Below are 57,671 nucleotides of genomic sequence, written 5' to 3'. Positions count from 1 at the left end.
ATACCCTGGAGCAGGTTGTTGAAATCATGCGCGATCCCGCCGGTCAGCTGGCCCACGGCCTCCATCTTCTGCGACTGGCGCAACGCCGCCTCGGCATCGGCCAGGGCGGCAGCGGCCTCAATCTCCGCCGTGATATCGCGGCCGAAGCCATAGAAGGTGTCGTTTTCCGGCACGGTCGTCCACTGGATCGTCCGCTGATCGCCACTTTTGGTGCGCAGGGTCTTGCGATAATCCAGCATCGACGTCCCCGCCCGCAGCGTTTCAACGCGACCATGCCAGTCGGCTTCATCATCGACCATGAAATCCGTGCTGCGGCGGCCCACCGTCTCCTCGCGCGACCAACCAAGCGTCTGGGTCCAGGACGGATTGACGTCCGTGATATAACCATGTGTGTCGGTAACGACCTTCAACACTGGCGACAGGTTCCAGATCCGGTCACGATCGCGCGCAAGGTGGCGCTCGTCAGTGATGTCGCGTCCTACGGCATGAATGCGGCCAGCGTCGGGCACAGCGGTCCAGGCAAGCAGGCGATACCCGCCTTCCCGCGTGCGATAGCGGTTTTCAAAAGACATTGTGCTAAAACCATTGCCAAGGCTGGCCATTTCCATGTTGGTGCGGTCCAGATCGGCGGGGTGGATAAAATCATATAACGGTCGCCCAACCATCTCCTCCTCGACCCATCCCAGCATGCGCGTGACCGAGGGGTTGACCGCAGTCACGGTGCCATCCAGCGCGCAGACGAGCAGCAGATCGCGCGAGATGGACCAGAGCCGATTGCGGTCATCCTGAAGGCGGCGGCTTGCCAGCACCTTTTCTGTCGTTTCGATGACGAGCGCGACGACCCCGATTGGCGCGCCGTCCTCATCGAGCACCGGGGAATATTGCAGGTCGGTCCACAACTGCTTGGGCGTGCCGTCGCGGATCAGCGTCAGTTCCTGGTCCTGATAGGACAGCGTACCGCCTTCGCGGTAGACCTTCTGCATGACATTGGCATTGAAATCGGCGACTTCGTGCCAGCCCTCCAACACATTGGTGCCAAGCAGGGCGGGATGGCGCGCGCCGGCAAACAGCCGGTAGGCGTCATTATAGATCATGACGCCTTTTTCTCCCCAAAGCGTCACAATCGGCACGGGGGATCGCAGCGCGAAGCCGAGCATGCTTCTCATCGCCCCGCACCACCTGTCGATCGGGCCGAGGCCGGTGCGAGACCAGTCGAATTGGGCGATCCGATCGCCCATCTCTCCGCCACCGCTTAGAAAATTATGGAAATTGCCGTCCACAGTCCGGTCTGAAATCGTCACCCTTTACCCACCCTTTGGACCGGGACATGATTTTAACAAGTCAGCAACAGTATCTCCCGCCCGACCGGAACTTCCGACCGCCTGAACAGTTCCGCGCGGACCGCAGTAATTTGGATGTGGATAACCGCATGGTTATGCAGCGGGCTGCATATCGAAGGGAAGCTCGACGTCCGCTTGCGCGGCGCTGACAATGCCCTGCTCATGTTCGACCATCAGGTCCACGAATTGCCACCAGGCCACATCCCTCGGACGCAAGGCCACCAACTGACCATTGCGTGGGACCGCGACCCAGCGGGTTCCGCGCCGTTCAAATTTCCAATGGGGATCGCAGTTCAGCGGAACCTGCTCAAATTCGGCGGAGCCATCCCATTGCTGCGCGAATATCTGTCGAAGCTGGGCGGGAACTTCGCGGTGCACACCGCCGGGGAATTCGACGAGAACAGACATGATTGGCTCCACGTGGGGCCGCAAGTCGGCCGCCGCACGACTGAAACGCACAGCCCGTGATTGAGTTCTCGCCTGAACGGGCAAGGCGCAACTTTTCCAGAAAGGGCGGGGAGCTGAGCCTTTCCGTCCCAGGGTATTGCCCTGCACTTGCAGTTCTTCGACGATCTGATTCACATAATCGCGTTCCACAGTCCGATTTCCGCTTCTGACAAATGATGATGTTACGCAGCATCAGCGTGTCGCTCCGTTCCAGATCCGTCGTGTTGATCGCGCCGCCCCAGGCGTCGATATCGCTGATCGGCATTCTGTGGTGGCGGAGCGCCTGAGCCTGAAGCAGCACGGCAGGGCGCGCGGGGCTGATCGCGCCTGAAACCTAGTCCGAGGCAGCAGGTTAGTCAGGCGCTCGGGAAATATCCTAAGTGCGCCAAAGAACGTGCTCGATGCTCTTGTGGGCGGTTCGCGCCTTGCCTTCGGCATGGGCCACTTCCTCCTCAAGTGCCGCGCGGATCAGTTCCACCTCATTGGCGCTGCGATGTTCGATGCCGATAAATTGTTCGCGTGCCGGATCGAGCGCGCGGATCAGTTCGTCCAGCTTCGCCTGCATCGCCGCCGCGTCGCGATTCTGGCTGTTCTGGATCAGGAACACCATCAGGAAAGTAATGATCGTCGTGCCGGTGTTGATGACGAGCTGCCATGTGTCGGAATATTGAAACAACGGGCCGCTGACGCCCCAGATGACTATAATCCCCAGCGCCACCGCAAAGCTGAACGGCTGTCCCGCGGCGGCAGCGATCCGCGTGGCGAGAGCGGTGAAAATTCGGTCCATCATATCTCTTGTCCTCGTGCGGCAGTCCCGTGCGGAACCGGCGACATCAGAAACAATCGATAAAGCAAGATGGTCAAGACGCGCTGCGATAAAAGCCACAGCATATGCAATCCCATGCGAAGCACCGGGCCGCCCGGTCATCATGGCATGGAATGCGCGCGTCGATCAGGTCGAGCGTCATCCGATGCTGCCAAGTAGCGCCAGGCCCATGCCGGGCGCTACTGGCCCGGCACTTATGCCGCCTGTGTGGAATCGCGCTTGTCGAACGTGACGTGCAGCCCGTCGGTCCGCTTGTGCATGTCTGGGCGCGCCAACGCTGCGCATTGGAGCCAGTCGGCCACGCATGGGCGGCCGGCTTTGCGCATGCGCAACATTGGCCTACGCCCCTGCGCGCGCCATCAATATGGTTTCCCTCAACGTAGCGAACAAGGCGTCCAGATCAGCATCGCTGGCGATGGTGACGTCCAGCATGATGCTGCCTTTCGCCGGCCTTGCCCGGCCAATACGCTCCCCGCCTGCCAGAATCGCGATGTCAGCCATGTCGCGCGGGCGCCGGGCGGCGGCTTCCCGCAGGCGGGACAAGACAGTGGCCGGCGGCAGCATTGATCCTTTCCCGGCGGCGCACTCCTGCTGTTCCTGGCCGATGCGCCGCGCTTCGGCGATCATGTCCGCGCGCTGTTCGGTCCGGCGCAACAGCGGCGTCAGCAGTTCGGAATAGCGAACCTTCAAATCCTCCTTCGTGGCAAAGGCTCCGATCACCTCTTCAGGCAATTGGGCAAGGGCCAGCAGCCGGCTAAGCTGACTATTCGACAATCCCAACGCCTCGGCCATGCGCGATTGAACGCCGCCATAGAAACGGTCCACCGCCTGCTGATAGCTGCGCGCGCGGTCCAGCTCGCAAATATCGGCGCGCTCCCGATTCTCGATGTCGGCAAGGCGAAATGCTTCCTCGTCGGACAGATCGACGATCAGGGCATTGAGGCGCAGTTCGGGCCGCCCATTATGATTGAGCCAGTCGATCGCGAAGCGCCGCCTGCTGCCGACCAGCAACTGATAGGGCTGGTCCGATGCGTCGGGATTGTGCCGCACCAGCACCGGAATGCGATTGCCCCCTTCCGCCGCGATCGACTCGATCAGCGATCGGCAGCTGTCCGGGTTCAATCCGGGCTGGTCGCGCGGATTGCCGTCCCAGACGGCGCATTCGGCAGGCCGGATCAACATCGGCGCGCGGCTGTCGAGCGCGGCCTGGGTAAAGCTGGTCAACCGCTCGTCCAACCGGCTGAGCGCATCCTGTTCCGCGACGGCGGGGCGGGCAGGCGCGCCATCGCGAGACAGGGTCGACAATATGTCCCGGATCAATCCAGCCATCTTCGCCCTTCCTCCATTACCGCCAAAGCCATTAGCGCCAGATCGCATCTTTCGTCCCTGTAACTGGGTCCGTTTCGGTGGAATGCGCCCGTCAGAAGCGGCGGATCAGCGCAAGCGTCGCGGCATGGACCCGCCGGTCGCCTGAAAACTCTCCGCTATAACCGGCCCGCACCGTCATGCGGCTGCTGTGCGTGGCGGTGATGCTCGCGCTGACCAGCCCCGCATCGCGATCCAGCCGCTCTGGCCGCAGCGAGAATATCGGCAGGTCGCCCACCACGAAACGCGCGTCGATCCGGCTGTCGGGCCGCTTGCGCAATTCGCGCTGCCATTGCGCCTCGACAGTGGGGCGCAGCGTCCAGTTGCCGACGTCCACATTGGTCGATGCCCGCGCACCCAGCGCGGCGCGCATCAGCCGGGTGCGATAGCCAGCGACTTCCAGCGCCGCCGCACCGCCGCCTTCGCGCATACCTTCCACATCGGCATGGCGATATTGCAGCCCGGCAAAGGGCTGCACCCGCACCGCCCCTGCGCGCAGCATCGCGCCCCCCTCGCCCGAAGCCGCCCAGCCATCGCCGTCCGCGGCCGCCGTCAGCCGGTCGGAAAAGCCGTTCCACCCGACCTGCCGCCGCAGCTTATATTCCGCGAAATTATAGCCCGCCGTCGCGTCGATGTAGAAGCGGCCATTATGGTAGCTGGCATAGGGGCCGATCTGGCTGTTGAACGCGGTGATGCGCGGACGCTGTGCGGGGTCGAGCCGGGCGTCGATCCCGTCTATGCCCAATGTCGCGCCGACGATCAGGTTCTTGACCGGACTGACGTCGATGGCGAAGCGCAGCGAACGGCTGTCCGATCGCGCCTCGGGCCGGTCGAACCCGGCGTCGTAGCGCGCCTGTTTCAGCCCGCCGGTCAGCATCATGTGGATCGTGCCTTCGCCGCGCACCGGTACGTCCGCAGGCGCATCCATGGCGATGCTGCGCCGCTCGACCAGATAGTGCCGAATCTCCCGGTCGGCGGCGTCCATCGACTGGATCGCGAGGCGCGGGAGCAACGCGTAGCTGCGCGGCGTCAACTGGCCCAGCGCGTCGGCCCGCGCCGTCGCATCGGGCAGCGCGTCGATGCTCGCCAGCATGGCCGCGCGATCTGCGCTCGGCGGCGCGCTGTCCAGCGCCTCGGCCAGCGATGCTTCGCCCGGCGTGCTCGCATAGGGACCATAGGGCGCCGCCGCTGCGGGCTGCGCAACCGCACAGAGAAGGGTGGCGGCGGCCAGCGCCGCGCGCGCGCCGTGCTGAAGATGATGACGAAGGCTGAACACGATAAATACCCCTTTTTACTTTTTTGCGTGCACGCAAAAGCGGCTGAGCCGCCTAGCGTGGGAATGAATGAGCGCGGGCCGAAGGCCGCTGATGCAGCGCGCTGTTGAAGGCCGCGAGCGCGGCGACGCTGTCGCCATATTCGCTATTCAGCCAGCCCCGGCGCAGGCTGGGTCGGCCCAGATGCGACCCCGCGACCCACTCGGCTCCCTCCTCGGCAGCCAGATGCAGGTGCCATGGCGATTCCACGCCATCGACGATCACGGTCGGGCTGATCGTGCGGGCCAGGCCTAGCAGATGACCGATGCGCAGCCGGTTGCGTTCCGATTCATAGGCGGTGTGCATGAACGGACTGTCCAGCTTCACCACTTCGGGGGACAGGGCCATCAACTGCCCGATGGACGCATGGCCCGACCCGAAACGCGCGACCGATATGCGCACCCCCAGCGCCCGCAGCGCGCGCACAAAAGCCAGCGCGTCGCGAAAGCAGGGCATGGCGCTGTTGTCGCCAATCTCCATCACCAGCCGCCGCGCCAGGCGCGGGTCGCGCTTCAACCGGTCCATCAGGCCGGTCCAGCCAGCCCCTTCCCCATGGAGGTTGAGCGACAGGCTTTGCGCTGAAATCGCGACGGACAGGCAGGCAGCCGGATCGCTTTCCAGCTCGCGCGCCACATCCTCTATCATCAGCCGGTCAAGCAGATGGGCAAGGCCCAGCCGCTCCAGCGCGGCATATCCGTCCGCGCAGTCGATCTGCTCGCCTGTGTCGCCCACGCGGCGCAGCGCGGCTTCATAATAGAGGATGGCGCAGCCATCGTCCGGCCGGGACACTGGCCGCCACGTGAAGAAGGTCGCGCCGCGCCTCACCCGTGAAAGCAGGACCGCCGCTTCCTCCATGTCCTTGCGATAAAGCGCCGCGCTTTCGGCGGAGCAGCCGGTAAGCTGACCGGCGGGCAGGCAGGATGCAGCCAGACGCAGCCGCGCCTCATTTTCCTCCGCGCGGCCGACGGGTCCGCCCGCGAACGCATGTCCGGCCGACACCGACAGCAATATGTCCTGATCCTTGTAACGGAACGGCTCGGCAGCCAGCGCGGCGCAAAGCGTATCGACCAGCGACGCGACGGGCATGCACTGCATCAGCGGATAGCCCGCCACCAGTTCGATCTCCTCGCGATCGACGCGACGCAGATCGATGCCGCCCAATTGCCGCTCGGCGCACCGGCAGAGATGGTCGATCGCCCGCCGCGCGGCGTCCGCGCCAAAAGCAGCCTCGATCGCCGGAAAATTGTTGAGGCGGATGACCAGCAAATATTCGGTCTGGTGGATTTTCGTCAAAGTCATCCCTTTCATGGCAGGTCGGTGGGTTCGAGGAGGCGGCGCGCCCGGCCGCCTCCTCTCCCCTTCGGGGCGGCTCAGCGACCCAGCAGGCCTCCCAAAAGGCCGGTGACGGGCGCGGTGGGGCCGGCCCCGCCCGTCGCGGGAGCCAATGCTCCACCCAGCAGCCCGGTGACGGGAGCGAGCAGGGAGCCACCCACCCCGCCGCCGCCCTGGCTACCCCCTGTCGGCAGTGCCGGAGCCGCGCTGTTCACGGCGTCCAGCACCGGCGACACGACGCTATCGACCGTGGAGGTGACGGTCGCCGCGACCGGCGCGACCCCGGCCACGACCTGATCGACCGCCGCGCCGGCCTCGCTGCCCAGCACGCCGCCAACCAGATTGCCGACAGGAGCCAGGCCCGCCTCTACCCCCGCCGCCGTCGTCGGTATGGCGACATCGACGACCGTGCCCTGTGTCAGCACATCGGCGGTCAGCAATTGCCCCTCCGCCGGGGCGGTGCTGGACGACAGCAGGTTGACGCCGACCAGCGTGTCGCTGGTCGAAGGGCCGCTCACCGCTTCGCCGCCGATATTGGCGCCGATCAGCGGCCCGCCAAGAAGCGATCCGGGCGCTCCGCCGTCCCCGCCCAGCGCACCGGTCAGGCCGCCAGCAACCGTTTCGACGATGCCCGTCACCGGCGCCAGCGCACCATTATCGCCCAGCAGCGGCGCGGTGACCGGAGCCAGTGCCCCGTTCACCGTGTCGAGCAGCGGGCCTGTCACCTGATCCAGACCCGACGTGACGGTCGCGACCGTGGGCGCAAGGCCGCCGGTCAGTTGCTCCACCGTACCGCCCACCTGATCGCCGAGCAGCGTTCCGGCAATCGCGGCGACCGGCGCCAGACCCTGCTGCACGCCTTCCGCCGTGGTCGGCAATCCGACCTGCGCCACCGTCCCGTCACCGGTCAGAAGATCGACCGTCGCGAGGTTGCCGGTCGCAGGCGTCGAGCCGGGCAGGACATTGACGCCCACCAGCGATCCGGGACCGGTAGGACCGGAGATCACCTGATCGCCAACGGACACGCCGATCAGCGAGCCAGTCGTGGGACCAGTCGGACCTCCCGGACCAGTCGGGCCTCCGGGGCCTGTCGGTCCAGTGGGACCACCGGGTCCGGTTGGGCCGCCAGGGCCGGTAGGACCACCTGGGCCGGTCGGGCCGCCTGGACCCGTGGGACCACCTGGACCTGTGGGACCAGTCGGGCCGCCAGGGCCGGTCGGGCCATCTGGACCACTCGGACTGCCGGGACCGGTCGGACCTGAGGGACCGGTAGGACCGCCGGGGCCGGATGGACCGGAAGGACCGGATGGCGTCTGCCCTCCGCCCGCGCCGATGTCGAAACCCACGCCGTCGGCGCAGGCACCCAAGAGAAAAAGCGGAATCGCCGTGGCGCACAGCAGCACATGACGACCAGACCGTAGCGGCCCGACTAAGGACATTGAGGAACCTCCCTGTTTCACTGCGAACAGTTCGCAATGGACACAAGGCTAAGCACGCAAAATCCTTACGGCGCGTTCTAAAATAGCCGATCCGGTTATATCGATAGGCATAGGCGGTTCCGGGTCAAAGTCGCATGCGGGAAAGGTCAGTCAGGATACGCAAAAGCCAGCAGCGTGGAACAATATCACGGAATTGACTGACTTTTCCCCGGAAACCGCTCCCGATCAACCCGGCACTTCTGGAAAACGCTCAAGCAAGGCCGGATCAAATAACAATCCAGAACGGTTACATCTTATCCCGCCAGCCGCAGACCCACAGGCCGTCCCACGCTACCGCCAGCGCGGTCCCTCCACCCATGTCACCAGGCTTCTGCGCAGCCCCTTCGTCACCGGCAAGACGCGATGTTGCAGGAAGGACGGAAAGATCAGCAGGCTGCCCCTGGGCGCAAAGGTCGCGCCCGGCTGCGCCACGCAGAAAAATTCGAACGCGCCGCCCTCATAATCCTCCGGTTCGGAAAGCTGCACGACGACCGACAGCTTGCGGTCAAACGGCCGCGCCGATTCCAGCCAGACATCCTGATGCCAGTCATATTTGCCCTGCTGCGTCCCGTGATATTCGGTGAACTGCACCTCATAGGGCGCGACGATATCGACGCCGAAATTGGTCCGGTTCGACGCATGGACGAATTGCATCACGCGTTCGACAATGTCCCTTTCGCGCAAGGGATCGAACCAGCGGATAAGGGACGAGCGATAGGCTTCGTCGCTGCGGCTGCTCGTTTCGAAGCCGACTGTGGCTGATTGGTCAGCGTAAAAGTCCGCGCGCTTGATGATCGCGTCACATTCCACGGCGGTCAGCGCCGATGGCCAGACCTCCCACACATTGTTCATCGCTTTGGCTTTCCTTTGCGTACACGCAAAAATGGGTCAGAAGGCGCGCCCAATCCCGAAAAAGAAGCGCGCCTTGCGGGAATCGCGGCTGTCGATGCGCTTGACGGGCACGGCGACCTCCGCGCTCAAACGCCATTTGGCGCCAATCCCCACACGCACACCGCCGCCCGCCGACGCGAGCGACAGATCCTCCGCAGGCAGCCGGTAAAATGGCCGCGCAACGCCATGCGCCACCGCGCCATCAACATAGGCGAACAGGGCGCTGTTCTGAAAAGGCGGCGCACGTACAGGTGTCCAGCTAAGCTCCGCACTGCCCGCCAGCGCCTGTTCCGCCGTGCGCGTGCCAACCCGGAACGCCATGCCAGCCCCACGCCCGCCCAGCGAGAAACGCTCGGTCACGGGCAGCTTGTCCGCCGAATATTGCCCCTTCGCCGTCAGTTTCAGCGACACGCGCTTCGACAGCGCGCGCACCGCAACGGCTTGCATGTTGACCTTGGTAAAGGCCTTTTCCGAAAAGCCGGTGAAAGCGCGCGCGCCGAATATATCGACACCCCGGCTCACCACCGCCGACAGCGCATGGCCCTGCCGCTGATCGGACTGCGACCATGACGCGCCCAGCCGCACCGCGCGCGATCGGTAATCGCCAAAGCGCACGTCGAGAAAATAATTGCTGCTATCAATGCCATCGAGCGACGCGTTCACGGACAGGTTTGTGCGATTGTTACGGATCACGGCGTGGCTGACCGTCACCCCGGCCAGCGTCGCTTCACCCTCGATCGGCTGATTGCGCTGGCGGCTGTCCACATGGGCGATGTTGGCTAACACTGTCGTGCCGTTACCGCCAATCGGCGTGCTGTGGGCCAGCGAATAAAATTGATAACGATCGGGATAGAAGGGCAGGTAGCCCGCGACTTTCGTGCTGTCCCCTTCCCGCAGCAGCCCGTTGGCCGTCACCGACAGTTGCGCCTGGACGCCGTCAATCACATTGCTGACGCCGCTATTGTCGATCAGCAGGCCGATCTGCACCTGCTTGCGCTTGACGATCAGGTCCAGCACCAGCTCGCCTTCCGCGCCGTTTTGGCGCACGCGCGCATCGACGCTCTGCCCCGGAATGTCGCGCAACAGCGCCAGCGCCCGTTGCAGCACCGATTTGCGAAGCGGCGTGTCGCGCACCACCCGCCGCATCTGCGCATCGATCAGGCGCACGGGCATGCTGGGCGACAGGCCCGCAAGTTGATAATTTGTCACCCGCCCTTCCACGACCCGGACGATCAGCTGCCCGCCCGCCGGCACCTGCGCGGGGATGGACACCGCGTAAAAGGCGATGTCGCTGCGGGCATAGGCGTCGCCCACCGCCTTGGCGACCGCCTGCAACGTCTCGCGCGTCAGCGGCCTTCCGATCAGCGGCGCAACCGCCTTGTCCAGCCGCGCAGCAGGAAGCGATGCGCCCATATAATGCACCCGCGTCAGCGCGACGCCTGCGGCCGGTTCACTCACTGGCTCGACTGTCGGGGGCGGCGATGCCGACGTCGCAGGGGAAGCGGGCGCGATGCGGGGCGTCACGCGATCGGAACGCTCGCGATCGATCACGGGCGCGGAAGCCCCCTCCCCCGGTCCCGCCATTTGCGCCGACGCGGGCGCGCTGGCCAGCAGCAGCCCCGCCGCCGCCACGACCGCCTTCAGCCCCGCCAAAGCCTTGTCGAAAATCATCTGCCCACATGCCGCCCCGCGCCGCAGGATACGGCGCCCAAGAAGCATCAGGCGTAGAACAATCGCCTTGCCATTTACCCGCGAACAAGGACCAGAACGGAGGCTTCCGCCCGATTCCCCGGCCCCGCCAAGCGACAATCGTCACCAGATCGGCGGGATCTGCCTAGGGTGTGTGGGGATTCAGCTCAGGGTGAGGCGAAAATAGTGGATTTTGAGAACCGGCGCGCAGCGTACTTCAGTACGTGAGCACCGGAAGCGCAGAAAACCGCTATTTGCAGCCCGCCATGGGTTGAATCCCCACGCGCCCTAAAGCGCGATCAAGGCGTACGGCCGGTCGAATTTTTCCGACACGACGAACTGCGCGCAGTTGTAGACGGGCACGCCGCGCGGCGTACGCCCTTCAAAAGCGCCACGATGGGCATGGCCGTGAACGGCAAAGCGCACATTGTCGAACCGGTCAATCGCCTCGGCCAGCCGCGAAGAACCCAGGAAAGGATAAATTTCCGGCGGCTCCCCTGCAACCGTATCGACGACGGGCGCATAATGCAGCACCGCGACGCAGCGGTCCGTCCGCAACGACCGCAGCGCATTTTCCAGCTTGCGCGCCTCGTTGATCGCCTCTTCGACGAAGCTCTTGATCCCCTTCTCGCCGAACGCACCCAGTTCGCCCCGACCGAACCCGCCGACAAAGCCCTTCACCCCGGCAAAGCCGACGCCTTTGATTTCAACCGCCTGATCGTCCAGCACCGTGACACCCGCGCCATGCAGGATGCGCACGACTTCCTCTGGCTGGCCGCATTCATAATCATGGTTGCCCAGCACCGCGACCGTGGGAATGGTACAGGCGCGTAAGTCCTCGGCCAATATCTCCGCCTCGCGCGTCTTGCCAAAATTGGTCAGGTCGCCGCACAGCGCCAATATGTCGGCCTTTTCCGAAATCTCCTCGAACATCGCGCGATAGCGATGCTCGGACGTATCGCTGACATGCAGGTCGCCGATCGCGGCGAGCGTCAGCCCGTCATGCCGGGTGGGTTCATTTGTTGCGATCATGGCTCTCCTCAAGGCCCTTGCCGACGACATCGGCGAAGCCCCATTCGGTAATGTCGACCAGATAGTCGCGCGGGGACAGCAACCGCCCCCGGCACACCCGGATATTGGGCACCGGCAGCTCGGCGCGCGTCTGCAACCGCCCCAGCAACTCCTCAAACAGCCACAAGGGCACGCAATGCCGCTCGGTCGGATAGATGAAACGGAAGTTGAGCAAATGGATCAGCAGCAATTCCCAATGCAATTCCATGGAATCGAGCAGCCATTGCCAATTGATCCGCTCATGCTGTTTCAGGATCATGTGGACGACATCCGCGCCGTCATACCGATAGCGATCCTGGATGAAGATCTTGGACAGGATGAACTCTGTGGGCGGCGTGATGCGGACATCAATGCCATAGACTTCGGCATAGACAGCGTCGCGAAACCATTCTTCGGTCACCGGCACGCTGGCCGATGAGATGTTGTAAATCACATCGAAGAAGTTGTTCCCGCGCCAGACCTTGCCGATCCAGCGTTCATCCTCGAACTCGACCTCATGCCCCAGATGCTTGAAGTAGGAAAGGATACGCGGCGCATCGCCCGCCTTGCAGAAGACGTCCAGATCCTTGGTCGGCCGCACGATCCCGGTATGGCAACCCAGCGCATAGGTGCCCGACAGCATGAACGGAATGCCCGATTCCACCAGATGCTGAAGGCTTTCGGTATAGAAAGCCACGGAGTCCGGCGGCGGGTCGAAAATTGCGGGGTCTGCGGTCATCAGCAATGCAACGGGCGAGGGTTGCGGGTGTTCCGTGCAGCTGCTCCGCCTCCATCCTCAGGCGAGCCGCCACCCCCGTTCGTCCTGAGCTTGTCGAAGGATGCGCGATGACGATAGCAAGGCGCATGCCCTTTCACGCCTATCTGCTCCGCTGTAGCGACGGCTCTTTCTATGCTGGCCACACCGAGGAACTGGAGCATCGCCTCGCCCAACATTCCAGCGGCGCTCTTGGCGGCTATACCGCATCCCGCAGACCCGTGACGCTGGTGTGGACGGACAGCTTTGACAGCAGGGACGAGGCGCTCGCCGCCGAACGCCGGATCGAGGGTTGGAGCCGGGCAAAGAAAATCGCGTTGATCGAAGGCGATTGGGAAAAGATCAGGCTTCTGGCGCGCAATCGGCAGGACCGGTGAGCTGCCGAGAGGGCAGTGTGCGTCCTTCGACAGGCTCAGGACGAACGGGGATAGTGTAAGCGCGCTTTCGCACCGGGTTCGGGTTCGGCCTTGCTAAACAGCCTCCACCTTTCCGCGCGGGCCTCATGCAACATCCTTTCGTCCTGAGCCTGTCGAAGGACGCGCGCAACGCTAACCTTCACACCCCCGGCACCCCCAGCACCCGCGCCTCATCCCGCAACCTTGCGCTCTGCCCCGGATTGGCCTTGCGTGCCGCCTCCAGCGCCGCCTGCGCCTTCGCCGTTTCGCCCAGCGTCATGCGGCTGCGCATCAGCATGATCCAGCCATCGACATTGGCCGGATCGGCCTTCAGCTTCGCCTCCAATCCCGACACCATGCCCTCGATCATCGCGTCCTGCTGCCCCTTGGGAAGCTGCGCCGCCGCCTGCATCTGTTCCCGGCTCGGCCCCGGAATGGCCGCCGTCGCCACCGATCCCCCTAGCGGCGACCCCATATCGGGATGCGGCGCGGCGGGCTTTATCGCGGCCAGCCGGCCCTTCACATCAATGCCGTTGATCTTCCCCACCTGCTCGATCGTGCGCCGCAGGTCCGCTTCCCACGGCGCGCCGGAAGGCGTGTCGGCCAGCAGCGCCAGCCAGTCGCGGATCGCGCCTTCATGATCCTGCGCCAGATCTTTCCGCACCGCCTGGAAATAGCGGGCGCGCGGTTCCTTGGGGTCGATCTTCACAGCCTTGTCGAACGCCTCCGCCGCTTCCCTGGGCATCGGATCACGCTCGCTCGCCATCACCACCGCTTCGCCCAGCGATGACCAGAAGGTCGCATTGTCCGGGGCCAGCTTCACCGCGCGGCGATAGGCCCGCACCGCATCGGCATGCCGTCCGTTTTCGAAATAGGCCCAGCCCAGCATCTGCCAGCCCTCGGCGTCATCGGGATTGGACCCCACCCGGTCCTGCAATCCACGGATCACCGCTTCCGGGTCGGACGGCTGCTGCGCGGCAGGGGCGAAGGGCGCGGATGCCGCCGTCTTTTCCGGCCGGTCGCGCCAGACATTATAGCCCACCGACACCAGCGCCAGCGCAGCCGCCCCCACCAGCGCAACCCGTCCCACGCTCAGCTTCGCCGCCACATCATTCCCCCAATCAATAACCATCTGCTCTCTAGCGCCGCCTCATGAAATTGATAGAGTGCCCAAAGGCTTGATCCGCAGGCCATTACACGGCAGGGGCATGGCCGGGGCTGCGGGTGATCTCGCAAGAGGGGGATAGTTAAGTGACTGACCGCGTGCGTATCGCGATCGTCGGGTCGGGACCGGCGGGGATGAGCGCGGCCGCGCGCGCGGCGCAGCTTGGCATTCCCCATTTGCTGATCGAAAAGACGGACCATCTGTCCGACACGATCTTCAAATATCAAAAGGGCAAGCATGTGATGGCGACGCCCAGCCAGCTCGTGCTCCGTTCCGATTTCGATTTCGACGCTGGCAAGCGCGAAGCGATCCTGGGTCGCTGGAACGAGCAGGCCGCCGCGCAAGGCATCGCCGTCGCCTATAATGCAGAGGTGAAGGCGATCACCGGCACCGGCGATCCCATTCCCGGCAGCATCCAGAAGATCGTCGAGCGCAAGCGCGACGGGACCACCGACACCAAGGAAATCCAGCGTCTCGCCCCGCCCTACCGCCTCACCCTGACCGATGGGCGCGAGATTATCGCCGACGCCGTCATTATGGCGATCGGCACGCAGGGCAATCCCAACCTGATGCGCGTGCCCGGCGGGGACTTGCCCCATGTCCAGTATCAGCTGGACGACCCGGCCGAATATAATGACGAACATATCTTCGTCGTCGGCACCGGTGACGCGGGCATCGAAAACGCCATGGGTCTTGCGGCGGACGAGGCGCAGGGCAATGTCGTCACCATCCTCAACCGCTCCACCGAGTTCGCCAGCGCCAAGCCCGCCAACGTCAAGGGGCTGATGGCCGCCGCCGAAGCCGGTCGCCTCAACATCATGACCGAAAGCACCACGGCAAAGATCGAGCCGGGCTTCATCACGCTCGACAGCCGCGATGGCGAGGTAAAGATGAAATGCGACCGCATCATCGCGCGCATGGGGTCCGCCCCGCCGCGCGGCTTCGTCGAAGGCTGCGGCATCGAATTTACCAGCAACGACCGCCTCGCCTTCCCGAAGCTCTCGCCCGTGTTCGAAAGCACCGCGCCCGGCATCTTCGTCATCGGCGCGCTGGCGGGCTATCCGCTCATCAAGCATTGCATGAACCAGGGCTATGACGTCGTTGAATATATCAACGGCAATCGCGACCTGAAGCCCGCCGACGAACCCATCCTGGCCGCCAAATTCGCCGCCCTGCCGGAAAAGCGCGACGTCGCCGAGTGGCTGGAATTCCTGCGCACCAACGTCTCCATATTGGAGGGCCTCTCCCCGCTCCAGATGCGCGAATTCATGCTGGACAGCGAAGTGCGCGCCTATCGCGCCGGGGACGTCATCTTCGAAAAGCATGACTCCGGCTCCTCCCTGTTCGGCATCGCGCAGGGGCAGGCGCTGGTGGAGGTCGCCCCGGAAACCAACGTGTCCATCGACGCCGGGTCCATCTTCGGCGAAGTCGGCCTCATCTCCGGCCGCCGCCGTGGCTCGACCGTGCGCGCGGGCACGGACTCGATCATGGTGGAAGTGTCGCGCACCGCGGCATTGAAGCTCATGTCGTCCAACCCGCCGGCCAAGCGCGCCATCACCCGCATCTCGACCGAGCGGCAACTGCTCCAGATGTTCGGTTCAGGGCTGACCCCGGCCGACCTCGCCGAAGTGCTCGACAGCGCCGAAATCAAGACGGTGAAGGCTGGCGAAGCGATCCTGAACGAAGGCGACCTTGGCACCGACATCTATGTCATCCGCGTCGGCTCCATGATCGTGGAAAAGAAGATCGGCGGCAAAAACGTCTTTCTTTCCTACCTCCCCGCCGGTTCCTATGTCGGCGAAATGGCGCTGATCGCAGGCGGCCCGCGCACCGCCACGGTCAAGGCGACGGTCAAGTCCGAAGTCATCAAGCTGAACGGCGGCGCCTTCGCGCGCCTGATGGCCGCCAAACCCGCCTTGCTCGAACGCGCCCGCCGCGACATGGCCGCGCGGCAGGACGTCAACGCCTTCATCGAAAGCCGCAAGGACAGCTTCTCCACCGTCGTCGATATGTATAGCGAAACGGCCAAGTTCCTGGTCGACAACGGCATCGGCGAAGCGACCGACGTTCTCCTGATCGACGAGCATCTGTGTGTGGGCTGCGACAATTGCGAAAAGGCGTGCGCCGACAGTCATGAAGGACTGTCCCGCCTCGACCGGGAAGCCGGGCGCACCTACGCGCACCTCCATGTGCCGACCAGCTGCCGCCATTGCGAACATCCGCACTGCATGGCCGACTGCCCGCCCAACGCCATCCATCGCGGCCCGGATGGCGAAGTCTTCATCGACGAAACCTGCATCGGCTGCGGCAATTGCCAGCGCAACTGCCCCTATGGCGTGATCCGCATGGACAGCGTGCCGCCGAAAAAGCCGAGCCTCCTGAACTGGATGTTCTTTGGCGCAGGCCCCGGCCCCGGCGAGCCATCGAAGAAATGGAGCTACAAAAACGCCAAGCCCGGCGTTGAAAAGCCGAAAAAGGCGATCAAGTGCGACATGTGTTCCGGCATTGACGGCGGCCCCGCCTGCGTGCGCGCCTGCCCCACCGGCGCGGCGATCCGCGTGTCGCCCGAAGATTTCCTGACTGTCGCCCGCCTCGATCGGGAGGCGAATTGATGGCGACCCGAGCATCTGGCCGCGCTGCTGCCCAGCCCCGCCGCGCCAAGGGCGAGGTGCTGCATGACGGCTTCCTGCGCCACGCAAATTTCCGCTGGCTCAAGATCGCGACGATCATCTGCCTTATCTCCATCGCCAGCTATCTGTTGATCGACGTCACGCCGCGCCACAATGGCGGCAGCTGGTATGGCTATGTCATGGGCACGATCGGCGTCGCGCTCATCCTCTGGCTTACCCTGCTGGGCCTGCGAAAACGGGCCATGACGCGCGGCCGCTGGTCGCTGAAAGCCTGGACCAGCGCCCATGTCTATCTGGGCCTCAGCCTGATCGTCATCGGCACGCTGCATACCGGCTTCCAGTTGGGCTGGAACGTCCACACGCTCGCCTATGCGCTGATGATGCTGGTCATTCTTTCGGGCCTGTTCGGCATCATCGTCTATGCGACGCTCCCCACCGCGCTCAGCAACAACCGCGCGGAAATGACGCAGGTGCAAATGCTCGAAGCCATCCGCGCCATTGACCGCCAGTTGCATGACACCGCCCAGCCCCTGCCCCACGATCAGGCCGCGCTGGTGCGCCAGTCGCTGGAGGATGATCCCTTCGGCGGCGGCCTGCTCGCCAGGCTATCGGGCCGCTACCCGCGCTGCGCCACCGCCCGCGCGCAGGCCGGCCTGCGGCACTGGACCGCCGACCATCCCGACACCGGAAACCAGCCGCTGGAAAAGGTCGATGCCCTGCTTGAGCGCAAGCAGGCCATGCTCGCCCGGCTTCGCCGTCACCTGAAGCTCAAGGCGCTGCTGGAAATCTGGCTCTACATCCATGTGCCCGCCACCTTCGCCCTGCTGGCCGCGCTGACCGCGCATATCGTCAGCGTCTTTTTCTACTGGTGAGCGCGACCATGAGCTTCCAAGTCCGCCAGATCAGCCTGACCGCAGATGGCCGCGAGATCGTCCGCTCCGCCACGCTGGCCAAGCCGCAGCTCTCGCTGGGCCGCGCGTCGGAAAATGACATCCATCTGCCCGACCTCGCGCTGGAGCCGGACCACGCCCGCATCGAGCGGATCGACGACCGCACCATCCGCGTCCGCGCCACGGGCACGCTCGGCTTCGACCTTGAAGGCCGCACCACGCGCGACGCGGAAATCGACATCGCCAAGGGCGCGGAACTGCGCTTGGGCGGCCACCGCCTCACCGTGTCGCGCGACGATGATGGCGCTGCCATCCTCACCATCCGCCGCGTCGATGCCGTGTCGGACGCGTCCGAGGAAAAGGAGGAGGCAAAGGTCTTTTCCCTGCGCGGCTATCTTCCCGGCAAGCGCCTGACCGCCTGGGGCCTCGCGCTCGCGATCCTCATCGGCTTCCTCGCCATCCCGATCTACAGCTACGCCAGCCGCCCCGCCACCGACACGCGCAACATCTACAGCGTGAAGGGGGATGGGGCATGGTCCTCCGGTCCGCTCAGCCAGGCGCATCACGCGCTGGAGGGCAAGTGCGAGACATGCCATGAAAAGGCGTTCGTCTCCGTCCGCGACACCGCCTGCCAGACCTGCCACACATCGGTCCACGACCACGCCCCCGCTGCCCGCATCGCCATGGCGCGCGCGGAACCGGGCATGGGCGGCCAGTTCCTGAACCTCGTCGCCACGACCTTTGGCAAGCCGCCGCAGGGCGCGTGCGTCGATTGCCATAGCGAACATGAAGGCGCAGGGCCTATGCAGCCCACGCCACAGGCCTTCTGCACCGATTGCCACGGCACGCTCAAGGATCGGCTGAAGGACACGAAGCTCGCCGACGCCAGCGACTTCGGCACTGCGCACCCGCAATTTTCCGCGCTCGTCCAGTATAACCCCGGCAAGCAGCCCAGCTTCACCCGCGCCTCCCTCGACGCCAGGCCGAAGGACGACAGCGGCCTCAAATTCCCGCACGACGTCCACCTGTCAAAGACCGGCGGCGTCGCCCGCATGGCGCGCACGTTGAAGGCGCAGAACGGCTATGGCGACGCGCTCGCCTGCAAGGATTGCCACCGCCCTACCGCCGACGGCGTGCGCTTCCTGCCCGTCGATATGGAGCGCGACTGCCAGTCCTGCCACAGCCTCGCCTTCGAAACGATCGGCGGCACCGTCCGCACGCTGCGCCACGGCCAGCCCGAACAGGTGATCGCGGACCTGCGCGCCTATTACCGCTCGACCGGCCCGGCCCAGCCGATCGCGCTTGGCGGCATGGCCCGCCGCCGCCCCGGCGACTATGCGCAGGGCCGCATGTACCACGCCTATTTCGGCGCCGCCGCCGCCCGCCCCTCCCGCGCCGACGACGCCATCCGCGCCGTCTTTTCCAAGGGCGGCGCCTGCTATGATTGCCACACGGTCACGAACGATGGCACGCGCTGGCAGGTGACGCCGGTGAAACAATCGATGCGCTACATGATGAACGGCTGGTTCGATCATAAGGCCCACGCCACCGAAACCTGCGAAAGCTGCCACGCCGCGCCAAAGTCGCACGACGCGCGCCAGCTGTTGTTGCCCGGCATCGACAGTTGCCGCACCTGCCATGGCGGCCAGCAGTCAAAGGCCGACGTGCCCTCCGGCTGCACCATGTGTCACAGCTATCATATCGGCGACGGCGCGCCATGGACGCCCGCCGATCGCGCAGTCAGAAAAGACCAGGCGGACCGGCCACGACGCATCGGCCGCGACGGGTGAAGAAGGGGAGCGCAACGGGATGCTGATCGCACAGGTCACGGACATTCATCTGGGTTTCGACCCCGGCAACCCCGGGGAGCTGAACCGCCAGCGGCTCGACCAGGTGCTGCGCGCCCTGATCGACGGTCCCAACCGCCCCGACCTGTTGCTCGCGACCGGCGACATTACCGACCATGGCGACGGCGACAGCTATCGCGCCCTGGCGGAAGCCTTCGCGCAATGCCCCTTCCCGGTCTGGCCCGCCATGGGCAATCACGACGACCGCGCCAATTTCGCCGCGCACTTCCCGCATGTGCCGCAGGAAGGCGGCTTCGTTCACTATGTCGTCCCGCTGCCGGGCCGCCGCATCATCGTACTCGACACGCTGGAACCCGGCCGCCACGGCGGCGCCTTCTGCGAAGCCCGCGCAGCGTGGCTGACCGCCCGGCTCGATGAGGATGCCGACACCCCCACCCTCATCGTCATGCACCACCCCCCGGTCGAAGTCGGCATCGACTGGATGAACACCCATCCCGACGAACCATGGGTCCAGCGTTTCAGCGCCACCATAGCAAACCGCCCCAACATCACCGCGCTCGTCTGCGGCCACCTCCACCGCACGATCACCGCGCCGTGGAAGGGCACGACCGTCGCCATCTGCTCCTCCACCGCGCCGCAACTCGCCCTCGACCTGCGCCCGATGGACCCGGAAGCCCCTGACAACCGCCCCATGATAATCGCCGACGCCCCCGCCTATGCCCTCCACCGCTGGACGGACGCTGGCCTCGTCACCCATTTCGAAACGGCGGGCGAACCCGCAACGCTGGCGAAGTTCGATGCGGGCATGCAGCCGCTGGTGCAGATGTTGATGGCCGAACGGCCGGAATAGTCGGTCAGGGAAGAGCGACCGGAATCACGCCGGGTTTCGACGCGCGTTTGGCAAACTTACGGTCGAATGTCAGAAACACGCTGCAATGCCCCGCACCCGCCAGATGAAGGGCATCGGCAAAATCCATGCCGTCCTCCATCCACTCCAGCGCAGACGCCAGCCGGGCCGGTTGCTCGACCGAGACGCCGGGCAAGCCTGCAACGCCACGGATTGCGGCAGCGATGTGCGAGGCCTGAAACCCATAGCCCGCGCGAAGCACCCATTCGGTTTCCAGCATGACCGTGATCGGAATAAAAATGTCACCGCCTTCCACGACCCGCCGCGCCGCCTGAGCCTGTTTCGGATCGTCGGCGGTCAGCAATCTGACGACAATGTTGGTGTCAATCCCGCGCACGCCGCGTCGCTTCCCGATCGATGACAGCATTCATCTCATCGACCGACAGAGCAGGCCCGCTCGGCCGGAGCGAACCGAAAACCGCGTCAACATCGGTCGGCGCGAAGATCGGCATGGGCTTTAGCAGAACGCCCTCGGCGGTTTCCTCGACGATCAGCTTCGTACCGGCTTCCCAATGAAGCTGGTCCCGGATCGACTTGGGCAAGATAACCTGCCCCTTGGTCGATACGGTGGTCGTAATCCGGTCATGAACGCCCATGGCCTGCTCCATTGGTAAGACGCAGGTAAGATAGCATCATGCCCGACTAAGGCAAGCGACCATGTGCTCATGCTCTGTAGAGCGCAACCATGGCCGAAATGGTCAGGTCACACGCGGGGCACGGCTATCCCCCCCTCACCGCAACAAAGGCGGCCGCCACGCCTTCATATCAACCTCGTCGCTCACCTTGTACGGCACGCCCTTCGCGTTCAGGAACAATCGCTCCATCTCGCTCCGGGTAAACGGCCGCGATCCGATCCGTCCGAATACCGCGATCTGCCCGCCGGTCTCATCCACCGCGCGGTCGCGGTCGAGGCCCTTGGACATTGCCACCGCAGGCGTCGGCGTGCGCGCCCAGGCGATCAGTTCGGGCTTTGGCGCGGGCGAGAAGCCGTAGAAATTGGGCTGGCTGGCGGGACTGGTCAGCTGGACCACCTTCATGCCGTTCCGCCCGTCCGCGACATAGGCGAAGAGCGACGCGTTGGTCGTGCCGACGATCACATCCTCGGCATCGGTCATCTGCCCGTCGAACGTCTCCTTGGCATAGACGCTTGGCCGCAGCGGATTGGTGATGTTGACGATGACCAGCCCCTCCGCCTTCGCCGCGACATAGGCATAGGTGCGGGCCAGATAGATGCGTCGCGCATCGGCGAGCGGCACCGTGGCGGATGGCACCGCGACAGGATCAGTCAGCCGGGTGACGTCGAACAGCTTCAGCCCTTCCGCATCCGTAACCCACAGATAGCGGAACTGGATCGCGCTCGCCCGCGCGTCCCGCATCGGCCGTACCGCCGCCAGCTTCGGATGCAGCGGATCGGCAAGATCCACCACCACCAGCCCGACGTCGGCGGTGATATAGGCGATCTGCCCCGCCAGATGGATATGCCGCGCGCCCTTCAGCACGCCATCGGGATTCCAGGTGACGGCGCGTTTCAGGAAATTGTTGCGGAACTCGCCATCGGCCATGGTCTCGATATTGACCATGATCAGCCCTTCGACGCTGTCCGTCACCGCCGCATAGCTGTAGATCGGCAGAAATGGCTGCTCCTGGTTGATCTCCCGCAATTCGGGCGTGCTGCGCAGCGGGTTGATGGGCTGGTTCGTCGGCAGCGCCATGCAGGTCGCATTCTTCGTCGCCACGCCGCTATTATGTCCGAGCTTTGAAAACGGCCCGCTCAATATCGGTTCGGAAAAGCCCTTGTTGCCGATGGACGCGACGTCATAGACGCGGAAGCCGCCCTTTCCTTCGGCCACATACATATATTCGCCGCGCAGTTGCAGGCATCCGACACGGCCAGCCGTGCCCTTCACGACATTGCGGAATTCCTCGATCGCCCGGCTCTCGCCAGAGCCTTTCTTGTCGAAATATTTGCCGCGAACCCAATTCTTCAATTCGCGCTTGTTCTGATCGACATGCAGCTTCCAATAATCGGGATAGGCATATTTCTGCAGATAGCTGCCGATCACCGCCTGCGGTTCATCCCATTCGGTGACGCGGATCGCTTCGAACCCGCCTTCAAGTCCCGTCCAGGCGTTCAGCCCGACGAAGTTGACGAAGTTCGTGCCCAGCAACAGCAATTGCGACATGATCGCATTATTGTCGTCCTTCTCCGACAGGTGGCAATCGGAACAGGTTTTCGTCTCTGTCTTGCGCACCGTATGCGGGAAATGCGGCGCGAACGCCTGGCTTGAAAAGCCGATGCCCGACACCGGCGGCTGCTGGATATAGATGCGCTCGCGGTTGATGTTGGTGGACGACAGCACCAGCGCCGACGTCGATCGCACCGGGGCATAGATATTGCCCTTGGTCGTCTGGTGCTTGCCCAGCTGGAACATCTCGTCCCGCGCGACCTGCGGGTTATAGGTGGCGAAGTTGCGCGTCTCCTCGCCCTCATAATGGTGCAGCGACGTTTTCCAGTTCGCCTCGATCGGCAGGTGGCAACCGCCGCAACTCGTCGTCCAGCTCAGGTGACAGGTGAAGCAGGCCATATTCTCGTCATTATGCGCCCGGTCTTCCTTCGCGACGCCGGGGCCAAAGGAGAAACTGCCATCCTCCGCGCCCGACCGGCTCATCAGCTTGGCGCGCGCCGCCTTCGCATTGAAATGCGGGCTGGTCGCGTCCACCGCATCCTTGACCAGCGACACTTCCCATTCCAGCTTCGGATCAACGATGGACCGCTGGATCAGCTTGCGCCGCCCGCTCGCGTCATAAAACCATTCGAACCGCCGCTTGCCATCCGGGTTGCGCAGCAGCGCCAGATTGTTGCCCTTGGGCGGCGCGGCGGGGCCGGACGTCAGCAGCGTCGGATAGGCGTCCGCCGTCCCGTGGCAATCCTTGCACCCGATCTCGATGGCGTTCGCCACCTCGCCATAGATGAAGCCATTACCATGACTGTCCTGCGCGAAGTGACAATCGGCGCATTGCAGGCCCTTTTCGGCATGAATGTCCATCATATGGACGCTCTTGCCGGGGTTGACGCCCACGGGCACGAACTTGTCCTCGCCCTTCTTCCGCCATTTCTCCGGGTCGTCATTCGCGACGATCTTGCCATCGGCGTCGAGCAGATTGCCTTCCCGGTCGCGCTTGAACACGCCACGAAAGTTCCAGCCATGGCCGTGATAGTCGGCGAACTGCGTATCCTTCGCCTTGTCGTTCAGGTCATAGACGTTGCGCAGGAAGTCCAGGTCCGACCAGTTGCCCTTCGGCGCTGCCCCTTCGGGATTGCGCTCCAGCGTCTGGTGCGTTTGCGCGGCGGTCGGATATTTCTGCTTTTCCGGCCACATCAGGCCTGCGTCGGACTCATAGTCCCACATGGTGTAGCCAAGATAGCTGTTCAGGAAGATGTTCGGCTGATGCATGTGGCAATTCATGCACTGCGCGGTCGGGATGGCGCGGGTGAACGCATGGCGGATCGGGTGCCCGCTTTCCTTGACCGCGCCGATCGGATGATCCGGCTTGACCTCCTTCCCATGCGCGCCCTTCAACGCGCCGTGGTCGCTATCCTCATGCTGCACCTTGGACGCGATGGTCGGGTCCACCGTCGCGCTCTGCCCGTCGCGGCCATAGGGCGCATAGGTCAGGCTGTGGCGCGGCTCGCGGTCGTTGGCATAGACGACATGGCACCCCGAACAGCCCGAATGGCGATAATCGCCCGGCTGATCATTGGTCCCCATGAACCACATATAGGGGTCGTTGAGCCGCGTCTTGTGCAGGTTCAGCACCGGGATCGCCACGCGCAGGCCCGTGCCCGGCCCGCGACTGGATTGCTTGAGGTCAGGGCGCCCCGGCTCCTCCAGCCGCTGGATCGACCCGGTCGGGTTGGGCAGGCCGATTTCCGGGAACTGCGTCGCGATATTGCGCCCGCCGCGCTCGAACACGCGGAACACGTCGCCCGGCGGCGTCACCTGCCAGTTGGGCAGCGGATAGAGTTCCGCCAGCGCCCCGCGCGCCTTCTGCTCCGCAGTCAGCGTACCGGGGGGCGATCCGGGCGACACGATCTTCGCGGGCTTGCCATCGCGGGTATAGGCCTCGCCGAATATGTAATTCTTGTACGGCACGACGCCATTATTATAGGCCGCCCCGCCCCACAGCATCGCGCCCGACGCCATCAGCGACCGTTCCGCCGCCTCGATCGTCTGCATATGGCATGATCCGCACGCCTCGCGCGCCACGCGATAGTCGCTGGGGTTGACGAAGCGCACGAACTCCGGCGCTTCCCGGTTCAGCAGCGTGTAGGTCCGCTTGGGGTTGGCGGACGAAGGATAATGCCAGCTTTCGGGATAGCGAGGCAGCACATGCGCCTTGTCCCGCGCCGCGACATAGGCCGGATCGTCGAAACCATGGGAAGGATCGCCGCGCACCGCCGCATCGCCGCCATGGCAATCGACGCAGCCCAGCATGACCGCCGGGGTCGCATGCATGGACGGCTCGTCCGTCTTGGTATGGCAGCTGTAGCAACCGTCCGATTTCGCCGCGACCTGTTCCGCCGTCTGGCTCATCGGCGCGGGGGGCGTCACCGCATAGACGCGCTCGACCGGCTTTTCCGCGTCCGACGCGTGCAGGATGACCACCGGCACGGTCAAAGCGGCAAGGATCAGCAACAGAAAGGCGAAAAGCGGGCGCATCAATAACTCAAAATCAAATTGCCGAGCACGGAATAATAGTTCCGGTTGCGCTCGCTATTGGTGAAAAGGTCGCGAAAGCCCGCGCCCGGCAGCAGCGTCGCGCCCGACAGGCGGAACACGATATTCTGCGTAGCATGCGGCCGCCAGATCGCGGCGGTGGACAGATCCCATCCGATCGACTTGGGAATGCTCCCTTCGTTGCGCAGCGCCTGCAAGGTGGCGGTATTTTCAAACCACAGATGGTTGGCGTTGGCCGAAAGCCGCAATTCGGGCAGCACATCGAAATCCGCGCCCGCGCCCAGCAGCATGGTGCCCGGATTGTTGAAGTTCGACTGCCCCTGCTCCTTCGACGAGCGCAGCGAATTCAATATGCCGTTGCGGCCATTGATGCCGATCGCGCGCCCACCGCCCGCAAAAGGGATGGTCTGCCTGATCCAGTAGCTTGTGTCCGCACCGGCAAAGACCGGATTTTCAAAGATCGCATCGAACCCGGTCTCGCGATCGTCATAAGGATCGCCATCGCCGCTTGCATACAGCCCCGACAGCCGGAACCGCACCCAATCCTTGTCGATGCTCGCTTCCGCCGCCGCGAAGAAAGCCCTGATCTGCGCAGGCTCGGATGTGAAGAAGCTGTTCCTGTCCTCCCCCAGCGCGCCATAGGCCGACGCCGTCAGGTTGAGCCGCCCGACCCGCCCATCGGCATTGTAGCCCAGATACACGACATCATAATCCCGCCCGCGCAGGTCGCCCAGCAGTGCGGGCCGCACCGGAAAGCCGTTATCGTCAACCTCGATCCGCCCGGCCTCGCGGTTCATATTATAGACGGCGGTAATCTGGCTGGTCAGGCCCGGAATCAGGAAATCCTGCCGATACAGGTTCGCCAGAAACACCCAGTCCCGACGCGGCGTCTGCACCACCGAATTAAGGCCGCTGTTCGTGTCCTTCTCCAGCCGCCAGAAAGCCGCGAGGTTGAACTGGAACCGGTTATTGTCGCGATTGCCGAACAGGCGGATGCCCAGCTGCTGGTCGTTGAACAGGAAGCCGCGAAAATCCGACTGAAATGGCTGTACCCCCACGCGGATCGACCGGAAGTCATAGCGATCCGATGTGTTCGCCAGATGATAGTCGACGAACAATTCCTGCACGCCCAGAAAATGGTCGGTGCGGCGCGACGGCCGGGACGGCTCGACGAACAGCACGCGCCGTTCGGGCACATTCACATGATTGATATTATAGGCCAGCGTCAGCCGATATTCGATGTCCGGCGGCTTGAACGCGGTCGATCCCTTGATCAGCGCAAAACCGCCGATGAAGGTCTGGCTCAGCACATAGCTGGCATCCTTGCCGAACACATCGATGCTGCCGGGCCGCTCGGTCGTCTGCACGCCCACGGGGATGGGAAAGGTGCGCGGCTCGATCACCGTGTCGCTCACCGCATTGGCGACGAAGAACCAGTCGTCGCCCTTGATCGGCAACCACTTCACCTTGTCGCGGTTGATCGGCCGGTCGCCCTTCAGCGTGTTCTGGTTATAGGGGTCGAACCAGCGTTCCTTCACCACGCCCAGCGATTCAATCAGCCGCCAGCGGTCGGGGATCGGCACCTGATCGACCGGAAAGGCCTCTGGCGGCGGCGCACGCACCGCGCCCGGATTGTCCTGTGTCACCGCATCCGGCAGCGGCGCTTCATAACCGGGACGGCGGCGGCCATCGATCAACTGCTCGTCCGCGCCAACTTCCGGCGCGTTCAATATCTCCTCCCAATTGTCGGGCGGAGGCGGCGGCACAGGCTCTCCAGGCTGCGCCAGCGCAAAAAGCGGCAGGAAAGCGGCGATCCCCATCGCTACAGCCCCTGACACACATTCTGGGACGAACTGTCGAGGAACGGCGCAAAGGGGCAGCTGACATAGCGCAGCCGCACGGCCTTACTCCCCAGATCCACGACGATCTGGTCCGCCCGGATCGCAACAGGCGCATTGCCGATGCCGCCGCCGCGCTGGCCGCCATTATGCGCGCCAAGGAAGCTGATCATGTCATCCTGATCGATGCCGTCGCCCGACACGCCGATCGCGCCCACCAGCGCATTGCCGCGATAGATGGGGACCGAACCGGGGAAAATCTGAACGCCGTTCTGGATGCGGTTGCCCGCGCCCACCCCGGCCAGAGCCGAACAACGCTGCGGCGTGTCGCTGGCGCTCGCCCCGGTCACAAAGGCCAGATGCGCGGCCAGATCGCCCACCACCAGCGCCGACTGCAATCCGGTGGAAAAGGGATTGAACTGCGCGATGGGGCGGGAGAATGGCCCGTTCGGACGGCCCACCTCACCATCGGGGAAATAGGGCCGCGACAGCAGGCCGTTCGCCCGGTCGGTAAAGGCATGCGTCCCCGTCAGTGCATCGGAGTCATTCAGGAAAGTCCGCGCCTTGCCCACGAACGCCGCCACATCCGCGCTGCTGCTCGCCAGCAGGTCCGGCGCGGCATGGCCGCTGGAAAAGAAGGCCGCAGTCCGCGCCTTCTGCAAGCTGACGTCCGTGCCAAAGATCGGCGCATCGGGCGACCGCACGATGCCCAGCGCCGCCCCGCGCGTATCCACGACGCTGATCGTCACCTGCGCCCTGCTGTCCAGCGGTTGCCGGATCTGCGCCCGCGCCCGGCTCATGATGGCAAAGGCTTCCTCCAGCACCGCCGTTACTTCGGCGGCGGTCAGCGGCTGCGCCACATCGCCCGCATCGGTCGCCGCCCGAATGGGAAAGCGGTTCGCCCCCGACCCGTCCGTCAGCACGAATGCGTCGCGATTGGCAAATTCCCCGACCCGCGACTGGCGCACGCCCGACGCCTCGGTCCCATACGCCACGCCCGCCAGCACCATCGGCGCGGGTTCGCCATAATAGCCGCGCACCGCCACCAGCGCCCCGGCGCTGCCATTGATCGCGGCAAAGCTCACCGCCCCGCTCGCCATCAATCCCGCATAGGCCGCATCCGAATAGCGCAGCGATGTGCCGTCCACGAAGATGTGATTGGCGCGGATAGTGTCGGGCGCTTCAAAGCCCAGCGTCCCGGCGAGCGCGATATATTCTTCCGGGTCATTATCCGTGTCGGTGACATCGGGATCGGACCCATAGACGCCGTCCGCCATCACGCCGACGCCGCCTACGACCACGCCATTCTTGTAGAGCGGAAAGCCCCCCGGATCAGCCGCCAGCCCCAGCGGCGACCGTTTCGGCCCGATCATCGCCTGGGCGCCCGACGACATGAAGCGCGCCGACAGGTCCGAACAGGGCAACTGGCTGAACTGCACGCCGAACAGCGGCCCGCTTTCAAGGCCCACCGTGCCCGGCGCGGGCGGGAAATGCTCCTGCACGATCATGCTCGCCGTGCGCGTGGAAAAGGCGTTGCCCCCGCTCGACAGATAGGCGCCGGTAATCGCCTTTGAAATCGCGCCAGCCTCCGCCGGGACGGTCAGGTTCTGCGCGTCGATATTCTGGCCATTGGGCGCAGCGCTGGTCGTGGCGCTCGCCCGCGCGCCGTTCATGCGGAACACGGCCAGCACATTGCCCACCCGGTCGGTGACGGCAATGACGGCGGGCAGGCTGCGCGCCTGCGCTTCGGCGACCGCATGGCCGACGACATTTTCCACATCGGCGACGGTCAGCGCCTCCTGCGCCGGATCGGCATAGAGCCGCGCAGGCGTGGGCGTAGGCGTCGGCGCAGGCGTGGGGCTGCCCCCGCTCCCGCCGTCACTCCCGCCACCGCCGCAGGACGACAGGATCAGCGCCGACGCCGCAACCAGCGCGCTCAACCTGTGCCGCGCGCCGCTCACCGCAATGCTCCGATGCTGCGCGCGGCATTGCCCAGCGCGCTCCTGAACATGGCGGGCTGATAGCTATTGGGTTCCTTGACCGCCGCATAGGCGCGGTTGACATCAGCGCGGATGCCCGCCGCCGCGCCCACCGTTACCTGGCCCGACTTCACCATGCTGTTGAGCAGCGTGTCGATGGCCATCACCGCCTGCACGGACCCTTCATAATCGGTGAAGCGTGGGGCAATCGCCCCGCCCGCAATCTCGCGCACGATGGCGAACGCCATGTCGCCCTTCATGCCGCCGCTGGCAAAGGCGTCGCCCAGCGCCCGTGCGCTCGCCGCCAGCTTGCCCGCCGCCGCCACCGCCGCCCGCCGATCAGTCGCAATCGCCGCGTGGAAAGCGCGGCTGTCCGCATCGAACCGCCCCGCCAGCTCCGGCGCGGCGACCCGCGCGGCGGCGGACAGCAGGATCATATTTTCGTCATTGAACGGCGGCATGCCCGCCGGGATCGGCCGCCCCGGATTGGCCTCCCACGTCTTGGTCCGCTCCGCCTGATCATAGATGCGCCGATGGCAGCTTTGGCAGTCGAAGAAATAGAATTCCGGGAAAGCCCCTTCCGTCCCCTTCGCGCCCGCATAAAGCGTCAGCGCGCGTTCCACCGCCATCGCCTGACCCACCGCCCAAACTTTCAGGCTGTCGGTCCGCCCCTTGCGCCGCGCATAGTCGGCATCCTCGTCATGATGCGCCTGCATCGACGAAAACAGGTCCAGCTCGAACGAAATGCGCGGATGACCCGCCGCCATGATGCGATGATCGACGAACTGGCCGGGCCGGTCGCTGCCGAAATGGCAATCCAGGCACACCGAAGCCCGCGCCTGTGGCCGGTCGAGCGGGATCATGCCCGCCGCGACATTGCCCGCATGGCTCGCCCCCACCGCATAATGGCTCGCAATCCATCCGCCCGCAGGCCCGTGGCACGCCTCGCACCCCACGCCATCCTGCGCCAGGAACCGTGCGCCCCGCGCGACGGCGGGGGTTGAGTGACATCCCAGGCATGCGGGCGCTGCCGTCGGATCGCCCAGCCCCAGCGTCGCCGCAATCTGCCTGCTCCGCGTGCCGGACAGCACCGCAAAGGCCCGGCTATGCGCGCCGCCGGGGGTCGAAGGCTCCTGCCAGCGCATCAACTCGTCCTGGCGCACGACCTTGCCATCGCCCTCCATCCGCCCATGGCAGGTGGAACCCGCGCAGGAAGCAACGCCGACGAACGCCCGCCCGCCGGGCGCATCCGCCGCGCGCAGCCGGCTGCCGCCCACGCCGCCCAGCAGCAGCGCGAACAGCATCGCCGCCGCCAGCATCACGCCAGCCGCCCGCCTGCTCAACCTGTCGCCCCTTACGCCCCTCATTACGCCCCCTTGCGCACGACGCTCTTGCCCCGTCCGTCGCACCCTTTCAATCTGTTTTGCCACGCTTTTGCCGCTTATTGGGTCCCGCCGCCGCCGCAGGCCGCCTCCCCCGGTCCGCCGCATGGCCGATCCCACAGATCCTCGTTGCCCGCGCCCGTCACCGGTTCGTCGATCAACGGGGGAAAGCCCTGCGTCACCACATCGCGCAGCTGGATCAGCGCCAGCGGGAAGACCCGCGTCACCGACACGGTCGGGTCCAGCAGCCCGTCAAACGTATCCCGATTATCAATGCTGATCCCGGTGCAGGACGCGCCAGAACCAATGAAGCAGCCGTTGATCTTCGACCCGGCGGCATAGCGCCCGTCGATCGCCACCAGCGGGATCGTGTCCAGCCCCGTCGCGAACAGCCCGCCGCCCGTCGCCAACCGCCCGTTGATGGCGATCTGCGGCCGCGCGGTCCCCGTTTCGATGGTCAGGCTGTTGGCGGTAAAGCCGCGCCGGTCCGGGAAATCGGTCGAAAGCCCGCTATTCTGGATATAGACGCCCTCGCTCGCATGCAGCCGGATCGCCCCCGCGCGCAGCATCCCCTCGTCCAGCGCCAGCCCGTCATCCTGCGCCAGCCGCAGTTCGCGCGCGCCCAGCGTGCCCGCCGCCTCGACATCCGCGATCGCCGCCAGCGTCGCGGCGTAGATGACCGGCGCGTTCAGGCTCAACACGCCGCCCAGCGCGCCATTGGCGTCGCGGACGTCGATGGATCCCTGCCCGGCGATCACCTGCACCGCCTGCCCCGCCGACAATGTCAGCCCGCCCTGGCCGCTCCGCCCGGTCATCGCCACCGCGCCCTGCACACGCAGCAGGCCCGGCGTTTCGATGCTCATCACGCCGCCGCCCGCCAGCGTCGCCGTGCCAACGGTCAGGTCGCCGACGATGACGTCGCCGCTCGCGCCAATGGCGAGTTCTGCTGCCGACACCCGGCCCAGCTCCGCCGCCGACAGGCTGTATCCGCCGGTCGCATCGCCCCCGCCAATCGCCGCCCCGCCAGTCGCGTCGAAGCGCAGCAGCCCCGCCGCGTCGACCCGCCCGTTCGCGCCGATGACGATATCGCCCGACCCGATCGTCACCGCCTGCCCGCTGACCTGCCCCGCAACCGTCGCCAGCCCCGCGGCATTCAGCAGCACATTCCCGCTCGCCACCGCCTCGGCAATCGTCATCGCGCCGCTCGACCCCAGGCTGATGTTGCGGCCAAAGGCGGTGATCGCCCCTTGCGAAAGGACGTCGCCAACCAGCAAGTCACCCCCGCCCGCATCCAGCAGCGCCACGCCGCCCGACCGCACCTGCTGTGCATTGATGCCAGCGCCGATCAGGGTCAGCGTCCCGGCCGCCTGCGCGCTGTTCACGCTCAAGCCAGCGACCGACCGCAGCAGCAGGTTGCCCGTCCGCGCGTCGAACGCATTGGCGCTGATGCTGCCCGCATCAATGTCGATAGCGCCCGCCGCGACCGTGCCGCCGAATGTCGCCACTGCGCCCCGCTGCTGCAACAGGCCGTCAATGTCCGCCCCGCCCAGGTTCAGGCTGGCGTTGACGATCAGGTCGCCGCTCGTCACCGCACTGCCGATCTGCACGCCGCCCGGCGCGGTCAGCGTCTGGCTGCCTGCGTTCAGCGTGCCGATGCTGATGCTCGACGCCGACAGCGTGCCGCCACCCGCACCGACTGACATTGCCCCGGCGACGGCAAAGTCCCCGCCAATCGCGATGCCCGCGCCGCCCAGCGCATTGCCGTTCGCGTCCGCCATGTCGAGCAGCCCGCCCGACGACAGGCTGGCCAGCCGGATGTCGCCCGCCCCGCCGCCGCCCAGGCCAATCGCAACGCGCCCGGCAGCAGCGATGCCGCCACCCGCGCCATTGACGCTTCCCAGCGCGAACAGCCGCATGTCACCGCCCGCCGCCAGCGCGCTGCCGCCCGTCAGGTCGATGTCCCCGCCCTGCGCCAGCATCGTGAGCAGCCCCGCCGACCGCAGCGCAGCGCCCGTCACGCTGATCCCGCCCGGCGTGGCCAGATAGATGCTGCCCGCCGAAATGCTGTCCAGTCCCGCCGGACGCGCGCCATGGCTGATGGTGATGCTCGTGCCCGAATAGCCGGTCAGCGCGCCCGCCACCGCCAGCGCGCCGCCGCCATTAAAGGCGAAGGACAGCGGCCCCTGCGTCGTGAAATCGGCGGCCCCGCCGACCGTGACCGGATTGCCCGAAGCGGCAAAGTCGATCCCGGTAAAGCCCGGCGCTACCGCACCCAATGCGCTCAGCGTCATCGGTCCCGTGACGCGCAAACCGCCGCCCGCCGCCGTGCTGCCGTCGGCAAAGCCGATCCGCCCGCCGGTCGTGCCGCTCGCGCTCATCGAAAGCGACGCCAGCAGCCTTTGCGCGGTCGGTCCCAATAACGCGCCGCCGCCATTGGTCAGCGATGCGGTCCCGCCGCTGGTCAGGCCGTCAACCCCGCCAGCGCCGCCCAGCCCGGCGATCCCATTGGCCAGGATGGACAGGTCGCCCAGCACAAAGTCAGCATCGCTCGCCTCGAAGGCGGCCGCTCCGCCTGCCCCCGAACCACCATTGCCCCCAATGCCCGCGCCCAGCGTCGGATCGGTCGCCGCGCCGCCATCCGCGCCAGCGCCGCCATGCCCGACCGCCGAAATGCTGTAGGCGGGCAGCGTCGAAAAACCGCTGTTCACGCGCAAACGGCCACCGTCGATGCGCAAGGTCGCGGCCCCGCCAGCCGCCTGTCCGCCCGATCCGCCCGCGCCACCGGCGGGTCCGTCCTGCCCGGCCGATCCTGCGCCGCCAAATGCATCGCCGCTGAGCGTCATCACCGCGCCAATGATCGCGTCGGCCCCCGCATTCACCGCAAACAACGCCGTGCCGCCCGTCGCGTCGCCACCATCCGCGCCCGCCAGGCCCAGCCCGCTCTGAAGTCCCACGGCCCCGCCTGCGCCACCCAGCGCCTGCGCCAATATGCCGATATCACCCGCATCGAGCGAGGTGGATGTTCCGGTCAGCCCCAGCGTCGCGGTGCCACCAAATGCATCGCCGCCGCGTCCGCCCGGGCCGATCTGACCGGCGCCACCCGCGCCGCCAATGCCGGATGCCGACACGCGCAATTCGCCGCTGACGCTGGTCGCGCCAAAGCCGATGTTGAGCGCCGCTATGCCACCGGTTCCTGCCCCGCCCGCGCCACCCGTGCCGCCGATCGCGCCAGCGCTGCCGATACCATCGGCGCTGACGATCAGGCTGGCGAAGGCGGGATCGACATCAATCAGCATGTCGGCAACGCCGCCCTGCCCTGCGCCGCCCGCACCGCCCGCGCCCGAACCATAGACGTAAATCGGTTCGTTATTGAGGTCATAGCCGCTGATATAGCCGTTGACCCCGGCATGGCCGCCCTGACCATCGGCCTTCACCGTCAACGCGCCGATCGCATGGCCTTCGTTGAGATAGGCGACGTTGGCCGTGCCGCCCGTGCCGTTGCCCGCCGCGCCGCCGGGCGCGTCGCTTTCATTGTGGCCGCCCGCGCCGCCAATCCCTTCTGCCGACACCAGCAGTGACGGGGCCGTCAGCGCGCCGCTGGCCAGCGTCAACCCGGCGGTGCCGCCAGTCCCGCTGCCGCCCGCGCCCGCGACATACAGGCCGCCCATGCCGTCCGATCCGGCAATGCCGCCCACGCCGCCATGGCCCTCCGCCCGGATGCTCAGTTCCTGGCCGACGATGATCTGCCCCGTGCCGCCAACGTCCATCAACAACCCGGCAGTGCCACCGACGCCAGCGCCGCCATCGGCGCCGTTCAGACCGGAAGAAAAAGAATAAAAAGGATCGCTGCCGCCGCCCGCGCCAATGGCCTGGATACGGATCATGTCGGCATTCAGCACGCCGCCGCGCGATTCCAGCAATGCCGTGCCGCCAATGCCCTGCCCCGCCAGGCTGGTGACCTCGTCCACCGCATTCGCGGCGCTGCCCGCCCCGCCGATGCCGCCTGCCACCAGGTCCAGCGACCCGATGGTGGCGCTGCCCCCGGTCATCAGGAACTGGACCGATCCGCCCTGTCCAATACCCGCCTGGAACGGCGTGACGCCATCGCCACATTGCGGGCAGTTGACGTAGGAAGAACCGCCCTGACCATAGGCGCTGGCGAACAGGCTATCGGCCGTCATGCTGCCACCAGCGACCAGGACATTCACTGTCCCGCCGGTGCCGTTCCCGCCATCGCCCTCATTATAGGCCGATCCAGAAAGGCTCATCGAAGACATGAAGCCTTCCGACCCTGTCGTGGATGCGCCATCGGCATAAGCGGACACCGTGCCAAAGCGCATGACCGCGCTTCCCGCCGAACCGGCGCGGCTTTCCACCGTTATGCTGCCGCCCAGCCCGTCGCCGCCCCGACCCGCGACGCCGTCAAAGGATGGCGTACCGCCGCCAATGCCGCTCGCGTTGAGATCCATGAAGCCGTCCGCCATGAAATCGGCGTCGGTCGCGTGGATCAGGATCGACCCGCCGGTTCCGTTCGCGCCATTCTGGCCATAGCCGCCACTGCCATCCGCACGGATGTAGCAAGAGAAGGCGCAATCGGCGGTCAAACTGCCGCGCAGCCCGCCTGCCGCGCTCGCCGACACGGTGATGCTGCCCCCGGTGCCCGTGCCCGCGACGCCGCTGGCATCGCCGCCGGTGCCATTGGCATAGATATCCATATAGCCGGTCGTGATGCTGCCCCCGGCTGCCGACACGGCAACGGTTCCGCCCAGTGCATTGCCGCCGGTCAACGGCTCAGCAAACGCATATTCTACCCCGGCGCTCGCTGTCAGCGACACATTGCCGACATTGATCGCGCCGCCCAGCGTTCCGCTTGGCCCCGCAGCGGTCAGCGCCGACATGGTGATGGAGCCGCCCGTCGCATTGCCCGAACTGTCGCTGCCCGCGCCACCCGTCGCACCGGCAAAGGCCGACAGGCCGCCTGCGCTGATCGACCCGCCGTTTGCGATGACGTTGATCTCGCCGCCCGTCGCATCGCCGCCTGCCAGCAGGGGTGCGTTTACGGTGCCGCTAAGGCCCCTCGCGCTCACGTCCAGATGCATCGCGCCGGTGACGCTGATCTGCCCATTGCCCGCATTGGTCGCGCTGCCGCCATAGGTCAGCACATCGATCTTGCCGCCCGTGCCGCCGATCCCGGCGGTCAGGTCCATATTGCCGCCGACGCTGACTACGTCGCCCTGATCGGCGCGCAGGGTTATGGCGCGCTCGGCCATCAGGTCGATGGACCCGGCAAAGGCGACCGTGGGCGCGACGTCGGGCCGAACCATGATCTCGCCCGTCGCCTGCCCCTGCACATCGGGCTGCCATATGCCGCCGCCGATGCTGATGTCGGCCTGACCCGTGGCAGTCGCGTTGCGCGCGCCAGCGGCCCCTCCGGCGACGTCATAGCCCGCCGCCAGCACCACCGCGCTGCCGTCCTGCACCACGCTGTTCGCCGCGTCATAACCGACATTGCCGGACAACAGCATGGTCAGCGCATTATTCTTGGGCACCGCGACCATGAAGACACGCTGGGCATCGGTAACGGTCGCGCCCGGCCGTTCGGTCGATCCCGTATGCACCACGCCATTGGCGTCGGTCGTCCCGGCGCTGATGCTGATGTCGAACAGCCCGCCATTGATGGTGATGTCCGCCGCTTCCGCGCCGACATAGGCCGCCGATCCGTTGACCCGCACCGTCCCGCCCTGCACCACCCGTGGCGCGACCAGCGCGACATAGCTGCCGGTCGAAAGCGCCTCGATCTGCGCGCCGCTGCGTACCTCGACCGATGTCAGCGCATTGGCCGCCCCCCGGAAACGGATCGCGCCCGACATGGGATCATACAGGCCCCCTGTCGAATCGATGTCGTTGCTGGTCAGCACCAGCGATCCGACGCTGAACAGGCTGGTTGGCCCCGCGACGATGCCGCCCGGCGCGTAGAACCACACCTTGCCACCGGTCGAGCCGTTGATCTGGCTCTGCACCGTGCCGTTCAGCGCGACGACGCGGGACACGGGCACGCCGCTGCCATTCACCGGCAGGATGCGGTTCAGCACCGTGAAATCGCCGACGCCCGAAACGCTGTTGGTGAACAGCGCCGTCTTGTCGCTGGGCAGGAAATCGATCTCGCCCGTTCCCGAAATGTCGTTGGGCTGCCAGTTGATGATCGTTTCGGCGCTGTTCAGCGTGATGACATCGGTCGTCCCGCCCGCCGTCCCCTGCGCGATGGTGGGCGATCCCGTCGATGACGTCACCGACCCCTGAAACGCCGTCTGCGCCCGCACCTGCGGCATTACGCACGCCGCCGCCAAGGCCGTTACGCTAACGCAACGAACAAATCCCCGCAAACGCGTTTTTCTCGCCAATTCATTCATGACTTTCACCGCCTCCACGGCAGAATTTGCGTGGTCACCGACAGCAATAGTCGCGTATCCCCCCGCTCCGTCTGAAACCCCGCCTTGCGCAGCGGCGTCGCCAGCGTCACGTCGATCCGCGCATGATTGTCCCACGTCGCGCGCACGCCCCCGCCAGCGGAATAGAGCCGTTGGGGGTCGATCCCGGCAAAGGCGCTGCTCTTGTGCCACATCCATGCCGCGTCGAAGAAAAGGAAGGGCTGGAGCGCGATCGCCCCCGGCCCCTTGGGCGTGATCCGGCCATAGCGCAGCTCCGCCGCGACGCCTACGCCGCTGTCCCCGGTCAGCGCGCCGGGGTCATAGCCGCGCCCGACCGTATAATTGCCCGCGCTCATCTGTTCATAGGATAGCAGCTGGTCGGGGCTATATTGCGCACGCGGCGCCAACGCGATGGCGAACCTGGGCACCGGGCGATATTCGGCCTGCAATCCCCCGCGCATGACAAAGGCGGATGCGTCGCCACCAAGCTGGCTGGTCGGGATACAGCTCGCCGCGTTGCCGCACGGCTCACTCGCGCCCAGACCCGAAAGGCCGTGGCGCAGTTCCAGACTGCCGCCGATCCGCCATTTCGGCTCGATGCCAGAATAGCCCGCCGTGCTCACCAGGCTGTCGGCGTCGATAAGTTCGCCCTCCAGCCGCAGGAACAGCACCCGCAGCCGGTCGCGCGACAAGGGAGCGGAACCGATGCGCAGATCCTGGTCGATCAGGTCCAGCCCGCCGCTGGCCAGAACCGTGTGAACCTGCCGCCGCACGATCGGATAGGACAGCGCCGCCGTCGCGATCAGCGTCCTGGATGACAGGTCCAGCCCATCGATATCCGGCCTGCTCCAGGCATAGGTGAAGTCGCCCGACAGCCGCAATCCATCGCTGCCCAGCGCCATGCTGTGCCCGGCCTGCAGCACCGTCTGCTCATCCGGCTGCGCGGTGTTGAAGATACTCAGCACCGTGCTGTCGCCCATGCCGGTCAGGTCGTTGAAGCGCACCCGCGCCAGCCCGCCGAAGCGCCCAACCGCCCTGCTGCCGAGATTCTGGACATTGACGTCCACCTCGACCCGGCGGCGCACCACCGTCACCTGGCCCACCACCTCGCCCGGCGCCGTCCCCGCCGGACGCAGCGCCAGCCGCACATCATAGCCGGGCAGGTCGCGCGCCAACAACAGGTGCCGTTCCGCCTCATGCACGTTGAACAGCGGCTGCCCCTTCAGCGCCTCCATATGCGCCGCGATCAGCCGCTCGCTATTGCCAGCGTCGCCCCGCACCTCGATCGCGACCAACCGCGCCATCAATATGTCGAAACGGACCGTGCCGCCTTTCTCGATCCGCTGCGGCGGAACCTGCACGGCGGCCAGATAGCCCATCTGCCGCAGTGCCGTCGCGGCACGGTCGCGCACCTCGCAGAGGCTGGCGATCGGCACCTCGCGACCCGCCAGATCACTCCAACTGTCGTTCAACGCTTCCGGCGGAACCCCGCGCAGCCCGTCGAACTGCACGGCGGCAAAGTTCACCATCACATCGGCAAAGCGCGGATCAGCCAGTGGGCAGGGCGCACGTTCTACGCCGCCCTCCACCGTCAGACGGCTACCCTGCGGGGCCACCTCGCCCTGCCGGTCGGCGGGAGACAATTCTTCCCGCGTCGGCGCGCGCGGCGCAACCTGCGCCATTGCCGCCACCGGCACGACCGCCGTCAACGCGATCGCCAGTCGCCACCGTGCGCGCCTCGTTAAACCCGATGCCGCTGCCCCCTGAAAGCCCATAGACGTCCCATTTCCCCCAAAGCGTGACAGCAGCGGCCTGCTGGCCTGTCTTTCCCGTCACTGCGACCGTCGGGCCAGGGCGCCCTGCCCCTACCCGGCCCGGCTATCAACTATCTTAGCGCGATGCGGTATCGACCAGCAGGTCAAGCTGCGCCTGGCATCCGTTCGCGATCAGCGCCGAGGCGGTGCCGTCCAGCCCGACATCTGCCACATCCAGCAGCGCAAATCGTATTTCGGTGGACCGCCCGCCCGTTTCGACGCGATAGGCCGCGCCGTCCTTCACCGGCAGTGTGGCGGGCCATGCCGCCATCGCCTCGCCTGCCGCAAAGCTCGCCGCCGCCTGCGTCCCGCTACCGATGATGCGCACGTTCAGCGGCTTGGAGGCGTCGGCGCGCCACAGGCGAACAGCAGCCGGATCAGCCACGCACAGCGCGCCGGGCTGCACGATATCGACCAGCCACAGATTGGGCCGCTTCGCAACGGCAGGGGCATCACTCACGGTGCCGCGCACGGCCCCGGTCCGCGCCCGCCGCACCCGCTTGGTATCGAGCAGCGCCGCCAGCGTCACATTGCTGGCGGGCGCAGCACTCGCTGTCGCCGTCACGCCAAAGCGGCCGGGCCCGCGCAACGTCCGCGTGCCCTTCGCATCCAGCAGCGTCACCACATCCCCGGCCTTCAGCAACAGCGATCCGCCATCCGCGAGCTTGGCGCCGGGCAGATAGCTTCGCGCCGAAGGGCCCGAAGCGCGCACCACCAAAGTATCAGCAAGCGCGGGCGCCGCCGCGCCCATCACTGCCACAGCGCAAAGGGCCGCCGCCCGTTTAGCCCAGACCATAAATTCCTCCATCCCCGATATATTCATAGCGGTACACCAGATTGGCGAGCGCCGCATCCTCAGGATGCCGATCCGCCACTGCCCTCAACTGCGCAAGCCCATCCCGGCGAGCGTCGGCATCATCCATATCGAAGGCAGCAAGCGCCTGCGTCAGCACCACGCGTTCCTCGACCGCAAAGTCGGGCGCCGGTTCGAACAGATCGACCGGCGTCGCCCGTCCACGCAATCGCACCCGTCCCATCGGCCGCCACCAGTCGAGGCCGGAAAGCACCATCGCCTCGCGCGAGGCCAACACGGACGTCTCCAGCGACTTGTTCGCCGATTCGAGCCGGGCGGCTGTATTCATGCTGTCGCCGAGCGCCGTATATTGGATCCGCCCCTCGCCACCGAAATTGCCGACGATCGCTTCGCCATGATGCAATCCGACGCGAGTCCGCCCGATCGGGGGAACGCCGGGCGGCAGATCGCGGCGAAACGCCTCCCCTGCCTGCCACATCGCATAGGCCGCCAGCGCCGCGTTGCGTCCGTCATCGCCGCGTGCGATCGGCGCACCCCAGAAGGCTACGACGGCATCGCCCACGAACTTGTCGATCGTCCCGCCATGCGCCAATACGACGTCGCTCAACATGTCGAGATAGCGGTTGAGCAGTTGCGCCACCATTTCCGGCGCGATGGCGTGGCTCAGCTTTGTGAAGCCTTCCAGATCGGTGAACAACGTGTAGATCGGCCGCTTTTCCCCGTGCAGCGCCAGCTTTTCGGGTTCCGCCAAGATTTGTGCGGCAATGTCGCGCGGCAGATATTTGCCCAGCGCGGACTGCGCGAAGCGGCGTTGCTGCGATGTAACAGCGCGCGCCGCTGCGCTCACAGCGGCAAAGGCGATGACCCAGCCCAGCCCCCACCCGGCGGCGGGCAAACCCTTCGTATCCCATCCGCTGGCCTGCAGCCACAGCGGCAAACCGATAATCGCCCCGGCCTGCACCCCAAGCGCAGGGGCCAGCCAGAACCAGCGCAGTTCGGCAAGGCTGGTGAGGCCCGCGGCCAGCACGACCAGCGCCGCCGCGCCCCACATCGTCCAGCCCGGCACGGCGGGCAACCGCGCCCCGTCCAGCAACTGCGCCAGCATCGTCGCATGCACTTCCAACCCGATCATCGTCGATTTGGCCTGCCTGCCCGACAGCGGGGTTTCGAACTGGTCGATATCGACGATGTCGCCGCCGATCAGCACATGCCGCCCGTCCACCATCGGGGCCAGCGCGCTCGCCATCGCCGGGTCCGCGATCAGGTCGATCTGAAGGCTGGGGATCACCGGCGTTTCCGACCCGTCCGCCTGGCGCAGCGGCTTGCGGAACCGGATCGCGCCCCGATAGTCATTGAACAGCGGCGAAGGCTGCATCGCCAGCGACAATAGCGACGGCTGCCCCGGCGTCGGACGCGGCCAGCTGCGCGCGACATTGTCAGCGTCGGTTTCCAACCGGATGCTCGCCGGCCTTACCCGGTCAGTTCGGGCCTGCGCCAAAAAACGATCCAGATATTGCTGCTGCTCGAAAATGATCTGTTCGCGATTGTCGCCGAAATTGGCATAGCCCAGCCATACCGGCGTCCGCATCGAACGAAGGGCGGCGAGCAATTGCGCATCCTCATCCTGCGGCTGATCGAACAATATGTCGATGCCGATGGACTTTGCGCCCATGCCATCCAGATTTCGCAACGTGCGGGCCAATAGGCCTCTGTCGAGAGGAGAGCGCTTGCGCGTCGCAATCAACGTTTGATCATCATAGACGACCATCAGCACACGCTGGTCCTGCTCGACGCGCGGCGCGAAGGCCGCCGCCCGCCAGTCATAAAGGCCACGCTCTGCGTCGGCTGTCGGTATCTCCCGCTGCGATCCCGCGCCGCCCAGCGGACGGGACCAGTCCCACCCTGCAACAAACAGGGCCACCACGAGCAGCAGCGCCGTGCCAACCAGCCGCCAACGTCCGGCGTCCTGCACCACGCGCGCGCCCCGGCGCAGCAAGCCCCGCACAATCACCACGGTCAGCGCCGGGTGATCAACGGACGCGCGCCATCGCCGATAATCGCAAAACCCGACCAGTAAAAGGGATGCGATGTATCCGCTTCGTCCATCAGCCTGATCTGCGCGGCGCGCAACGCTTCACCCACCGGCTCGTCGGGCGTGGCCGCGAACAGTCCGCTCATCAGCCTTTCGGTCGCCTGATATTCCTCTGGCGCGGGCCAATGGCTGGCGATGACCGATCGGCTGCCCGCGCCGATAAAGGCGCGCACCAGCCCATCGAGCGCACCGCCCCCGCCGGATAACCCCGCCGCCCGCGTGGTTTCAACACCCGCCGCGCCCGCCGTGTCGCAGGCCGACAGCACCACCAGGTCGGCGTTCAGCCGCAGGTCGAAAATCTCCCCGAACTGCAACAGCCCATCCGACGCTCCGCCTGGGCCAAAGCTGGTGAGCAGCGCCGGCCGTGCCGAACATCCCGCGCGCGGCGGCGTTACCAGGCCGTGCGTGGCGAAATGCAGGATGCGGAAATGGTCCAGATCGCCGCGCGCCATGACCGCCTGATCGGTAAAGTCCCCGCCGGTCACCAGTTCGCTGCCCTGCCCGCCAATCGACTGCGCTGCCCGCCGCAGTTCCGTTGCAGGAATCGGACGGTTCCATTGGGCGGGCGACCAGCCGCAATCATCGCTGTCGTTCAGCAGGGCGCCCCGCGTCTGCGCAGCCAGCTTCGGGCCGGCGAGCGGGGCATTGTCGCCAAAGCCGATATAGCTTTGCGGTGCGCCCGATGGCGCCGTCAGCCGCGCGTCGCGAAAAGCGCGGGCCGAAAGCGCCGTGCTCACCGCATGGTCGCGCCCCAGCCAATCGACGCCACGGAAATCGAACTCGTCCTCGCCCTTTGCGATCCGCGCCTGATAGGCATCAACGCCGGGCTGGCTCGTCACCAGCAGATTGACCGGCAGTTGCAGCATCGCGCCATCAGGTTCGAAAATCAGGTGGTCCACGCCCTTGAGCCGTTCATCGACGGGGCCGAATAGGTCGAGATAGAGGCTGCGCGCCACCGGCAGGTCCAGCGCATAGGTGGTCTGCACGCCGCCGACCTCGATGGAGATCGTCTCGCGCAACGCCGCCACCTTGCGCGCCAAATCGCTCGCGCTGGGGATCAGGCGGAATCCGGTCGCGCCCTGCCCGTCGATCCATAGCGCATAAAGCGCGTCACCCAGCTGCGCGAGCTTGTAATAGCCCTCTCCAGCTTTGAGGGTCGCGCGCATCTCGCCGAGCGTCAGCGCCTGCGGACTGACGGCACGATATTGCGGATAGGCGGCAAGCGCGTTGAGGGTTGCCGCCTGGTCGCGGGCGAGAGCGTCGATGTCAGCTTGCCGCCGGGCGATATCGTCCCTCGTTGTACTGTCGCCCTTTCCGGTATCCCGCAGCTGCGCCAGCGCGATGCGGCCGCGCTCCACATCGCGGGACAGGGACACAGACTGGCGGAAGAGCCGCGCCGCTTCGCCGTCGCCTGCGGACAATTCACGGCTCAGCAGTTCCAGCGTCTCGGCCGCACCGGGCCGGACCAGCAGTTGGGACGCCTCGAACATATCCGCCGCCAGTTCCGGCCGGCGGGGCATTTCTGCCGCGAGCAGCGTAAAATAGGGCTGAAGCTGGTTCGCCATCGCCGTCAACGTGCCCCGGCTCGCCGCCGTGGACGCCATGATCGAACGATAGGTTTCCAGCGCCTCTTCGGACCGTCCGCGCCGTACCAGGAATGCGCCCAACCGCGCACGCGCACCGTTAAGCGCCAGCGTTTCGGGATATTGAGCGGCGATCAGGTTGACGGCCTCGTGGAGCTGCCCTTCCGCTGCGCCGAAATCGCCTTGCGCCTCGTGGGTCAGCGCGATCTCGCCCAGCAACTGCGCGCGCAGACGGGTGATAGATGTCACGCGTCCGTCGCGTATCCGTTGTGCATCGGCAAGCGCTTGGACCAGCACGGCGCGCGCTTCGCGTGGCTTGCCCGACAAACGCAGGACCGTGCCGCGCAACTGCTGCGCCTGCGCATCCAAAATCGCGGCGCGTTCACCGGGGGTCAGCTTCACATCCTGTCGCACGCCCAGCGCCCGCGCTTCAGGCGCTGCGCTGTTCATTTCCACAGCGACTTCAGTGGGCAGCGTCACACCACCGTCGCCAGCGATGGCGATCGCCGCGTCCCCCTTCACCGCCCGGTCGAGCAGGCCAAGCGCACCTGGCAGATCCTGCTGGTTGAGGTGGTGGACCGCCTCAAAATTGCGGCGCAGGCGAAGCTGGACGGCATCGGCGGTTGGGATCGCCCGCGCCTGCGCAAAGGCGGCGGCGGCCTGATCGAACAGGCCAAGGTTGGACAATTGCAGCCCATGGTTGACCAGATATTCATGCGCCCGGTTCGCGCGCTCGGCGGGGCTGAGCGCGCTGGCGTCGGGATCGCGCGCGAGCCGGTCGGCCAAGCTGTCGAAAAATTCCGCGGCCTCGGCATAATTGCCCGAAGCGTTGCGGCGATACCCTTCCGCCAACACCGTCTGCGGATCGAGCGCGGCCGCCTGCATTCGCGCGAAGGCTGCGCCATTGCCGCTGCCCGTGCTGACGATGTCCAGCGTGCCGGGCACGGTCCGTCCCAGCATCACGGTCCGCAGCCCAAGGTCGAGCGCGCTGGCATAGGGCGCGTACCCTTGCGCCGCATAAACTGTCTGGCCGCGCGGCACCGTCATGATGCGATAGACCCCCGCCGCCCCGTTGCAGTTGCGGACGGTTGCAGGACCGACATCGGGCAGGGTCACGCCGCCGGGCGCGCTGCAATTGACCGCTGCGCCGCGGGAGGCAGCCAGCCTTTCCAGCAAGGCGTCTTCGCCTCCCTCACCATCCCGGCGCAACGCATAAATCTGGCCTACGGGAAGCGCGGCGTCACGGCAGACGACCGACCATGCGCGGTCGAACATGGTGCGGGCGGCAGAATCGCCATTGGCGCTTTGCGCCTGGCACAGGGCGCCGCCGCCACTGCCGATGCGAAAACTGTCCTGCAACAACGGCCGACCGCCGCCGCCCTGCGCGGACAGCATGGACGACAGGCCCAGAACAGTCAGTCCGGCCAACATGCGACCGATTTTCTCTACAGAGATCAAGGCTTTTCCCCCCGCCTCGCCGGATGTGTCCGTGCGAGCCCCCTAGGCGCGACCCAGCGCGCTCTTCATAGCGCCATGCCTGTCCGCCGCAAGGTCAAACAGCCTGACCGACATTAGGCTCGACCTGTCCCGGCCGCTACGTCTCAGCCATCAACGAGGACACGCGTCAGGCGATCGTCTGCCTCGACGAAAGTCCCGCCGCGTCGCGCAGCGCTGCGAGGTCGGGAATGCGCAGCCATTTGGATTGCAGTTCCACCAGGCCGCGGGACCGCATCGCCTGCAACGTCCGGTTCACATGCACAGGGGTCAGGCCGGTCATGTCGGCAATCTCCATCTGCGTGAGCGGCATGGCGCATTGCTGGCCATAGCTGAGGCCAGACGCGTGCATACGCTCGAACAATTCGAGCAACAGATGGGCAAGCCGTTCCAGCGCAGTCTTTCGCCCCAAAGTCACCAGCCAGTTGGCCTGGCGTTCAATAATATCGGTCAGATTTTTCCAACAGGCCCGCTCGCTTTCCCTGGGCAACCCGCCATGGGCTGAGCAGGGTAGGCAAGTCGCGCGGACATTAGTCAACGCCACGATCGGCTGCGTTGGACGCGTGCCCAGTGCCCAGTGCGGCTCACAAATATCCCCCGGCAGAAAAAGCCCGGTGATCTGCCTGCGTCCGTCCGGCAAAAGCCTGTACCGACAAGCCCAGCCTTCATCGATCTGGAAGATCGCTTCAGGCTGTTCATCCTCGCGCGCCAGGAATTGATGTGGGCGGAAATGGCAATGCGATTCGCTGACGGCGAACTGGCCAGACATGGGCTCCTCCTCCTGGACGCCCCCCTCACAACCATCATAACTGACCCAGCTCAGCCTTTATTTACCCATGTTGGGCTGGCCGGAACATCGCGGCGAAGCGAGGCATCAGGCCGACAGGATTTGCGCCCGTTAAGCCTCGCTTCAGCAATTTGGCCTATTTGTTATTCGGCTTGTTCTTACCCGCCAGGAAGCCTGCGGCGTCGAGATCAACCTTCATTTCACGATCCCACAGCCGCAGTTGCCCGCATAGCGCCAGGAACGGGGCGACATCGTCCGGCCCTTCCAGCCGGACCAGCCCTTCATCCATGTCCGCTTCGCTTATGCCCGCGCGGTCGATCAGCGGCAGGGCGTCATCGACATAGGCGATGAACTTGCAATGGGCATAGGCATCGTTGACGAAATCCTTCGCTGCCTTGTCCTGCATCAACTGCGCCGCACCGTCGGGCGAGAGGACGAGCGCTATCGCATCGTAAAGGACGGACGGCCCTCCGTCGATTTTCTGCTTGCCCTCAACGGTCGTACCGTCGTCCAGCATCGCGCCAGCGACCTTAGGGGCGATGATCTCATAGACCGCGCCCAGCTGCTTCACTTCCGTGACCAGCGCCTTGACCAATGCGGCCGGCGCGCCATCGCTGACCAAGATACCGAGCTTGCGGCCGGTAAAGCTGTCCGGGCCATTGCGAACGATGCTGAGCGCGTCTGACGGCGGCAGGTCGGTGCGGGGCGTGGCGGCGGCAGGCGCAGGATCTGGCAGTTTCGGCAGACCCAATCCGCCTGCAACGATTGTCGCCAGCCCTTCGTCGATGTTGCGCAGATGCGCCACCATCCTCTGCCTGATGTCGATCCGTTCGCATTTCGACAATTCGAACACCAGCGCGTCGCCGATATGCTTCTGTTCGATCGGCGTCTGGCTAATGAAAAATTGGCGTGCCTGACTATAATGATCGTTGAAGCTGGGCGAGCGCATCTGCAGCTTCGGCCCCGCCTCGCCCGCAGCGAAATGGCGATAGCCGCGTTCAGGGGATTCGCGCGGCCCGCCCCAGCTGTTGGGCTCGTAATTCACCCGGCCCTTGGGATTGGTCATCGCCATATGGCCATCCTGCTGGAAATTATGCACGGGGCAGCCGCGCGGCGCGTTGATCGGGATGTGCGTGAAGTTGGGAGACCCGAGCCGCTTCAATTGCGTGTCGAGATAGGAGAAATTGCGTCCCTGAAGCAGCGGATCGTTGGAAAAGCCGATGCCCGGAACGACATTTTGCGTGCAGAAAGCGACCTGTTCCGTTTCGGCGAAGAAATTTTCGACCCGCGCGTCGAGAACGAAGCTGCCAATAATCCGCACCGGCACCTGTTCCTCCGGGATGATCTTGGTCGGATCAAGCACATCGAATTCGAACGTGTCAGCAAAATCCTCGTCAAAAATCTGGACGCCCAAGTCCCATTCCGGCGGGCTGCCAAGGTCTATCGCATCCCACAGGTCGCGGCGGTGGAAATCGGGATCGGCGCCATTGATCTTCACCGCCTCGTTCCACATCACAGACTGCAGGCCCTGCTTGGGCTTGAAGTGGAATTTGACGAAGGTCCCCTTCCCTTCGGCATTGATCAGGCGAAAACTGTGGACGCCGAACCCTTCCATGAAGCGGAAGGAGCGCGGGATCGCACGATCCGACATGACCCACATGATCATGTGCATCGATTCCGGCGTCAGGCTGATGAAGTCCCAAAAATTGTCATGGGCTGTCTGGGCCTGGGGAAATCCACGATCGGGCGTGGGCTTTGCCGCATGGATCAGGTCGGGAAACTTGATGGCGTCCTGAATGAAGAAGACGGGGATGTTGTTGCCGACAATATCCCAATTGCCTTCCTTGGTATAGAATTTGGCCGCAAACCCCCGAACGTCGCGCGCCAGGTCGAACGACCCCTTGCTACCCGCGACTGTCGAGAAGCGAACGAACATGGGCGTATGCTCGCCCACTTCGGTCAGCACCTTGGCGGTGGTGAATTCTTCCAGGCTCTCGTTCAGGGTAAAGGTGCCGTGCACGCCAAAGCCGCGCGCGTGAACGACGCGTTCGGGGATACGTTCATGGTCGAAATGGAAGATCTTTTCGCGGAAGTGGAAATCTTCCAGCAGCGTCGGCCCACGTTCACCGACCCGCAGGCTGTTCTGGTCGTCGGCGATGGGCACGCCCTGCTGCGTGGTCAGCACATCGCCAGACGAACCGGCGACTTGGTGCAGTTCCCCGCCAGCCCCTGTCCTGGTTTCGAATTCGCGGGCGGCGTTTTTCGCGCCTTTGTCCTCACCGATCTTCCGGGCCATGCAAGCTCTCCTGATGCAGATGGTTTCAGCGTAGGGAAGGCTTCCCTGCTCACAGCCACAGACCCGCCAGACCCCCTTCCGGTTCCTGCTCCCGCCAATCGCAGAGCAATGAATATGGTGGTCAGTAATGCAGGTTATGAACTTTCCCCGCGCCCGCCCGGAACATCATTTTCCAAAAGTCGCTCTTACCATGAGAGGAGTCACCTGCAGGAAAGTGTATCGCCATGGCCAGCCTGGACATTCGACCCACATATGAAGACAGGGCGCCGCCCATCCCCCGCGATATCAAGCATGTGTCGCTGACCTCGGACCTGGAGGTGCAATATTGGTCCCAGCGCCTGCAGGCGTCTCGAAGCCTGCTGGAAGAAGCGGTCGATAGGGTCGGTCACAACGTCAACGCGGTAGCCGATTTCCTCGACCAAAACCGCTGACGGGCCAATCGCCGCACTCAGCTTTCCAGCATCTCGCGGATGCGAGCGGCCAGGCTCTCTATCTGGAACGGCTTGGTGATCATCTGCATGTTATGCGACAGAAATCCACCACGCACCGTCGCGCTTTCGGCATAGCCAGTCACGAACAGGACGGGCAGGTCCGGCAGATATTCGCGCGCGATCTCGGCCAGTTGCCGTCCATTCATTCCCGGCAGCCCGACATCGGAAATCATCAGGTCAAATCGCTGGCCGGACTCCAATATGCGAACCGCCTGCTGCCCATCGGCCGCCTCTGTCGTCTTGTAGCCTAGTTCTTCCAGCACATCCCGCACCAGCAAGCGTACGGACTCATCATCTTCGACCAGCATCACCGATTGCCCGTCGCCATGATGTATGGGCGCGCTTTCCGCCGGCTCGACTTCAGGTTGCGTCTGCGCCACCGGCAGGAAGAGCTTGACGGAAGTGCCGGTGCCCTGCGTCGAATGGATGCGCACAAGCCCGTTCGACTGTTTCGCAAAGCCATAGACCATCGACAGCCCTAGGCCGGTGCCCTGCCCGATCGGCTTGGTCGTGAAAAACGGGTCGAACACCTTATCGAGCGTCGCGGCGTCCATGCCGACGCCCGTATCGGAGACGGCTACCACGACGTAGCGGCCCGGCGCTACGCCGGGATTTTGCAGACAAAAAGCGGCGTCCAGCTCCTGTTCCCGGCAAGATAGGGTCAGCCGACCGCCATCCGGCATCGCATCGCGGGCGTTGATCGCCAGGTTGATGATCGCGCTTTCCAGCTGGTTGGCATCGACAAGGGCAGGCGGCAGTGGCTTGTCCGAAACAATCTCCACCGCGATCGTTTCGCTCATCGTCCGGCGCAGCAGATCCTCCAGCGAATGAAGCAGGTTGCAGATATCGGTCGGCTTGCTGTCCAGCGATTGCCGCCGCGAAAAGGCGAGCAACCGCGCAGTCAGCGCAGCCGCGCGCTGCGCGGAGCTGCTGGCCGCGTCCATGAACCGGTCAAGATCCTCCAGGCGGCCGCTGGCGATGCGCCGCTTCATGATGTCGAGGGCACCGATGATGCCCGTCAGCATATTGTTGAAATCATGCGCAATGCCGCCGGTCAACTGGCCGACCGCTTCCATCTTCTGCGCCTGGCGCAATGCTTCTTCGGCGCGGGCGCGTTCTTCCCCTTCTGCCTTCAGCCGTGCCAGCGCCTCGCGCAATTCTTGCGTCCTGGCGTCCACCTCCTGCTCCAGCCGCTGCGCGGCTTGCGTCAACGCCTGCTGCCCGCGCTTCTGTTCGTCGATATCGACAATCACGGAAATGGCTCCGGTCACCGCACCATCGCCATCGAGCAGCGGGACGCCGCTCACGCGCGTCCAGACAGGTTCGCCCTTGGGAGGATGATGCAGGAACTCCACGCCTGTTACCCGTTCACCCTTCAGCGCCCGCACCGCCACGAAGCGGTCACGGGTTATGCGGCGGCCGTCTTCGTCATACCCCTCCCATTGGTGCTCCGCATCGGGCAGGCGCGCCGGGATTTCGCCGCCTGGCAGAAAACGGCGATAGGCCGGATTGGACAGCAATGTGCTCCCGTCGCCCGCCACGAAGGCGACGCCGATGGGAAGATGTTCAAGCAGCGCGTTCAGCCGGCTGCGTTCTGCATGCAGGGCGGCCAGTTGATCGCGGATCTGCAATTGCTTTTGCCGCGCCCGCATCGCCGAAGCGACCGCGCTGACGAGCGATTCCCCGCTCACCGGCCGTTCCAGCAGGATCACGCTCAAGGCATTGTCGGGCAACCGCCGCCGCACAGCTTCGCTCGACACCATGCGGCCCGCCTGCCGACCGGCCAGCAGGATGAAGGGCACATCCGACCAGGCAGGCTGCGCATCCAGCGCGCGGTGGAGCGGCCCAAGGTCGGCAAGCAGCGCCTCCTCAGTGACCAGTACGACGCCCGCCTGTTCGTCGATCGCCTCCGCGACTTCGATCAGTGTCGGGCAGACGAGCACCCGGTGCCCTTCCCCGCGCAGCAGCAAGGCGGCGCTTTCCGCGTCGCTGCCATAGGGTGCGCTGACAAGGACCCGGAGACCTGCGGTTGCCGCCTTATGCACGGCTCGGCCGGTCCTCCATCAGCGGCGTCGTCGAGCCAAGATATTCCGGCGTTCCGGTCAACACCCCCCTGAAATCGGAAAGTGGCGCGCCGACGCGAATGCCCTGCGCATCGATGCGTAATTCGCGAATGGCATCCTCATGGGCGCCGCTGCGATTCTTGACCACCGACAAAGCCTTGCGGATGCGTCCCCCCGCTTCAAAGAAACGCAGCATGATGACGACGTCGGCAATGTAGGACACGTTGAGACCATTCGTGCTCATCGTGCCGAAAAATCCCTGTTGCGGATTTACCAGCAGGGTGAGGACGCCACGGTGGCTCAGGTACGATAGCAATTCATGCAGTTGCAGGATCAACTGCTGTTCCTCCTGCATAGCGGCGACATAGCCGTTGAGGCTGTCGATCAGGATCATGCGGACGCCGCGTCCTTCCACCTCATTACGCACCATGGACGCAAATTCGCCCGGTGCGATTTCGGCAGGATCGATCTGCCGGATCACCATGCGGCCTTCGTCCATAAGGGCCTGAAGATCGATGCCCAACTGCTGCGCGCGCCCGATCAGCGTGCCGATGCGCTCGTCAAACTGATAGATGACGACATTTTCGCCCCGTTCACAGGCTGCGATCAGATATTGCAGCGCGAGCGTCGTCTTTCCCGATCCGGCCGGACCAGTGATAAGGGTGCTGGTGCCGCGTGTCGGCCCTCCGCCCAATATCGCGTCCAGTTCCGGGATCCTGCTGGGAACCGGCTCCCCCATAAAGGCCGATAGGCTGCGCTCCGCCACAAGCCGGGGGAAGATATCGATGCCGCCCTTGCGGATGATCATGTCATGATAGCCTGCGACGAATGCGACGCCGCGCATCTTCTGAATCTGCATCCGCCGCCGCGCCGCGCCGAAATCCAGAGTCAGCCGCTCCAGCGTTATGACGCCGTGGCACAGGCTATGCAGATGATTGTCGCGAATGCCGGAACCGCCTGTCAGGTCATCGACCAGCAGGACGGTTGTGTCGATCCGCGCGAAAAACTGTTTCAGGAACAGCAGTTGCCGCCGATAGCGCAGCGGATCCTGCGCCAGCAGTCGCAATTCGGACAGGCTGTCGAACACGATCCGCTTGGGCTTCACGCGTCCCACTTCCTCGCGGATCAGGTCGATAATCCCGCCGAGTTCCATTTCCCAGCTATGCAGGATGGATTGATCGCGGCCCATGCCCAGCACCGAGTCTGCGGAGGCAAGCTCGAACAGGTTCACCCCAGCGAGATTCCATCCGTGCGAGGCTGCGACGACCGACAATTCTTCACTGGTTTCCGACAGCGTGACATAGAGGACCGGCTCACCGGCCTTGACGCCTTCCAGCAGGAACTGGAGAGCCAGGGTCGTCTTGCCCGAACCCGGCGCGCCCTCGACCAGATATAGACGTTTTGCGGGCAGTCCCCCGCCCAATATGGAGTTCAGCCCCCCGTTACCCGTTGAAATGCGATCGACAATTTCGCTCATTCAGCCGCATCTCCTTCAGCGCGGCCGTTACCATATGGGTCAAAATCGCAAAATCCATTGCGTTTCATGACCCTGAAGTAACGTGCCGCATCGCTTTTCATCCGGGGATAACGCCTTGCCATCGCCGACAGTTGCATGGCGGTCGAGGCGGGCATATCGGCCTGCCTTGCTTGAGAGTAAGCGTGCGATGCCTGATAGACGCTCAGTGCCGGGTGATTTCCGGCGCTTGGACATAGGGCATGCCTTCAGGCTCGATCGTCGTGGGATGACGATCCTGCATAGCCGCTGCGTCATGCCACGCGCCGTCTCTTCGCGATCCGAGGGTGCGGCGAACGGGGAAAGCGCTGCCGGTTTTCCGGTCGAGCGCCCGGGCGACCAGCGCATCAATGATCGTTGCGCCAGCCACAAAGGCAATCGCCCCCCATATGGCGCGGCGGCGTGGGGCATTACGGGCGGCAAGGCCAAGGGCAGCGAGATCCATCGCATCGCCCGCTACCCGGTTCCAGACCAGTGTCGAATGGGCGGGAGCGGCAAGGATGCCTGCGCCCGCCAGCATTTCCCGCGCGCCAAAGGCCCGCAATGTCGCACGCCCTGCGCGATGATCGTTACCAAGCGCACGCGCGATGCGACGCGTGGCGGCGATTTCCGCCACGCCAATGGCAATCGAAAATAGACCAAGGCCAATACTGGCACGCCGGACATCCATGATCGGTCCTCCTATGCTGCGTTCCTCGCAGCTAACGGACCGGGCGGGGGTGCGTTCCCAGCGTGGCGCGAGTCCTGCATTAGCCGCGCCGGAGCGAGGGGAGATGACGGCGGCCAGCCGCTCCCGCAGCTTTGTTGCGGCCGACGCAGGAGCGCGGCATATCAGCAGCATATTATCTTCGACCGGACCGAATCTGTCGGCCTTCAACCCTGGAATATTCCGTGACCCAATCGACCGACCTCGCCATCCGCCTGCGCCGGGCAACATTCAATCGCGCGCTGGCCGAATGCGACTTGAACGCCATCGGTCCCCTGCTGGCGCGGGACGCGATCCTTGTCACGGGCAGCGACAGCGCGGTGATTTCCGGTCGGAAGGCGCAACTGCTGGCCTGGAAGCGGGAATTTGCAGCGCCCGACCACACCATCTACACCCGCACGCCGACCAGCATTCTCCCCTCCCCCGTCGAGCCGATCGCCCTTGAACAGGGGGAATGGGCGGGCGTGTCGGCCGGAATGGCATCGCCGGTCGCGTCGGGAGCCTATAGCGCGAAATGGCGCAAGATCGGCGCGGACTGGGTTATCGAGGCTGAAATTTTCGTGACGCTTGCCTGAAATGGCGTCCGAGACGTGCTGGCCCGGCGGACCGGGCCAGCACGTCATTCATCGCCCAAGCGCCTTGGCCATGATCCGGCCAAGTCTTTCCGCAAAGGCGCGCGGATCGGCGGGCAATTCTCCATCAGCAATGCGGGCTTCATCCAGCAGCAGCCGGGCGGCATCCTCGCGCAATGCAGGATCATCCCGCAACTCGCTCAGCTTCGCGATAAGGCCGTGCCGGGGGTTGAGTTCCAGCACGGGAGCCGCTGCCCCGCCTCCGCGCCCAGTAGCCGCCAGCAGCTTTTCCAGCTGTCTGTCCATGCCATGTTCCGCCGCGACAAGGCAGACAGGGCTTTCGGTCAAACGCTCCGAAGCGCGGACGTCGGACACTTCGTCCTTCAGCAAACCCTTGGCGAAGGCAATGAAATCGCTGACCTCTTCCGACGCGGCAGGCGGGGCCGTTTCTCCTTCGGCAGGCGGGATCAGGCTAAGGTCGATAAGGCCCTGCGTCACTGATTTGAACGGCTTGCCGTCATAATCGACGCCGGCGGTGACCCAGAAGCTGTCCACCTGATCGGTCAGCAGAAGAACCTCGATGCCACGGGCACGGAAACCTTCGAGTTGTGGAGAAGAGGCGAGGCGGTCCAGATCGGAACCGGTGGCATAATAGATTGCCGTCTGGTTCTCCTTCATCCCCTCGGCATAGTCCTTGAGCGAGCGCCAACCTTCTCCAGACACGGTCGATTTGAAGCGCGCGAGGCCGAGCAATTGCTCCCGCCGGGCATAATCTTCGTACAGCCCCTCCTTCAACACGGCGCCGAAATTATCCCAGAATTTGATATAAGCATCGCCGTCCTTGGCGGACAACTTTTCCAGTTCGGTAAGAACGCGGTTGCTCACCCCCTTCTGGATGGCAGCCAGAACGGGGCTCTGCTGGATCATCTCACGCGAGACGTTGAGCGGCAAATCGCTGGAATCGACGAGGCCGCGAACGAAGCGCAGGTAACGCGGCAGGATCTCGGCCTCGTCGGTGATGAAAACGCGGCGCACATAGAGCTTCATCCGGCCCGTCCGGTCGGGATCGAACAGGTCGAAAGGCTTCATTTCAGGGATGAAGGCCAGCACCGCATATTCGTGCAGCCCCTCCGCCCGATAATGCAGCGTCAGCGCGGGCTGGTCGAACTGCCCCGCGACGCTGCGATAGAAATCGGTATAGTCTTCTTCGCTGATCTCGCTCTTGGGCTTGGTCCAGAGCGCCGCGCCGTCCGCGATCTGCTCAGCTTCTGCATCGGGCTTTTCCTTGAGGAAGATCGGCACCGGCACATGGCCCGACTGATCCCTGATGAGCTGCTGGGTGCGGTAGCGTTCGGTATAGGAGGACGCATCCTCCTTAAGATGCAGGATCACGCAAGTGCCATGTGGGGGCGCTTGCGCAGCATCAGCGGACCGAACGGTATAGGTGCCGAGGCCATCGGAAGACCAGCGCGCGGCCTGATCGGAACCCGCGCGGCGCGAAAATACGTCCACGCGATCGGCGACCATGAAGGCTGAATAGAAACCGACTCCGAACTGGCCGATAAGCTGTGTCCCTTCCGCTTCCTTGGCCGTCGCGATGCGATCCATGAAGGCTTTGGTGCCCGAGCGCGCGATCGTGCCAAGCGCCTCCACCAGTTCCGCCTCGCTCATGCCGATGCCATTATCCTCGACGATGATCTGGCGTGCATCAGGATCCAGGGTGACCGTGACCCTGGCGCTGTCACTGCCCGTCAGCGTGGGATCGTTCAGGCTTTCATAGCGAAGCTTTTCGCAAGCATCGGCAGCGTTGGAGATGAGTTCGCGCAGGAACACATCCTTGTCCGAATAGACCGAATGCACCATCATGTGCAGCAATTTGGCTACATCAGCCTCAAAGGAACGGGTTTCCGCAGCAACGTCGGTCGGGTTCGTCATGGCGTCTTTCATGCCCTCCACTAAAATTTGACCGCCGGACAGATGGCGCGGCGGACCTCTGCTTTCAAGCGGGACTGGAATTCCGCCAACCGTTGGATCGGTATGCCCCCTCCGGGGCTTTAAGCCCAAGGGCAAGAGAGCGCTCGCGTACAAAAAGAGGGTACAACCAACCTATCTGTTTAGTTACATTCAATAACGCGCTAAGGCAGGGGAATGCTGGACTTTCCCTCCTCTGCCGGTGAAGCACTTCTACTGCTCGGGCGCCTTGATGGACGGCTTGCAAACAGCCCTGCCGCCGACATCTGGCTTGCTAGGGCGAGGCTCAAGGGCGCGGCCACGTTGGCGACTGCCGCTTCCGTCCCGATCGGGGTCAAGGACTTGCAGGACTGGATTTGCGGGCGGACGCCGCCACCCCGCCACAGCGAAGGGTTGAATGACCCCTTGTCGATCGCGGCGCTGGTCCATTTTGCCCTGTCTGCGACGGAAAGCAGCCGCGATCCCATCGCTAAGGCGACGCTTAACGTATCGCGGCGGCTGCTGGACGATCGCAAGGAAGCGGAAGTATGGGCGCCAGAGGACCTGATACGCTTTGGACCGGCCTGGCGGACCGTCCAGGCGCTGATCGAAGCCCCCTACCCCAACACGAGCCTGGAAGGCGTTGCGGAGCGGTTTATCGCCGCGCGAGAGGGTCTGGCGGCGCCCATCAGCGGCGGACAATTGCTCACAACGGCCGATGGGCGGCAGTTACGCCTTGATCCCCGCCGATCGGATCTGGGTTGGATCGTGGCGGCGCATCTGCCGGCTGCCTTCGAAGCGGCGGGCCTGACATTGCGGCGTTTGCCGTCTTTTGTCGATATGCCTCGCTTCCCTGGTGCTGACGTCGGCGTCCTGACGATGCAGCTGACAGCGATGATCGAACGGCAAGCCAAGGCGGGTCTGGCCGACCTAGATCGCCTCGAGGGACGGCTGAGGAAACTGCCGCAGGAGTTGCAGGTCACGAAACGGAGCAAAGCACCGCTGCTGATGCGGCTTGGCCTTGCCTATCCGGGACTAAGCAAAGTGGCTGTCGCGCGGCTTCTGGGCATTTCGCATCAAGGCGCGACGAAGTTGATCGCGCAAGTCGAGCATGCGACGGGCGATCTGCTGTCGGCTCGTGGGATTTAGGGAGACAAAGCCGCTTGTCTGTCCTCCATCTTCCTTTTTTCCAAAATGACGATCGCACTGGTTATAAGGTTTCTTAGGAAGTTAAGGAGTTAACGCATTTTACGGCTCGAATATTCGGCTGGAATGCGCGAGTCGCGCACAAAGCGGCGTTCCTGGAGGATCGTATCTTCGTTCCCGAAGTGTCGTGACCTCCGTTCCTGATATGTCGGGAATCTGTTCCCGAAGGTGCGTGGAGCGTTCCTGGAATGTCGAAGGTCGCCCTGAAGCACGGAATGAGTGGGGCCAGTTGAATCAGTTCAACCAATGCGCTCGGGAATGTCGTTCAAAAGCTGTGGATTAATTTTACGCGGAACGCGGCTGTCTCTGACTTCGCCTTCAGCACAGCTCCGCAACCGACACTTCGGGAACGCCCGATGCATAAAGGCGCTGTTCTCGTCAAATAGATGGCGGATGGCCCGACGGTGGAGACCGTCAAAGACGGTGGCGGTTCTTCTCGTGAAACCGACGGACAAAGCCGATGAATGCTTTCTGGTAATTGACGGGCGTCCGCGTGGAATCTCCGTTCAGCCAGTTGCGAAAGTCTTGATGCAACGACTGATAGTCCCAGCCCGGGCATTCAGCGCGCAGAGTTGCGAGCGTGGCGTCGGTAAGTTCGCCGGCGCTCGCCTTGGTCGATAGTCCCACTACGGTCCTGCGGATCACATCGCGGGCATCGAATTGCGGCTCGGTCTGATCGATTGAGGCGGAGCGGGCTGAAACTGGTTCAGCTGTGGTCGCATTTGCAAGGGCAGAGCCATTATTCTTCCCTGCCGCGCTCGGCTTCGCGGCGGTCGGCTGTGCATCCGCCGCCCGCCGACGCATGCGGAGAGCGGGTTCACGCTTTCCCTCGGGCTGTTCGAGCAGCAGCGTATAGCCGGGCAACGGGTCGCGCTCGGCGATCTTGGCAATCTCGAACTTGAAGCGGCGGTACGCGCCTTCCGCTCCGGACTTTTCAAACAGCGTAGGCATGGAGATGGCAAACCCCCCCTCCCCTGCCCCGCCCGCATGCTTGCGCGCAACTTTGTACAGCCAACGCTCGCGCCCGCCGGTCAGGTCGAAATAGGCGCGGTCGATGGACAGGACGCCGCCCTGCATCAGCACGCCCTCATAGAACCAGTTTGAAAGCTCTATCGTCATGCCGCGAGAACGCTCCGTGCGCTCATCGACAAGTTGGGTCCAGCCATCCAGCCAGCTGAAAGTGGCTTCGCGGCGATTTTCCGCCCGGATGTTCGTCTTTATCGTGGTCGAGACAAGCCGGTCGAGTGACTGGCCCAGCAGTTCGTAGGCGCGCCCCGTGGTGGGTCGATGAATGGCACGCAGCAGGTCATAGGGCATGAGGTGCAACTTGCGCGGTACATCGTTGACACCGCGTCGAGCCATGTCGGCCAGAATGGAGGCGCAATAGATGAGGATGTCAGCATCCCATATCGTGGCCATGCCATAATCGGGATTGGCCGACACATGGACCCATGCCTTGCCATCGGGCGATGTGTAATCGATCGGCTTTACCCGCTTGGACTTGGCAAGGCTGAAGAAGGGGCGCTCCATCATCTCGCGCTGGTCGCGCAGCGGCATGTCCGCAATATAGGGGAGAAACAGCTCGAACTGGTCGTTAAGCTCGGTTCTGCCGGTACGGTTCAT

39 protein-coding genes (1 of these 39 running past the window's edge) are annotated in these 57,671 nt (G+C 64.9%); 8 read left to right on the top strand and 31 right to left on the bottom strand.

From position 1 onward, the window contains the following. The 11 genes from K663_RS16745 to K663_RS16695 all read right to left on the bottom strand — a co-directional run. Positions 1-1,238: the 5' portion of a PAS domain S-box protein gene (locus K663_RS16745; RefSeq protein WP_062121180.1), read on the bottom strand. Its footprint begins 1,069 nt before the window's first position; 1,238 of the gene's 2,307 nt are visible here — the first part of the coding sequence; its start codon is at positions 1,236-1,238; the stop codon falls past the left edge of the window. A gap of 195 nt (positions 1,239-1,433) precedes the next feature. After that, positions 1,434-1,937 carry a hypothetical protein gene (locus K663_RS23960; protein WP_145902350.1) on the bottom strand — a complete coding sequence of 168 codons (504 nt, stop codon included), beginning with the start codon at positions 1,935-1,937 and terminating at the stop codon, positions 1,434-1,436. Positions 1,938-2,163: 226 nt separating this feature from the next. Beyond that, positions 2,164-2,574 carry a low affinity iron permease family protein gene (locus K663_RS16735; RefSeq protein WP_062121640.1) on the bottom strand — a complete coding sequence of 137 codons (411 nt, stop codon included), beginning with the start codon at positions 2,572-2,574 and terminating at the stop codon, positions 2,164-2,166. A gap of 378 nt (positions 2,575-2,952) precedes the next feature. Further along, the gene (locus K663_RS16730; RefSeq protein ID WP_062121175.1) at positions 2,953-3,942 is read right to left on the bottom strand and encodes a ParB/RepB/Spo0J family partition protein; all 990 of its coding nucleotides are present in this window, start codon (positions 3,940-3,942) and stop codon (positions 2,953-2,955) included. A 91-nt stretch (positions 3,943-4,033) separates the two neighbouring features. After that, a complete protein-coding gene (locus tag K663_RS16725; protein ID WP_235589595.1) occupies positions 4,034-5,254 on the bottom strand; it encodes an autotransporter outer membrane beta-barrel domain-containing protein in 1,221 nt (406 codons plus the stop codon). Between the two features lie 52 nt (positions 5,255-5,306). Continuing rightward, the gene (locus K663_RS16720) at positions 5,307-6,584 is read right to left on the bottom strand and encodes an EAL domain-containing protein (protein ID WP_158511206.1); all 1,278 of its coding nucleotides are present in this window, start codon (positions 6,582-6,584) and stop codon (positions 5,307-5,309) included. 77 nt (positions 6,585-6,661) lie between these two features. Beyond that, positions 6,662-8,062 carry a hypothetical protein gene (locus K663_RS16715; protein ID WP_062121171.1) on the bottom strand — a complete coding sequence of 467 codons (1,401 nt, stop codon included), beginning with the start codon at positions 8,060-8,062 and terminating at the stop codon, positions 6,662-6,664. Positions 8,063-8,392: 330 nt separating this feature from the next. Further along, complete coding sequence (locus tag K663_RS16710) at positions 8,393-8,953, bottom strand: 2OG-Fe(II) oxygenase (RefSeq protein WP_062121169.1); 561 nt, start codon at positions 8,951-8,953, stop codon at positions 8,393-8,395. A 36-nt stretch (positions 8,954-8,989) separates the two neighbouring features. After that, the gene (locus tag K663_RS16705; protein WP_062121167.1) at positions 8,990-10,663 is read right to left on the bottom strand and encodes a ShlB/FhaC/HecB family hemolysin secretion/activation protein; all 1,674 of its coding nucleotides are present in this window, start codon (positions 10,661-10,663) and stop codon (positions 8,990-8,992) included. A gap of 306 nt (positions 10,664-10,969) precedes the next feature. Continuing rightward, positions 10,970-11,713, bottom strand: a complete 744-nt coding sequence (locus K663_RS16700; protein ID WP_062121165.1) for a metallophosphoesterase family protein — start codon at positions 11,711-11,713, stop codon at positions 10,970-10,972. Beyond that, positions 11,697-12,470 (bottom strand): nucleotidyltransferase, encoded by a 774-nt coding sequence (locus K663_RS16695; protein WP_062121163.1) that lies wholly within the window; start codon positions 12,468-12,470, stop codon positions 11,697-11,699. The genes K663_RS16700 and K663_RS16695 overlap by 17 nt, the downstream gene beginning before the upstream one ends. A gap of 107 nt (positions 12,471-12,577) precedes the next feature. Here K663_RS16695 and K663_RS16690 point away from each other — a divergent pair, with 107 nt between their 5' ends. Next, entirely contained in the window at positions 12,578-12,883 is a 306-nt protein-coding gene (locus K663_RS16690) for a GIY-YIG nuclease family protein (protein WP_235589594.1), read from the top strand. A 178-nt stretch (positions 12,884-13,061) separates the two neighbouring features. Here K663_RS16690 and K663_RS16685 read toward each other — a convergent pair whose 3' ends face one another. Then, positions 13,062-14,033 carry a tetratricopeptide repeat protein gene (locus K663_RS16685; RefSeq protein WP_443019019.1) on the bottom strand — a complete coding sequence of 324 codons (972 nt, stop codon included), beginning with the start codon at positions 14,031-14,033 and terminating at the stop codon, positions 13,062-13,064. Between the two features lie 119 nt (positions 14,034-14,152). Here K663_RS16685 and K663_RS16680 point away from each other — a divergent pair, with 119 nt between their 5' ends. From K663_RS16680 to K663_RS16665, 4 genes are read left to right on the top strand one after another with little or no spacing between them, the layout of a single operon-like run. Then, positions 14,153-16,678 carry a cyclic nucleotide-binding domain-containing protein gene (locus K663_RS16680; RefSeq protein WP_256382210.1) on the top strand — a complete coding sequence of 842 codons (2,526 nt, stop codon included), beginning with the start codon at positions 14,153-14,155 and terminating at the stop codon, positions 16,676-16,678. Continuing rightward, positions 16,678-17,568 carry a hypothetical protein gene (locus tag K663_RS16675; RefSeq protein ID WP_062121157.1) on the top strand — a complete coding sequence of 297 codons (891 nt, stop codon included), beginning with the start codon at positions 16,678-16,680 and terminating at the stop codon, positions 17,566-17,568. The genes K663_RS16680 and K663_RS16675 overlap by 1 nt, the downstream gene beginning before the upstream one ends. Before the next feature lie 8 nt (positions 17,569-17,576). After that, on the top strand, positions 17,577-19,376 hold the full coding sequence (locus K663_RS16670) for a cytochrome c3 family protein (RefSeq protein WP_062121155.1): 1,800 nt from the start codon (positions 17,577-17,579) through the stop codon (positions 19,374-19,376). A gap of 19 nt (positions 19,377-19,395) precedes the next feature. Then, the gene (locus K663_RS16665; protein ID WP_062121153.1) at positions 19,396-20,244 is read left to right on the top strand and encodes a phosphodiesterase; all 849 of its coding nucleotides are present in this window, start codon (positions 19,396-19,398) and stop codon (positions 20,242-20,244) included. A gap of 4 nt (positions 20,245-20,248) precedes the next feature. Here K663_RS16665 and K663_RS16660 read toward each other — a convergent pair whose 3' ends face one another. From K663_RS16660 to K663_RS16600, 13 genes are all read right to left on the bottom strand, one after another. Then, positions 20,249-20,638 carry a type II toxin-antitoxin system VapC family toxin gene (locus K663_RS16660; protein WP_062121151.1) on the bottom strand — a complete coding sequence of 130 codons (390 nt, stop codon included), beginning with the start codon at positions 20,636-20,638 and terminating at the stop codon, positions 20,249-20,251. Continuing rightward, the gene (locus K663_RS16655; protein ID WP_062121637.1) at positions 20,625-20,897 is read right to left on the bottom strand and encodes an AbrB/MazE/SpoVT family DNA-binding domain-containing protein; all 273 of its coding nucleotides are present in this window, start codon (positions 20,895-20,897) and stop codon (positions 20,625-20,627) included. The genes K663_RS16660 and K663_RS16655 overlap by 14 nt, the downstream gene beginning before the upstream one ends. Positions 20,898-21,032: 135 nt before the next feature. Beyond that, positions 21,033-25,022 (bottom strand): LVIVD repeat-containing protein, encoded by a 3,990-nt coding sequence (locus K663_RS16650; protein WP_062121150.1) that lies wholly within the window; start codon positions 25,020-25,022, stop codon positions 21,033-21,035. Continuing rightward, on the bottom strand, positions 25,022-26,860 hold the full coding sequence (locus K663_RS16645) for a hypothetical protein (protein WP_062121148.1): 1,839 nt from the start codon (positions 26,858-26,860) through the stop codon (positions 25,022-25,024). The genes K663_RS16650 and K663_RS16645 overlap by 1 nt, the downstream gene beginning before the upstream one ends. Before the next feature lie 2 nt (positions 26,861-26,862). Next, positions 26,863-28,839, bottom strand: a complete 1,977-nt coding sequence (locus K663_RS16640) for a heme-binding protein (RefSeq protein ID WP_062121141.1) — start codon at positions 28,837-28,839, stop codon at positions 26,863-26,865. Then, positions 28,836-30,224 carry a multiheme c-type cytochrome gene (locus tag K663_RS16635; RefSeq protein WP_062121636.1) on the bottom strand — a complete coding sequence of 463 codons (1,389 nt, stop codon included), beginning with the start codon at positions 30,222-30,224 and terminating at the stop codon, positions 28,836-28,838. Before K663_RS16635 ends, K663_RS16640 begins: the two co-directional genes overlap by 4 nt. A gap of 74 nt (positions 30,225-30,298) precedes the next feature. Continuing rightward, positions 30,299-36,568: a hypothetical protein gene (locus K663_RS16630; protein WP_062121139.1), complete on the bottom strand. Its 6,270-nt coding sequence runs from the start codon at positions 36,566-36,568 to the stop codon at positions 30,299-30,301. An 86-nt stretch (positions 36,569-36,654) separates the two neighbouring features. Next, positions 36,655-38,442 (bottom strand): ShlB/FhaC/HecB family hemolysin secretion/activation protein, encoded by a 1,788-nt coding sequence (locus tag K663_RS16625; RefSeq protein ID WP_062121137.1) that lies wholly within the window; start codon positions 38,440-38,442, stop codon positions 36,655-36,657. Positions 38,443-38,557: 115 nt separating this feature from the next. Beyond that, positions 38,558-39,277 (bottom strand): hypothetical protein, encoded by a 720-nt coding sequence (locus K663_RS16620; RefSeq protein ID WP_062121136.1) that lies wholly within the window; start codon positions 39,275-39,277, stop codon positions 38,558-38,560. After that, on the bottom strand, positions 39,264-41,306 hold the full coding sequence (locus K663_RS16615; RefSeq protein ID WP_062121635.1) for an adenylate/guanylate cyclase domain-containing protein: 2,043 nt from the start codon (positions 41,304-41,306) through the stop codon (positions 39,264-39,266). The genes K663_RS16620 and K663_RS16615 overlap by 14 nt, the downstream gene beginning before the upstream one ends. 5 nt (positions 41,307-41,311) lie before the next feature. After that, positions 41,312-44,401: a CHAT domain-containing protein gene (locus K663_RS16610; protein WP_235589592.1), complete on the bottom strand. Its 3,090-nt coding sequence runs from the start codon at positions 44,399-44,401 to the stop codon at positions 41,312-41,314. A 193-nt stretch (positions 44,402-44,594) separates the two neighbouring features. Next, a complete protein-coding gene (locus tag K663_RS16605; RefSeq protein WP_062121134.1) occupies positions 44,595-45,233 on the bottom strand; it encodes a Crp/Fnr family transcriptional regulator in 639 nt (212 codons plus the stop codon). 154 nt (positions 45,234-45,387) lie between these two features. Further along, positions 45,388-47,547, bottom strand: coding sequence for a catalase (locus K663_RS16600; protein ID WP_062121132.1), 2,160 nt, complete (start codon positions 47,545-47,547; stop codon positions 45,388-45,390). 224 nt (positions 47,548-47,771) lie between these two features. Here K663_RS16600 and K663_RS16595 point away from each other — a divergent pair, with 224 nt between their 5' ends. Then, complete coding sequence (locus K663_RS16595) at positions 47,772-47,978, top strand: DUF3606 domain-containing protein (protein WP_062121130.1); 207 nt, start codon at positions 47,772-47,774, stop codon at positions 47,976-47,978. 17 nt (positions 47,979-47,995) lie between these two features. On the opposite strand, the gene K663_RS16590 is transcribed toward K663_RS16595, so the two are convergent. From K663_RS16590 to K663_RS16580, 4 genes are read right to left on the bottom strand one after another with little or no spacing between them, the layout of a single operon-like run. Then, positions 47,996-50,083, bottom strand: coding sequence for a response regulator (locus K663_RS16590; RefSeq protein ID WP_062121129.1), 2,088 nt, complete (start codon positions 50,081-50,083; stop codon positions 47,996-47,998). Beyond that, a complete protein-coding gene (locus tag K663_RS16585) occupies positions 50,076-51,578 on the bottom strand; it encodes an ATPase domain-containing protein (protein ID WP_062121127.1) in 1,503 nt (500 codons plus the stop codon). Before K663_RS16585 ends, K663_RS16590 begins: the two co-directional genes overlap by 8 nt. Beyond that, positions 51,575-51,733, bottom strand: a complete 159-nt coding sequence (locus K663_RS24395) for a hypothetical protein (protein ID WP_158511205.1) — start codon at positions 51,731-51,733, stop codon at positions 51,575-51,577. The genes K663_RS16585 and K663_RS24395 overlap by 4 nt, the downstream gene beginning before the upstream one ends. Positions 51,734-51,780: 47 nt before the next feature. Then, complete coding sequence (locus tag K663_RS16580; RefSeq protein ID WP_062121633.1) at positions 51,781-52,284, bottom strand: hypothetical protein; 504 nt, start codon at positions 52,282-52,284, stop codon at positions 51,781-51,783. A 221-nt stretch (positions 52,285-52,505) separates the two neighbouring features. Here K663_RS16580 and K663_RS16575 point away from each other — a divergent pair, with 221 nt between their 5' ends. Further along, complete coding sequence (locus tag K663_RS16575; RefSeq protein WP_062121125.1) at positions 52,506-52,895, top strand: nuclear transport factor 2 family protein; 390 nt, start codon at positions 52,506-52,508, stop codon at positions 52,893-52,895. A 48-nt stretch (positions 52,896-52,943) separates the two neighbouring features. Here the strand turns inward: K663_RS16575 and htpG are convergent, their stop codons facing one another. Continuing rightward, positions 52,944-54,827, bottom strand: a complete 1,884-nt coding sequence (gene htpG / locus K663_RS16570; protein ID WP_062121632.1) for a molecular chaperone HtpG — start codon at positions 54,825-54,827, stop codon at positions 52,944-52,946. 213 nt (positions 54,828-55,040) lie between these two features. Here htpG and K663_RS16565 point away from each other — a divergent pair, with 213 nt between their 5' ends. Beyond that, positions 55,041-55,991, top strand: coding sequence for a hypothetical protein (locus K663_RS16565; RefSeq protein WP_062121124.1), 951 nt, complete (start codon positions 55,041-55,043; stop codon positions 55,989-55,991). Positions 55,992-56,462: 471 nt separating this feature from the next. Here the strand turns inward: K663_RS16565 and K663_RS16560 are convergent, their stop codons facing one another. After that, complete coding sequence (locus K663_RS16560; protein WP_062121122.1) at positions 56,463-57,671, bottom strand: replication initiator protein A; 1,209 nt, start codon at positions 57,669-57,671, stop codon at positions 56,463-56,465.

It is taken from the genome of Sphingobium sp. MI1205 (assembly GCF_001563285.1).
GTDB lineage: Bacteria > Pseudomonadota > Alphaproteobacteria > Sphingomonadales > Sphingomonadaceae > Sphingobium.
Note: the sequence above shows the minus strand (reverse complement) of the source record. Positions and strands in the feature narration are given on the sequence as shown.

What these genes read in the sequence shown, in the direction of transcription:
- K663_RS16735 (WP_062121640.1), bottom strand. Translation starts at nt 2,574, where the DNA reads ATGGACCGAATTTTCACCGCTCTCGCCACGCGGATCGCTGCCGCCGCG.
- K663_RS16730 (WP_062121175.1), bottom strand. Translation starts at nt 3,942, where the DNA reads ATGGCTGGATTGATCCGGGACATATTGTCGACCCTGTCTCGCGATGGC.
- K663_RS16715 (WP_062121171.1), bottom strand. Translation starts at nt 8,062, where the DNA reads ATGTCCTTAGTCGGGCCGCTACGGTCTGGTCGTCATGTGCTGCTGTGC.
- K663_RS16710 (WP_062121169.1), bottom strand. Translation starts at nt 8,953, where the DNA reads ATGAACAATGTGTGGGAGGTCTGGCCATCGGCGCTGACCGCCGTGGAA.
- K663_RS16705 (WP_062121167.1), bottom strand. Translation starts at nt 10,663, where the DNA reads ATGATTTTCGACAAGGCTTTGGCGGGGCTGAAGGCGGTCGTGGCGGCG.
- K663_RS16700 (WP_062121165.1), bottom strand. Translation starts at nt 11,713, where the DNA reads ATGATCGCAACAAATGAACCCACCCGGCATGACGGGCTGACGCTCGCC.
- K663_RS16695 (WP_062121163.1), bottom strand. Translation starts at nt 12,470, where the DNA reads ATGACCGCAGACCCCGCAATTTTCGACCCGCCGCCGGACTCCGTGGCT.
- K663_RS16690 (WP_235589594.1), top strand. Translation starts at nt 12,578, where the DNA reads ATGACGATAGCAAGGCGCATGCCCTTTCACGCCTATCTGCTCCGCTGT.
- K663_RS16685 (WP_443019019.1), bottom strand. Translation starts at nt 14,033, where the DNA reads ATGGTTATTGATTGGGGGAATGATGTGGCGGCGAAGCTGAGCGTGGGA.
- K663_RS16675 (WP_062121157.1), top strand. Translation starts at nt 16,678, where the DNA reads ATGGCGACCCGAGCATCTGGCCGCGCTGCTGCCCAGCCCCGCCGCGCC.
- K663_RS16670 (WP_062121155.1), top strand. Translation starts at nt 17,577, where the DNA reads ATGAGCTTCCAAGTCCGCCAGATCAGCCTGACCGCAGATGGCCGCGAG.
- K663_RS16665 (WP_062121153.1), top strand. Translation starts at nt 19,396, where the DNA reads ATGCTGATCGCACAGGTCACGGACATTCATCTGGGTTTCGACCCCGGC.
- K663_RS16655 (WP_062121637.1), bottom strand. Translation starts at nt 20,897, where the DNA reads ATGGGCGTTCATGACCGGATTACGACCACCGTATCGACCAAGGGGCAG.
- K663_RS16650 (WP_062121150.1), bottom strand. Translation starts at nt 25,022, where the DNA reads ATGCGCCCGCTTTTCGCCTTTCTGTTGCTGATCCTTGCCGCTTTGACC.
- K663_RS16645 (WP_062121148.1), bottom strand. Translation starts at nt 26,860, where the DNA reads ATGGGGATCGCCGCTTTCCTGCCGCTTTTTGCGCTGGCGCAGCCTGGA.
- K663_RS16635 (WP_062121636.1), bottom strand. Translation starts at nt 30,224, where the DNA reads ATGAGGGGCGTAAGGGGCGACAGGTTGAGCAGGCGGGCGGCTGGCGTG.
- K663_RS16630 (WP_062121139.1), bottom strand. Translation starts at nt 36,568, where the DNA reads ATGCCGCAGGTGCGGGCGCAGACGGCGTTTCAGGGGTCGGTGACGTCA.
- K663_RS16625 (WP_062121137.1), bottom strand. Translation starts at nt 38,442, where the DNA reads ATGGGCTTTCAGGGGGCAGCGGCATCGGGTTTAACGAGGCGCGCACGG.
- K663_RS16620 (WP_062121136.1), bottom strand. Translation starts at nt 39,277, where the DNA reads ATGGTCTGGGCTAAACGGGCGGCGGCCCTTTGCGCTGTGGCAGTGATG.
- K663_RS16610 (WP_235589592.1), bottom strand. Translation starts at nt 44,401, where the DNA reads ATGTTGGCCGGACTGACTGTTCTGGGCCTGTCGTCCATGCTGTCCGCG.
- K663_RS16605 (WP_062121134.1), bottom strand. Translation starts at nt 45,233, where the DNA reads ATGTCTGGCCAGTTCGCCGTCAGCGAATCGCATTGCCATTTCCGCCCA.
- K663_RS16600 (WP_062121132.1), bottom strand. Translation starts at nt 47,547, where the DNA reads ATGGCCCGGAAGATCGGTGAGGACAAAGGCGCGAAAAACGCCGCCCGC.
- K663_RS16595 (WP_062121130.1), top strand. Translation starts at nt 47,772, where the DNA reads ATGGCCAGCCTGGACATTCGACCCACATATGAAGACAGGGCGCCGCCC.
- K663_RS16585 (WP_062121127.1), bottom strand. Translation starts at nt 51,578, where the DNA reads ATGAGCGAAATTGTCGATCGCATTTCAACGGGTAACGGGGGGCTGAAC.
- K663_RS24395 (WP_158511205.1), bottom strand. Translation starts at nt 51,733, where the DNA reads ATGCCCGCCTCGACCGCCATGCAACTGTCGGCGATGGCAAGGCGTTAT.
- K663_RS16580 (WP_062121633.1), bottom strand. Translation starts at nt 52,284, where the DNA reads ATGGATGTCCGGCGTGCCAGTATTGGCCTTGGTCTATTTTCGATTGCC.
- htpG (WP_062121632.1), bottom strand. Translation starts at nt 54,827, where the DNA reads ATGACGAACCCGACCGACGTTGCTGCGGAAACCCGTTCCTTTGAGGCT.
- K663_RS16565 (WP_062121124.1), top strand. Translation starts at nt 55,041, where the DNA reads ATGCTGGACTTTCCCTCCTCTGCCGGTGAAGCACTTCTACTGCTCGGG.
- K663_RS16560 (WP_062121122.1), bottom strand. Translation starts at nt 57,671, where the DNA reads ATGAACCGTACCGGCAGAACCGAGCTTAACGACCAGTTCGAGCTGTTT.